The following is a 57671-nucleotide window of genomic DNA, read 5'->3' on the forward strand; positions in this document are numbered from 1 at the left end:
CCACGAGGCTCTCCTGCTCGAGTACGAGCGGGCGCTGACGCGCATCGATTCGCGTACGGGTGAGGCCTACGACGTCTCCGGACACTTCCTGTGGATCGGTGAGCGCACCCGGGATATCGACGGCGCGCATGTGGACTTCCTGTCCAAGGTGCGCAACCCGATCGGTGTGAAGCTCGGTCCCACGGCCACAGCGGATGACGCCATGGCACTGGCCGAGAAGCTCGACCCGGATGCCGAGCATGGTCGCCTCACCTTCGTCACCCGTATGGGCGCGGGCAAGATCGGTGAGACGCTGCCCGAACTGCTCGCCGGCATCGGCGATCGGCTGCCGCATGTGACCTGGGTCTGCGATCCGATGCACGGGAACACGATCACCTCGAACACCGGCTACAAGACGCGCCGCTTCGAAGACGTCATGGCTGAGGTCGAAGGCTTCTTCAACGCTCATCGCGACGCGGGCACCGTTCCCGGCGGCCTGCACATCGAGCTCACCGGCGACGATGTCACCGAGATCATGGGCGGAGCCACGGAGATCGATGACGAAGGCCTGCGTCGTCGCTACGAGACCCTCGTCGACCCCCGTCTCAATCACGACCAGTCGCTCGAGATGGCCTTCCAGGTCGCCGAATACCTCACCCGTCGGCACTGAGGCGCTCGAGGCTTCCCCGGAGCCGTTCCGGGAGACGGAATGACCAGGGACGTATGAGGACCGGCGCACCCGAACGCTGAAAATGCCGGTGGCCCCGCAGTCGCACTGCGGGGCCACCGGCATTCTGCTGTGCTGAGAAGGAGCCTGTCGAGGTTCTGCCGGTCAGTCCTTCTTGTCCTTGGAACTGTCCTTCTTGTCGTCCTTCGAGCTGTCTTTCTTGTCGTCCTTCGACTTCTCGTCCTTCTTGTCCTCCTTGGAGTCCTTGGAGTCCTCCTCTTTCTTCTCCTTGCCTTTGGAGACGCGGACGATGATGAGCGAGTTCGCAGGCTTGGCCTCGGTGCTCCTCGGATACTGTGAGACGACCTTGCCCTTGGGCACGTCATCGGAGAAGACTTCGTCCTTGCCGACCCGGAAGCCGCGTTTGGCCAGAGTCGCATATGCGGCGTCGAAGGTCAGGCCCTCGACATTGGGCACGGGGATCGGCGCGACGCCCTTGGAGACGACGAGGTCGATCTTCTCGCCCTTCGACAGCTTCGCCCCGGGCTTCTCCGACGCAGAGATCACGGCGTCGTCCTTGACCGTATCGCTGTACTTCTCCTCGACCTTGCCGACGGCGAGGTGGGCCTTCTTCAGCGCGGCCTTCGCCTCATCGGAGCTCAGTCCCTCGAGTTCGGGGACGGCGAACTTCTCCTCGCCCTTCGACACGACCACTGTGACGGTCGAGTCCGGGGCCAGTTCGGAGCCGCTGACAGGCTCGGTGCCGATGACCACACCCGCGGGCACGGTGTCGTCGAAGACCTCCTTGGGTTCGGCCTCGAGATCGTTCTTCCGCAGCTGCGAAGTGACCTCCTCGACCTGCTTTCCCGCGAGTTCACCGGGCACGATGGATGTCGGGGCGGGAAGGTTGACGATGACCAGCCAGGCGATGAGCGCGAGCACAGCCACAGCCGCGACGACCGAGGTCAGAATCCGACGGCGACGGCGACTGGCAGGCACCCCCGCCGAGGCGGTACCGGCGGCGGCCGCGACCGCGGCCTTGTTCTCATCGTCCGAATCGTCGGAATTCTGTGACTCGCTGTTCGCTGGCTCACTCGAAGCGGCAGCCGCGCCGGAGGCGGCGGTACCGGAGGCGGCGGCTTCGCCCGACTTCTCGTCGTCGGAGGACTTCGCGTCTTCGCCGTCCGACGAGTCGCCGCCCTCGTCGTCCGGCACCTCGGTCTCTTCGGGGTCGGCTTCCTCGTCGGAACTCGAGGTCACGGCGGCGGTGACGCCGCCGATGCCTGCCGCTGCGGCCGCGACGCCGGCGCCGGCGGCAACCGGGCCCGCGCTGCCGGAGGCGCTGCCGCTCGCGGCGTTGCTCTCGTCCTCGGCGTCGTCTTCGCCTTCGAGATACGGGATCTCGTCGGTGCGGGAGCGCTTCTCCTTCGGGAGCTCCTCGCCGAGATCGATGCTGGCGGTGAGCACGGGGGAGTGGTCCCCGGCAGCCACTTCGGGATCGCCGAGGTCCAGTTCGGCCTCACTCATCTCTGCGCGGGCCTCGGCCAGGGCCAGACGGAACTGAGCGGCGTCGGCGGGGCGGTCCTCCGGATCCTTCGACGTCGCCCACAGCACGAGCGCGTCGAGGCGCGGACTCAGACGCGGGACGACCTCGGAAGGAGGCGGCACCGTATCGTGGACATGTCGGTAGGCGACCTGGATCGGCACATCGTCGGTATAGGGCTGAGCGCCGGTGATCATCTCGTAGAACATGATGCCGACTGTGTAGAGATCGGTCCGCGAGTCGGCTCCGGCCCTGGTGACGAGCTCGGGAGCGACATACCCGACGGTGCCGATGAGAGTCTTCGTCGTCGTCGCCGTCGTCACGGCCCGGGCGAGACCGAAGTCGGCGAGCTTCACCTGACCATCGGTGCCCAGCAGCACATTGTCGGGCTTGAGATCCCGATGGATGATGCCGGTGGAGTGCACAGCCTCCAATGCGGCGAGGATCGCGTCGAGGACGACGATGGCCTGCCGCGGGGTGAAAGTGCCGCGATGTTTGAGCTCGCGTCGCAGCGTCACCGAGGGCAGGTACTCCATGACGAGATAGACGATGTCGCCGTCACGGGCCTGATCGTGGATGGCCACGAGGTTCGGGTGGGTGAGGCGACCGGCATTGATGGCCTCGCGGCGGAAGCGTTCGACGAAGGTCTCATCGGAGATGAGGTGCTCGTGCATGACCTTGATCGCGATCTCGCGGTCCAGGCGCAGATCGGTGCCGCGATAGACCATGGCCATGCCGCCGCGGGCGACCTTGGCGTCGATGCGGTAACGGTCGTTGAGGACCGTGCCGATGAGGGGATCCCGGCGGGCGGTCACAGCGCCTCCTGCAAACGCGAACGCTGCAGCTGCACGGCGCGCACGAAGGCCTTCGTCTCGGGCAGCAGCCCGTCCGTGCGGACCGAGCGCAGGTCCTGGTAGTAGCCCGCCAGAGCCTCGTTCTCGGTCTCGGCGGTCTCGATGAGCCACCCGAGGATGACGGTTCCGGCGATGATGTTGTCGCCGAGGTCGAGCAGATCGAGACCGCGACCGACGATGTCGCTGGCCCAGCGGCCCGACCGCGGAGTCACCTGCATGATGCCGATGGCATTGCCGGCCGAGACAGTCGTGTGCTGGAATCCCGATTCCTGAGCCGCCACTGCCTGCATGAGTGCGGGGTCGGCGCCGAGCTCCTCGGCGATGGAGGCCACGATGAGCCGGGCCTGCGCCGGGGCCGGATGCCGGCGGTGGAGCAGGGTGTACTTGTTCAGCCGCGCCGCGTGGAGGACCGCCGGGCGGATGCCTTCGACCTGGGCGCTGGCGGCCACTCGGGGGATGTCGCGCGGCGGTTCGGGCGCCGTGCGGCGAGGGCGGGCCGTCGAGGGGCGCAGCAGAAGCAGCTCGCCGACCTTGAGGAAGGACTCCTCGCCCATGGCATTGGCCCGACGCAGGGTCGACGGCGAGATGCCGTGCCGGGCGGCGATGCCCTGCAGGGTCTCACCGGGGGCGACGACGTGGGACGGGTCCTCATCGGGCAGATCGTTCTTCTCCGGCAGCGAGAGCACCTGGCCCTGGTGGAGGTTCTGGCGCGGTGAGATCCGATTGAGTTCGGCCAGGGCCGGAACGGAGACGCCGTGCTTGCTCGCGACACCGTAGAGGGTGTCACCCTGTTTGGCTTTGTAGGTCCGGCCGCCGTGCGTGACGGGCACGGTCGCACCGGCCGTGCCCGAAGTCCACTGCGGCCCGGCGGCGGTCTCGGGTGCGGCCGCCGAGGCGGACGAGCCCTGGGATGCGGCCTTCGAGTCCTCGGCGTTCGGATCGGCGGTGGGCCCGGCCTCGGTGGGGGAGGTCGCCGATTCGTCGGCGGAGGCATCCGCGGACGGGGTCGCCTCGGCGGGGGAGGTCGCGGATTCGTCGGTGGCAGTGTCGGCGGCATCGCCGCGCTGATCGGATTCGGGGTCGGCGCGATCGGCTCCTGGGATCGGACCGGTCGAATTCACCTTCGAGGCGGCACGGATGTCAGGAGCGGCGGTGATGGGCATCTGCTGATTCCGTCGCGGTCGTGTCATCTGTCACCTGTTGACTTCATGTCGAGTGGGGAAGCTACGATCCCCAGCCTAACGAGTGGCCGCCGCCGACCCGAGCATTCGGCTCCGCATGGCGGGGTGTTTCTGGCAAATATTGCTAGGCTTGAGGGCGTGAATACCGAAGAACTCGTCCAGGACTGGGCCCCGCTTCCCGATATCGCCGAGCTGACCGGGCTGAGCATCTCCCAGGTGCGCAGGCTGCTCGAAGACGGCGCCATCTGCGGAATCAAGATCGGCAAGCCGAAGGTTCTGCAGGTGCCGTTGGCCTTCTTCATCGACGGCGAGGTCGTCAAACCGCTCAAGGGCACGCTGAACACTCTGCACGACGCCGGTTTCGACGACGAGGAAGCGATCGTGTGGCTCTTCACCCCCGATGACTCCCTGCCGGGCCGACCCATCGATCTGCTCCGGGTGGGCAACCGCAAGGAAGTCCGGCGCCGCGCTCAGGCCCTCGCGTTCTGAGCCGCATATTATTCTGAGCCAGTTCTGAACCGCGCCCGATTCTGAGTCTCACCCGGTTCTGAGCCGCGCGCCATCCTGGGCGATTCGGGGCTCAGACTGCTTCCGATCCGAACCCGTCCGGAGGCGGTCTCAGCTCGTGCGGTAGCTCAGCCCCGTCGCGAACTCCCTGAGCCGCTCCTGCGCCGAGCCGCCGATGCGGATGCGGCCCGATTCGCCGGCTGCCCAGGCGTCGATGAGCCCCTGAGCCTGCGCGTGCTTGTCCGCGATGAATGCCTCGACCGCGGCCAGGCCTCCGGACGCGGTGATCATCTCCACGCATTCGGCCACCTCAGCGGCGGAGAGATCCTGATCGCCCAGTCGAGAGGCCAGGACAGATCGCTGCTCGGCCGGGATCCGGGCCGCGGTCTCGGCGATGAGCACGGTTCGCTTGCCCTCGCGGATATCGTCGCCGGCGGGTTTACCCGTGGCCTCCGGGTCACCGGCGATGCCGAGCACATCGTCGCGCAGCTGAAAGGCCTGACCGAGGGGGAGACCGAAGGCGGAGATCTCTGCGAGCACATCCTCATCGGCCCCCGCCAGGGCCGCGCCGAGGAGGAGCGGCTGCTCGACCGAGTACTTCGCGGACTTGAAGCTCAGCACCTCCCACGCCCGGTCGGCGATGCGGGCGTCGTCGAGGTCGATCACCTCGGCGAGCACATCGAGGTATTGGCCGACCATCACATCGCGACGGACGGTGGCTCGCAGCCGACGGGTGAGCGGCGTCCGGCCCAGCGTCTCCTCGGAGCGTTCGAACAGCTCCTCGCTCAGCGCCAGGCAGATGTCGCCGATGACGATGGATGCGGAGACGCCGAAGGATGCGCCGTCGCCGCGCAGGTCGAACTGCTCGTGGCGGGCCTCGAACTGGCGATGCAGGGAGGGCTGACCGCGGCGCGTGTCCGAATTGTCGATGACATCGTCGTGGATGAGCGCCGCGGCATGCAGCAGCTCGAGCGATCCCGCGGCCTGCGCCAGCCCCGTACGGAGGTCGGCATCCTTCCCGACCGTCCCGCCGGCCAGCTGAAAGCCCCACCACAGGAGGACGGGGCGGATCCGCTTGCCGCCGCGTGTGAACGCGATGAGCGACTGACCGATCGCGGCCGCATCGGGGGAGATGGACTCGAACTCGGCGGCCTTCTCTGCAAGGAAGCTCTCGAGCTCAGCGGAGACCTCGGCGGCGATGGACTGCGGGGTGTCGAGATCGTCGACTCGCGCTGGTGTGCCCGCCCGAGGGTGCGGTTCCTGAGGTCCGCCGGGCGTCATGGGGCGATAAGAGGTCATGGAACGATGTTTCCGCCGATGGTCACGATCGACTGGTCCTTGCCGGCACCGTCATCGGCGATCGTGACGACCAGAACGCTGTCATTGTCCTTGTGCCGGAAATTCACCACTCGCGCGCTCTTCGTCTTCACCTCGTCGCCGAGCGGTTCGAAGCCGGCTTTGCCGAGCTCCTTCTCGTAGAACGCGAAGATGTCCTTCGCCTCTGCCTTCGTCTCGACGACGAGGCTGACCTGCTCGGGCTTCTTCGTGTCCTTGTCGTTGTGGGCCTTGACGATCGAGGCTGAGAGGACCTTGGAGTCCGGGTAGGGCTTGACGTATCCGGGCAGATCCCCGACATCGTTCGAGGTGTCGGGGTCCTGGCCTGTGGCCTCTGCCGAGGCCGGGGTCGAGGCGGTCGACGACTCCGCAGGCGCTGCCGCCGTCGAGGTGGTCTGCTCGGTCTGCGGGGTCGACTCGGCCTGGCCTCCCTCGGCCCCCGAACAGCCCGCGAGGGCGAGAGCGGCGGCGATGGGCAGTGTCATGACAGTGGTGCGCGATACCATGCTTCAAGAGTACCTGGACTGTTCGGCGGAGCCGAAAGGAACGAGCGAGGGGCAGGCGATGAGTCGGAAGCAGCTGGCACGGTCCGGAGGTGATCTGAGCCGACTCGGCACGGATGACTCCGGTGCCACCATGCTCCACCTCGACATGGATTCGTTCTTCGTCTCCGTCGAGCTCCTCAGCCGTCCGGAGCTCATCGGGCGACCGGTCATCGTCGGCGGGCGAAGCGGTCGGGGCGTCGTGGTCTCGGCCAGCTACGAGGCGCGCGAGTTCGGCGTCCACGCTGCTATGCCGATGTCCCGGGCGATGGATCTGTGCCCCATCGCCGAGGTGATCCCGCCCTCCCACGGCCTGTACTCCGCCTTCTCCCGACAGGTCTTCGAGCTCGTCGCCGAGGTGACCCCCGACGTCCGTCAGGTCAGCGTCGATGAAGCCTATGTCGACGTCTCCGGTGCGGTGCGCCGACTCGGCCCCCCGGTGACGATCACCTCGCAGCTGCGGGCGCAGATCAAGGAGCGGACCGGTCTGAGCGCCTCGGTGGGGATCGCCGGCAGCCAAGTCGTCGCCAAGCTCGCCTCCGCCAGAGCGAAACCCGACGGGCAGCTTCTGGTCCCTCTCGCGAAGACCCAGGCATTCCTCGATCCGATGCCGATCGAGGCGCTGCCGGGGGTGGGGGAGAAGACGCAGCAGGCGTTCTCCCGGTACGGCATCCGTCTCATCGGCGATCTCGCGGCCGTCGAGGAAGCCTGGGCCGCGCGAGTCTTCGGCGCTCATGGGCACCATCTCTGGCGCAGCGCCCACGGGTGGGACTCCGCGGGCTTCGATCGACAGGCCAAGGACCATTCGATCAGTGCGGAGAACACCTTCTCCGAGGACATCTGGGATCTCGGTATGCTCGAACACGAACTCCTGCGCCTGGCCGACAAGGTCGCCTACCGGGTCCGTGCGGAGGGGAAGGTGGCGACGACATTGGGACTGAAGTACCGGCTCGGCGATTTCACCACTCTGTCGAGGTCGGTGACGCTGTCGGCGCCGACGGACCTGGCCAGAGAGATGTACGAGGCGCTGCGACCGGCGGTGCGGAAGCTGCGCGAACAGCGGACCCAGGGCGTGAGGCTGCTCGGAGTCAGGGCCGCGGGTCTCATCGACTTCGCGGTCACCGGACGGCAAGCGACCTTGGACGAACCGGAGCATTCGGGGCGCGAGGCCGAGGTGGCGTTGGACGAAGTGAGGCGCCGATTCGGGACCGAAGCGATCTCTCAGGCCTCACTTCTGCGCAGACGCTCGGACTCCTCCTGAGCGGTGAGCTGGACCATAGTCTGAAGACCCAGTGGGAATCCAGGCCCTGAGCGACTCCCGAGATGTTTTTTCGGTGCTCAGAGACTATGATTGAGGCAAAGACCTGAGTAGGGAAACGGGGGTTCGAGATGCCACTCTCCGATCACGAACAGCAGCTGTTGGATCAGCTGGAGAAGCAGCTGCGCAGTGAAGACCCTCGTTTCGCACGCAATATTTCGGAAACCCAAGCCGCGGCCACCGGGCCGGGGTTCTCCGCCAAGCGCTTTGTGCTCGGCATCCTCATCGCACTGGTCGGGCTGGCCGCGACCATCCTCGCGATCTCGCTCGTCTCCAGCTCGGTGTGGTGGATCGCTCTCGGCGTCGTCGGTTTCGGCCTCATGGTCACCGGGATGTACTGGGCGTTCAGCCGCCCGGGGCAAGGGCACACGAGCCGAACAAATTCGAAGAGCGCCGGCGGGAAATCCGATTCCAAGGGAAGCGCCGGATTCATGAGCCGGCTCGAAGACCGGTGGGAAAAGCGCCAGCGCGGCGAATGACCCCGGCTCGACCGAACAAGGCACTCTCATCATGAGAGTGCCTTCTTCTGTCTCCGGCCCCACGCTCACCGGCGGCGTCGCCATCGGCCTCCTCGCCGCCGTCTTCGCCTTCGGAGAGATCACCCATCTGCGATCGAGCAGACGTCGCCTGGGAACGACGAGATCCAGCACCGGAAGCGACCAGATCATCGTGGTCCTCGGCTTTCGCAACTCGGGAGTGCGGGCGAACTGGCTCAATCGTTTCCGAGTCAGGGCCGGCCTGCGCTCGATCGACCCCACGGCGCGATCGGCGGTCGTCGTCTTCTGCGGCGGCGCCGTCGGCGGACGGGTGCCCGAGGCCCGGCTGCTCGAACGCTATGCGCGTGAGGAGCTCGGCTACACCGGTTGTGCGCTGCTGGAGACCGACAGCGCAACGACATGGGAGAACATCGCCGAAGCGGTCCCGCTCATCGACGAGGTGCTGCGGCCCGATTCGACGATCAGCATCGCCTCGAACTCCCACCACGCGGAGAAGGCACGCGACCATCTCTGGCAGCTGCGGCCCGACCTCGGGCGCAGGCTCGTCGCCGGAGCCGACTACCGGTTCGGTGAGCTGCCGTTCGTCAAGCCGATCGCCGCTGCGCGCGGGCTGCTGGCGCTGCGGAGGCTCGACCGCGAGAAAGCTGCGCTCTAGGGCGGGACGACCGCCGGAGCCGGCCCAGACGCATCTCAGCGCGGGGGATCGAAGAGGCTGGCGGGCCAGATCTTCGCCGAGATCCGGCTTCCCGGTGTCGCCCGTTCGGACAGATCCGTGCCCACCTCATCGATGAGCGCCTGCACTTCGGAGGAGTCGAGCGACTCGGCCGCGGCGCCGTAGCGCTGGGCCTCGAGCGCATCTACGAACGCCGAGAGCGCGGTGTCCTCGCGCTCCTGCCCCGTCGTTCCAGCGGGGGCCGGAGCGTGCAGACGTCGCAGACGGTCGTCGACGTGGGCATATGAAGAGGTTCCGGACGGATCTGCTGCGCCGGAGGGGCCCGCGGCAGCGGACGAGCCGGCAGCCACCTCGGCGGCGGACTTGCGTGGAGGCTCGCCGGTCGCCGGGTCGATCCCCGCCGAACCCTTCGCAGCCGCAGCGGAGCCGTTGTCCGCGGCCGTGCTCTCGGCACCTGCCGCCGAGCCTCGGGCGCCGCCTTCGACCGAGGCGTCCCCGGCGAGGACGAGCTCATTGAAGCGCAGCGTCCGACTCGGATCGAGGCTCTGGCCGTAGTCGGTGGCCAAGGCACGCACCTCGGTCCACACCGCCTCGAGGTCGTGCGGATCCTTCGTCCGGCGCGAACGCAGGATCGAACGCCAGATGGCGGGAATCGCGGCGAGCAGCAGCAGGCCGAGCACGATGACTCCGGCCCACAGATAGGTGCCGATGTTCGCGCCGGCCGGTTCGGCCGCCTCGGTGCTCGTGGCCTCGTCGCTCGGCTCATCGGATCCGTCACCAGAAGACTTCGAGGCCTTATCGGTCGGTTCCTCGCTGGGGCTCGCCGACTCCGACTCCTCGCTCGACTCATCCTGCTGTTCACCGCTGGCCAGGGTCCACTTCGGCGGATCCCCGGCAGGACCGCCGGGAGTGGGCTCGAAGCGCACCCAACCGGTGCCTTCGAAGTAGAGTTCGGGCCAGGCGTGCGAATCCTGCATGCTCACGTCATAGCCGCCGTCGGCCTTCTCTCCGCCGGCGAAGCCGACACCGATGCGCGCGGGGATCCCCATCGTCCGGGCCATGATCGTCATGGCCGAGGAGAACTGGACGCAATAGCCCTTCTTATCGCTGAGGAAGTCCGAGATCGCGTCCCCGCTGGCCCGGTCCGGGGCATCGAGTGAGTACTCGAAATCGCCGCCGCGGAAGTAAGCCTGGAGCAGGACCGCGGCCTCCCACTGGTTGTCGGCATCGGCAGTGACCTCTTCGGCGGTCTCCTTGACGCTCTTGGGCAGCGAATCGGGGATCGCGAGCTCGGTCTCGAAGTCACTCTCGTTGACCGGAGTCGCGGTTTTGAGGTCCTTGGCCGAGGGGTTGGGGGACAGATAGGTCATCGAGTACTGCAGACCGCCGGTCTTCTCACCGTTGCCCACGATCGTCAGGGTCTTCTCGTCGAAGATCCATCGTCTGTCGAGCCCGTCCGGCTGCTGCGGCGCATAGGGCGAGGGCAGGTACTGCTGGTCGTAGTCGTCGTCGATGTCGACGTCGATGGTCTCCTTCTCGAAGTTCTTGTCCCGCGGCAGACCCTCCGGCCACGGCATGCCGTCGGTCGCGATGGCGAAGGGGTCGAGGCTGAACGAACTCGGTGCCCAGTTCTCGCCGTCGAAGTCGTCGATCGAAGTGAGGCGGATCGGCTCCGATTCCGAACCCGTGGTGTCATAGCTGAACAGCCGGGCATCATCGCGTTCGCCGAGGTTCTGACGCAGATCGAGGAAGGGGTTCGTCACCGTCAGGTCGCCCTGCTTGTCCGAAGCACGATCGGGCAGGGTCGGCACCGGCGGCAGCAGCAGGGGCAGACCGATGCCGATCGCCAGGGCCAGACCACCGGCGAGAGCCGCGGTCATTCCGCCGCGCCAGCGAGTCGCGGGCAGATAGGGGCTGAGCATGAGCAGCAGGAATGCCGCGAGGATCGCGACGATATGCCACCAGCGCACCTCCTGAGGTGCGAAGTAGACGGGGATCATCCACAGCACGAGCAGGAGCACACCGCCGACCTTCGGTGCCCTGAGGTCGGAGACCAGGCCGTCGATGAGGATCGTGATGAGGGTGAAGGCGATCGTCAGCATCGCAGTGAAGCCCGGCGTGCTGGCGGCTGGGGGAGCGGTGGCATAGAGATCGTTCACGCCCTGAGAGAGCAGGTCGATGACCGTTCCGAACGACTCGCCGGTGGGGATGAAGCCGAGCAGCAGAGAGCCTTTGGCGCAGACGACGAAGACGGCGATGAGGCCGGCCACGCACTGCGCGATGACCGCGGTGCCGCTGGAGCGCAGCACCGGCACGCTGCGGAAGACGGCGCCGACGAGGACGACGAGTCCGACGGCCACGAGCACGGGGGCCAACCAGGCGAGGTCCTTGAACACCGCGGAGATGGCCACGGCCGTGAGCGACATGGCAGCGAAGACGATGATCGCCTCGAGCCAGCCGGTCGCCGGGCGCGAGTCGTGCGCCGATGCGGAGTCCCGGGCAGGCGGTTCCTGCGAGGGGGCGGGGGAGGCGTCGAGGCTCATCGTCCCACCCGCTTCGACTCGAACGTCGTCCAGGACTCGGGCAGGTCCTCACTGAGGCCCATCATCGTCATATCGCCGATCTCGCTGAGCGTGCGCACTGTGACGGGCACGCGACGAGAGAAGTGCGAGGCGAGTTCCTGACCGCGCTGATCTCCGATGGAGCAGATGACGATGTGGTTCGGATTGTCGTGTGCCGGCAGTTCGACCCTGCCCGGCCGAACGAGAGCGGAGAGAAGGCGCAGCTTGTCGATGTCACGCGCTCCTTTGAATCTGATTTCGTGTCCGGGAGCGACGACGAAGACCTCGTAGTCGGCTCTGAGGAATGCGGTGCCGGCCGCAGCAGCTGCGGCCAGGAGGAACTCGACCTCGAGGTCGGTCGGTTCCGCGTCCGCCTCGTCGGCGGCGAGGTCGATGACGATGAGTGCGTAGAGCGTCTCCTCGTCGGCCTCGTGGCGGACCATGAGCTCACCGAACTTCGCGGTCGAGGGCCAGTGCACGTGCCGCAGGTCGTCGCCGGGCACGTATTCCCGGGTGTGGAAGTCACGCGTCGTATGTCCCGACCGGATCTTCCCCTCGTCGAGACGGGCGGGACGGATGGACGAGTCCTGCGGGATGCGCGCGCCGAGCACCGGCACGGACACGGCGACCGGGAAGGCTCCGCGGACCTTCCGCTTCATCTTCACCAGGCCGAACGGCCCATGGACGGTGATGAGCACGGCCTCGATGCCGCTGACGCCGCGGCGGTTGGGGGTGAAGGAGGTGAGCACGGTCTGCGAAGCGCGATGGGCCAGGGGCGGCACCTCTCCGGAGGTGGAATCGCCGAAGCCCTCGGCCGTGACGAAGTCGATCGTCGACGCAGGGATCGCGAGCTGACCGATATTGGTCACCCGCGCCTCGATCTCGACCTCTTTGCCCTCGGCGGCCAGAGGGTAGCGGTCCCGGGAGCGGGACAGCGCCACCTCGGGCAGGGACGTGCTCATCGCGATCGAGACCCGCCGGGTGCCCCAGGCGATCAGCAGAGCCGAGAGCAGGACGAGCCCGAGCAGGAGGAGACCCGCTGGGAGCAGTCCGGGCAGCGCGAAGCGGTAGGCCGCAATGATCAGCGCCGCCCCGGCGAGGACGAAGATGATTCCTGAGGTGCTTAGTCGCATGCCGTCACTGGTTCGTCGAGACGGGCACGCGTGAGAGCACACGGCCGATGAGCTCGGTCGCCAGCTCCGAATCGTCGCCGTCGCGGGGGATGATGCGATGAGCGAGGATATAGGGGGCCAGCGCCTGCACATCGTCGGGGGTGACGAAGGTCCGACCCGACAGCGCCGCACGGGCCTTGGCCGCCCGCAGCAGGTGGACGCCGCCGCGGGGCGAGCTGCCGAGCAGGATCGCCTGATCGTCGCGGCTGGCCTGGAGGATCGCCACGATGTACTCGCGCAGCTGCCTGCTGGCCGAGACGTGGCGGACGATGCTGCGGGCCTGGGTGATCTGCTCGAGGTTCGTCACTGCGGACGCTGACTCGAGCGGGTCGTTCTGGATCTGGTTGTCCAGCAGGTCGACCTCATCGGACGTGGCCGGGTAGCCCAGCGAGATCCGGGTGAGGAAGCGGTCGCGCTGCGCCTCGGGAAGGGCGTAGGTGCCCTCCATGTCGATCGGGTTCTGCGTGGCGACCACGATGAATGGCGTGGGCATCGGATAGGTCTGACCGTCGATTGTCGCCTGGCCCTCAGCCATGCACTCGAGCATCGCCGACTGGGTCTTCGGCGAGGCGCGGTTGATCTCATCGGCGATGACGATGTTCGCGAAGACCGGGCCCTGTCGGAACTCGAAATGGCGGGTCTCCTGATTGAACAGGTTGACGCCGACGACATCGGTGGGCAGCAGGTCCGGGGTGAACTGGATGCGACGGACGGAGCCGTCGACGACCTTGCCCATCGCGCGGGCCAGCAGTGTCTTGCCGACTCCCGGGACGTCCTCGAGGAGGACGTGGCCGCCGGCGAGCAGAGCGATGAGGGAGAGTCCGACCGCTTCGTCCTTGCCTTCGAGGACAGCGTTCATGGCGGTGCGTGCCCGGGAGGTCAGATGCTGGACCCATTCGATGTGCTGCGCACCGATCACGGAATTGGTCTGTGTACCTTCTTGGCTGATCGACATACCCTCCATTGTTCCCTATGCCCGGGGCTCCGGCCACACGAGGTTCTCTCAGCTTCCGAACCGCTCCGGCGGGCCCTGCGAACCCGCCTCCATCTCGCTCCCCACTTCCCTCCCCACTTCGCTCCCCGCATCCCTCCCCACTTCGCTCCCCACTTCCCTCCACGCCGACCCTCCACTTTCCTCCCCACTTCGCTCCACCTCGGTGGGGGAGAGCGGCGGGATCCGCGCCATCTTGCGGATCCCGACCCCCTCAGCCCTTCCCCGTCGAGGGTGTCCGCCCACCGTATTGACCCTCGTCCGGAGTTCCGGAGGAGCCGTTGCGACGCACCGACACGAAAAAATCCCCACTTTCCTCCACGTACCTGACCTGGGAAAACGTGGAAGTTTGCACACCGATGGGGTAAAACGCTGGAATACGTGGAGGGAAGTGGAGTACTGTGGTTGCTATCGGAGCCGATGGGTTTCGAAAGGGGTGAGACGACATGTTCTTGGGCACTCATATGCAGAAGCTCGATGACAAGGGTCGGCTCATCCTGCCCGCAAAGTTCCGCGAGGAGCTGTCGCCCGGACTCGTCCTCACTCGTGGCCAGGAGAACTGCCTCACCCTGTTCCCCACCACGGAGTTCGAAGCCGAGCACGAGCGAATCCAGAACGCGCCGAAGACGAATAAGGAAGCCCGCGATTACCAGCGTGTGTTCCTGTCGGCGGCATTTGCGGACCAACCGGACAAACAGGGGCGCATCACGGTCCCGAACATATTGCGGCAGTACGCATCACTGACACGGGAAGTCGCAGTGATCGGCATGGGCAACCGAGTCGAGATCTGGGACGCACCGACCTGGGAGGACTACCTCGTCGGCGCTCAGCAGGCCTTCGCCGAACGCGAGGAGGAGGTGATCCCCGGAGTGATCTGATTCTGCTCGGGTTTGATCCTTGCCCGCCGCGCTCGAGTTTCGGGGAACTTCCCCGTTTCCGAAGCTCGGACGTCCTGACACACTTCCCCGGTGCCAGGGCCGCGGCGGACAAGGTTCTGGCTCCAGCAGCGCACCCCATGACCACCCACGCACGAAGGAACCACGCATGACAGCTCAGCACGTACCGGTGCTCCTCGAGCGCGTGGTCGAACTCATCGGCGTCGGCGTGGAAGCCGCCCGGGCGGCCGGACTCACCCCCGTGGTCGTCGACGGCACCCTGGGCATGGGCGGCCACGCAGAGGCTGTCCTCAGCGCTTTCGACGATGTCCACCTCGTCGGCATCGACCGCGACCTCCAGGCCATCGAGATCGCCGCCGAGCGACTGGCGCCCTTCGCCGATCGCACCGACATCGTCCACGCCGTCGACGACGAGCTGCCCGAGATCCTCGAGGACCTCGGCATCGATTCCATCAGCGCGATCCTGCTCGACCTCGGCGTGTCCTCGCTGCAGCTGGACGAGGACGACCGCGGTTTCTCCTACGCCCGGCCCGCGCCGCTGGACATGCGCATGGACCGGACTCAGGAGCTCACCGCCGCCGAGGTGCTCGCCACCTACTCCGAGGCCGAGCTGCGCCGCATCCTGCGTGACTACGGCGAAGAGAAGCTGGCGGGGAAGATCGCGAAGATCATCGTCAGCGACCGCGAGCACACCCCGTGGAAGACCTCCGACCAGCTCGCGGCCATGCTCGGCCGAGTGATCCCGCAGACGAAGAAGAAGTCCCACCCCGCCAAACGCACCTTCCAGGCCCTGCGCATCGAGGTCAACGACGAACTCGGCGTGCTGCGCACAGCGCTGCCGGCCGCACTCGAAGCACTGCACATCGGGGGAGTGGCGGTCATCGAGTCCTATCAGTCGCTCGAGGACACGATCGTGAAGAAGACCTTCCGGTCAGCCACCACCTCCTCGGCGCCGCCGGACCTTCCGGTGGTCCCCGAAGAGCACCAGCCCTGGCTGGTCGAGATCATCCGCGGGGCCGAGATGGCCGATTCGGACGAAGCAGAGAACAATCCGCGGGCGGCGAGCGTCCGCCTGCGGGCCGTGCAGAAGATCAGGGAGGCACGATCGTGAGGAATTCCCAGGCGACCGCGAGTCAGACCCACTTCACCGAACGCTTCCGCCGGCTCGAGGAGACCGGCGGCGCTCCGAGCACGCCGAAGCTGCGCCTGCTCAAGTTCGAACTGCCGAAGTCGCGCCTGCCATTCTCGCTCATGTGCGTGGCGATCCTCGTGGCCACCCTCGTGGCCGTGCTGCTGCTCAACATCTTCGTGTCCCACACGTCCTACAAAGTCGACCAGCTGACGTCCGAGAAAGAGGCGCTGGCCGAGCAGAAGGACCGCCTCGTCGAGGACAATTCGTACCGGGAGTCCCCGCAGAACATCGCCGTCGCCGCCGAAGAGCTCGGCCTCGTCCGCGACTCATCGCCGGAGTTCCTCGATGCGAAGACCGGCGAGATCATCGACGCGCCGGGAATCGACGTCTCCGGTGAGAAAGAGCCCACAGTCGTGCCCGGGCCGCGCGCCGATACACGAGAAGACCTGCGGCCCAATCTACGATCGGATGAGAAGCTCCCGGTCGTCGGGGGCAGCCCGAGCAACGACGTTGCGGCTCCGAGCCAGGAGTCCCCGAAGTAGTTCGAGCTCACCGGGAACAGGGAACGGCCTGATCGCCCGCGGAACCATTCGCCGACAGAGCTAAGGACCAAGGACAGTGCAATGGGCCCAGCCAAGATCCGACTGAAGAAGAAGCGCACAGGCACCGGGCCGAACCTGCGCCTGCGGATGGGCATCATCGCCGCGCTGTCGATCCTCGCCCTCCTCATCACCTCCGTGCGGCTCGTGTCCATTCAGGGCATGGACTCGATGAAGCTCGCCGAGAAGGCTCTGTCCAATCGCCTCGTCACCCGCACCCTGCCGGCCGACCGCGGACAGATCGTGGCCTCCGACGGCACCGTGCTCGCCGACAGCGTCTCCCGCTATCAGCTCGTCGTCGATCAGCAGAACGTCGCCCAGTACGAGGTCGACGGCAAGCTCGTCGGCGCCTGGGGCGCGGCCGAGGCGCTGGCGAAGCCGCTCAACACCGACCCGGGCCTGCTCTACCCGAAACTCGTCGGCGACAAACGCTGGAACCCCGTGGCCAAAGGGCTGACCTCCGAGACCTGGCGTGCGGTGGAGAAGCTCGACGTCCTCGGCGTCTCCGCCGAAGAGTACGCGGTGCGCTCCTATCCCGCCGGCGGAGTCGCCGGCAACCTCGTCGGCTTCCTCAGCTCCGACGGCACCGCTCAGGCTGGCCTCGAGATGGCCTATGACGACGAACTGTCCGGCACCGACGGACAGCAGCAGTACGAGCGCGGCGCCCGCGGCGAGATCATCCCGCTCGGCGACAACAACATCAAGGACGCCGTCGACGGAAAAGGGCTGCAGACGACCATCGACCCGGACCTGCAGTACTACGCGCAGCAGGCCATCGAGGAGCAGCGCCAGAAGCACAAGGCCGAATCCGCCTCGATCGTGATCAAGGAGGTCGATTCCGGTCGGATCCTCACCGCCGCCGACGCCCCCACGGTCGACCCGAACTCACCGGGCAAGGTCGACGGGGACGATCGCGGCTCCCGGATCTTCACCGATATGTTCGAACCCGGATCGACTGCGAAGATGGTCACCGCGGCCGCTCTGCTCGACCAGGGCCTCGTCACCCCGGAGCAGGAATTCACAGTGCCCGACAAGTGGAAGGCGCCGAACGGCGAGGAGTTCCGCGACTCCCATGACCACCCCGACGAGAAGCTCACCTTCGCCGGCATCCTCGCGCAGTCGTCCAACACCGGCACGATCCTCGCCGGCCAGAAGCTCAGCGAGGCCCAGCGCTACGAATACATGAAGAAGTTCGGCTTCGGCTCCACCTCGGGCATCGGCTTTCCGGCCGAGACCGGAGGCATCCTCCACCCGTACAAGGATTGGGACGGGCGCACTAAGTACACAGTGATGTTCGGCCAAGGTGTGGCCGCGAACGCGCTGCAGACCACCGACGTCATCGCGACCATCGCGAACGGGGGAGTGCACGTGCCCTCCAGGCTGGTCGACGGCATGATCTCACCGAACGGCCAGACCCTCTCGACCCCTCCGGGAGAGACGCAGCGGGTCGTGAGCGAGAAGGCCGCCGACCAGACGCTGCGGATGCTCGAGGGCGTCGTCGCCGAAGGCACCGGCAAGTCCGCCCAGGTCTCCGGCTACCGGGTGGCCGGCAAGACCGGTACGGCACAGGCACCCGCCGCCGAGGGCGGAGGCTATGACGGCTACACGGCCTCCTTCGTGGGCGTGCTGCCGGCCGAGGACCCGCAGCTGGCGATCTCCGTGACTTTGCAGAGGCCCAGAAAGGGCTACTACGGTGGACAGGCCGCAGCCCCCGTGTTCTCCGATGTCGCGGGCTTCGCGATGCGGCACCTGAAGATCCCCCCGTCGACTGAGAAGCCCGACCTGCCTGCTCGAGAATGGAAATGATGCGTCTTTCACAGCTGCTGCCGATCGCTCCCGGCACCCTCCACGGCGATCCCGACACGGAGGTCACGGGAGTCTCCCACGACTCGCGCGCGGTCTCACCCGGTCAGCTCTACGCTGCGCTGCCGGGAGCGAACGTGCACGGTGCGAAATTCGCCCCCCAGCTCATCCGCTCCGGCGTCGACGCGGTCCTCACCGACGCCGCCGGCTGGGACCTCATCACCGAGGCCCTGTCCGGCAGCGAGGAGGACCGGACCCGGCTGGCCGAAATGTCCGCGCTCATCGTCGAAGCACCGCGCGCGGTGCTCGGGTTCGTCTCGGCCGCCGTCTACGGCACGACTTCGGTGCCCGAACTCATCGGCGTCACCGGCACGAACGGGAAGACGACGACGACCTACCTCGCCGACGGGATGCTCGCGGCTCTCGGCCATCGCACCGCCGTCATCGGCACTGTGGCCATCCTCATCGCCGGAGACACCGTGCCGAGCGTGCGGACCACGCCCGAGGCCCCCGAGCTGCACGCCCTGTTTCAGAAGATGCGGGCTGCCGAAGTCGACACCTGCTCGATGGAGGTCTCCTCGCATGCGCTGAGCCAGCACCGGGTCGACGGAGCCCGCTTCTCGGTCGCCGGCTTCACCAACCTGTCCCAGGACCACCTCGACTTCCACAACACGATGGAAGAGTACTTCGAGGCCAAGGCACAGCTGTTCACCCGCACCTTCTCCGACCGCGCAGTCATCGTCGTCGAAGACGAGTGGGGTGAGCGGATGGTCGCGGCCGCGCAGGTGCCGGTGCGCACGCTCGGCCGGGACGAGCGCAGCCAGTGGCGCATCGAGCACACACCGGGACAGGCGGAGTTCACGCTCCACCTCGGCGCTCCGGGCGAGGACACGACCGCGGTCCGGCTCCGCTCGCCGCTGCCGGGCGACTTCAACGTCACGAACACCGCCCTGGCCGCAGCCATGCTCATCGAATCCGGTGTCAGTCCTGCGGAGATCGACGCCATCGGCGCAAGCTTCGCGGCCACGGTCCCCGGCCGGATGGAGATCATCGACGTGTCCGGCCCGCGCGCGCTCGAACAGTCCCACCCCGAACTCCTGCCGCGGGCCATCGTCGACTATTCGCACACTCCCGACGCGATCGCGAAGGCGCTGGCGACTCTCCACGCCGACAGCGAGGAGCTCGTCATCGTCTTCGGCGCCGGCGGTGACCGCGATCGGGGCAAGCGGTTCGGCATGGGACAGGCGGCGGCGCGCGAGGCGGATGTGATCGTTCTCACCGACGACAATCCCCGCACCGAGGATCCTGCCGCGATCCGTGCGGCGATCAGGGAAGGCATCGACGCCGAGATCGCAGATGGACGCGCGCGTGTGAAAAAGATCATCGAGGTCCCCGATCGGGGGCGCGCCATCGACGAGGCGATCGCCTTCGCGGACCCGTCATCCACCGTGATCATCGCGGGCAAGGGGCATGAAACCGGCCAGACGGTCGGCACCACCGTGACCGACTTCGACGACCGGGCGAGGACACGCTCGGCGCTGTCCATGCGGCTGGGCGGCGAACAACCAGGTAAAGTTCACAGATGATATGAAGCGACTGACTGCAGCCGAGATCGCAACCGCCCTGAACGGTGAGTTGTACGGCATCGACCCCGAGACCCCTCTGACCGCCGGTGTGGTGACCGATTCGAGAGAAGTCGGACCCGGCGACATCTACATTGCCCGCCGAGGCGAGAGCTTCGACGGCATCGAATTCGCCGCGGCCGCCATCGAGGCGGGTGCGGCACTCGTCATCGGCGAATCCGTCCCCACCGTCGACGACGAAGCCCTGCCCACCGTCGTCGTGGCCGATGCCACCGAGGCGCTGGGCCAGCTGGCCAAACACAGCATCGAGGGCCTGCGCTCCGATGGTGAACTCACCGTCATCGCGATCACCGGCTCCGTGGGCAAGACCACCGTCAAGGACCTCGCCGCCGACCTGCTGGCGGGCGCAGCCGAGACGGTGTGGCCGCCGAACTCCTACAACAACGAAGTCGGCGTGCCGCTGACCGCGCTGCGAGCCGGGGAGTCCACTCGCTTCCTCGTCCTCGAGATGGGGGCCCGCTCCATCGGCAACCTCGCTTACCTGACGAGCCTGATCCGACCCGACATCGCCGTCGAGCTCGCCGTCGGCACCGCCCACTCCGGTGTGTTCGGCTCGATCGAGAACACGGCCCGGGCCAAGGCCGAACTCGTCGAATCGCTGACGGCCGGCTCGACCGCGATCCTCAACGCTGATGACTCCCGTGTGGCCGGAATGCGCGAGGTGCTCGCTCCCGAGGTCGAGACCCTGTGGTTCTCCCAGCGCGAATCGCTGCCGGAATGGGTGGGCGAGGACGATGCGGTGGTCCGCAGCACCGCGATGACCACGGACGCCTCCGGCCATCCGACCTTCACCTTGACCCTGCCCGGGGAGGAACCGCAGGAGGTGCGCCTGGCGCTGATCGGCGAACACCACGTCGGCAACGCCCTGGCCGCGGCCGCCATCGCCCACGCCTGCGGCGTCGGGACCAAATCGATCGTGACCACGCTGTCGACCTCCTCGGCTGCCAGTCGGTGGCGGATGGAGCTCATCGACTCGCCCTCGGGCGTGACCGTGCTCAACGACGCCTACAATGCGAACCCCGAATCCATGCGCGCCTCTCTGAAGACCCTGGCCTCGATGGGCCGCGGGGACGAGGAGAGCCGTCCGCGCCGCACCTTCGCCGTGCTCGGCGAGATGCTCGAACTCGGCGAGGAGTCCGTGGCCGCGCATTCGGCGATCGGCGAACTCGTGGTCCGCCTCAACATCACCCGCACCATCGTCGTAGGCGAAGGCGCGAAGCCGATCTTCAACGCCGCGAACCTCGAAGGCTCCTGGGGCAACGAGGCGACCTGGGTCGCCACCGCCGCCGAAGCGAAGGATCTGCTGGGCGCGGAACTCGCGCCCGGAGACATCGTCCTGTTCAAATCCTCGCGAGACGCCGGTCTGCGCTACCTCGGGGATGAAATCGCCGGTGTATCGGGGGCCCAATGATCGCCGTACTGCTCGCAGCCTGCCTGGCTCTCATCCTGGCGCTGGTCGGCACTCCGCTGTTCATCCGCGTGCTCGTCAAGCAGGGATACGGCCAGTTCGTCCGTGACGACGGTCCGACCTCGCACGCCACGAAGCGCGGCACCCCGACCATGGGCGGAGTCGTCATCATCGGCGCCGCCGTGCTCGCCTACCTCCTCGGGCACCTGTTCACCGGCTCGGTGCCCACGGCCTCGGGACTGCTCGTGCTGTGGCTGGCCGGGGGGCTCGGCGTCGTCGGTTTCCTCGACGACTTCATCAAGATCAAGAAGCAGCGGTCACTGGGTCTGCGGCCGGTGCCCAAACTCATCGGCCAGGGCTTCGTCGGAATCTCGTTCGCGGTGCTCGCACTGCAGTTCCCGAATTCCTTCGGCGAGACCCCGGCCTCGACGAAGATCTCGTTCATCCGGGACACGAACCTCGACCTCGCCTTCGGTTCGGCGCTGCTCGGGCTCATCCTGTTCGTCATCTGGGCGAACCTCATCGTCACAGCGGTCTCGAACGCGGTCAACCTCACCGACGGCCTCGACGGACTCGCCGCCGGCGCCTCGGTGGTCGTGTTCGCCGCCTACGTCGTCATCGGCACCTGGCAGTCGACCCAGAACTGCAACCTCATGTCCGAGGCCACGAACGCCTGCTACTACATGCGCGACCCCCGTGACCTCGCCATGGTCGCCGGAGCCATGGCGGCCGCCTGCTTCGGCTTCCTGTGGTTCAACACCTCGCCCGCGAAGATCTTCATGGGCGATACCGGCTCACTGGCGCTCGGCGGAGCCTTCGCGGGGCTGGCGATCATGTCGCGCACCGAACTGCTCCTCATCGTCCTCGGCGGGCTCTTCGTCCTCATCACCCTGTCGGTGATCATCCAGGTCGCTTCCTTCAAGACCACCGGCAAACGTGTGTTCAGGATGGCGCCGCTGCAACACCACTTCGAGCTCAAGGGCTGGGCGGAAGTGACGATCGTGGTCAGGTTCTGGATCATCGCCGCGCTCTTCGTCATCGCCGGCATCTGCCTCTTCTATGCCGAATGGGTGTCCCGAGTTGGCTGAGAACCGTCCCACCGACGCCGAGATCCCGGCCGTGCTCAGCGGGCCGAGCTCCTCCCTGGACAGCCTGCGCATCCTGGTCACGGGGCTGGGAGTCACGGGTTTCCCCGCGGCCGTCCACCTCGGCGAACGCGGAGCCGATGTCATCGTCATCGACGGCGACGCCACCTCGGACGTCAGCGAGAAGACGCAGATCCTCGAGGTCTTCGATGTCGACATCCGCCGCGGCCCCGAACACGTCGAGGCACTGCCCGAGGGACGGATCGACCTCGTCGTGACCTCACCGGGATGGCGTCCGGACCAGCCGGTCCTCGCCGCGGCCGCCGCAGCCGGCGTCCCGGTCATCGGGGAGGTCGAACTCGCCTGGCGGATCCGCGGAACCAACGACGCGAAATGGCTGGCGATCACCGGCACCAACGGCAAGACGACGACCACGACGATGCTCGAATCGATGCTGATCGCGGCCGGGCTCAACGCCAAGGCCTGCGGCAACATCGGCACCCCTCTGCTCGAAGCCGTGCTCGAACCCGGACTCGAGGTGCTCGCGATCGAGCTCTCGAGCTTCCAGCTGCACTGGCAGGAGTCGATGAGCGCCGACGCCGCGGCCGTGCTCAACATCGCCCCCGACCATCTCGACTGGCACGGCAGCGCCGAGGCCTATGCTGCCGACAAGGCGAAGATCTATCACAACGCCAAACTCGCCTGCGTCTACAACTGCGCCGATGAGGCGACCCTGCATATGGTCGAGGATGCCGACGTCATCGAGGGAGCCAAGGCCATCGGCTTCACCACCGGGGTGCCCCGTCCCGGCGAACTCGGCGTCGTCGAGGACCTGCTCGTCGATCGGGCATTCATCCCGCAGCGCTACTCCTCGGCCGCGGAGCTCGCCGCCGTCTCCGACGTCGCGATCGCCACGGGCGTCGAGGGCAGCGAACCCGCCGTCCATCAGGTGGCCAACGCTCTGGCCGCGGCCTGCCTCGCCCGGGCCATCGACGTGCCGGGCCAGGCGATCTCCGCGGGACTGCGCAAGCATTCGCTCGGCGCCCATCGCATGGTCACCGTGGCCGAGGCCGACGGGATCCGCTGGGTGGATGACTCGAAGGCGACGAACACTCATGCCGCCGATGCATCCCTGGCCAGCTTCGACAGGATCATCTGGATCGCCGGCGGACTGCCCAAGGGAGCCGACTTCACCTCGCTGTTCAACGACCACGGCGATCGGATCAAGGCACTGGTGCTCATCGGCGCAGACGATTCGGCTTTCCGTGAGGCGATCGCCGCGACCGTGCCCGACCTCGAGGTGATCCGGATCGAACCGGCCCTGGCCGTCGACTCCGGCGTCCCCAAGCGCCGCGGCGAGGCCGTGGCCGCAGCCGCCGTGGCCGCGGCCGCTGACTGCGCCGAGGCCGGCGACACCGTGCTGCTGGCCCCGGCGGCGGCGAGCATGGACCAGTTCCTCAACTACAACACGCGCGGCGAGCTGTTCGCCGAGGCCGTCCACAACCGCCTGGGGCGCTGAGATGGGCCGGCAGACCACCGCGAAGGCGGATGAACGCCGCCGCCGGAAGACAGCGAAGAAGTCCAAGGCGACTTCTGCGCCCGGTGCGACGAAGACGGCCGGAGCGAAGACGGCTGCCTCCCGCGGATCTGCCGCCGCGACGACCACGGCCACGAAGACGGCCACGGCCACGGCCACGAAGACGGCCACGGCCACGAAGACGACCACGGCCACGAAGCCGGGCGCGAAGAAGCCCGCCGGGAAGAAGCCCGCTGCGAGCAGACCGACCGCTGCGAAGGAGCGAGGCGCGAGGAACGCCTCGGTCCTCAGGCACGCCTGGACGACTCTGCGGGAGGACTTCGCCCGTGTCTCCGCCTATCCGCTGACGACCTACTACCTCATCCTCGTCTCGGTGCTCGCACTGACCGGCCTGGGACTGGTCATGGTGCTCTCGGCATCCTCGATCACCTCCTACGACGGAGGAGAGGGCTCCTCCTTCGCCTACTTCAACAAGCAGGCGATGTTCGCCGGGGTCGGCATCGCGCTCATGTTCGCGGCCAGCCTCATGCCGCTGGTCGTGTGGCGGAGCATCGCATGGTGGGCGATGCTCGGCGGCATCGTCCTGCAGGCCTGCGTCTTCGTTCCCGGTTTCGGGAAGTCCACCAAGGGCAATGCGAACTGGATCGGCTTCGGCGGCTTCCAGATCCAGCCCTCCGAATTCCTCAAGGTCGCCCTGGCCCTGTGGCTCGGCCTCATCCTCGCCCAGAAGTTCGGCAAGATGACGACCTTCGGCCACGCCATGATCCCTGTCGTGCCCGGTGTGCTCGTCGCCGTCGGGCTCGTCGTCGGCGGCAATGACCTCGGCACCGGCCTCGTCCTCATGGCCATGGCCGTCGTCTGCCTGTTCATCGGCGGCTTCCCGACTAAGTACTTCTTTCTGCTGGGCAGCATCCTGACCGCCGCCGTCGTGTTCTTCGTCCTCAGCTCCGAGAACCGGCTCAAGCGCATCCAGGCCATGCTCACCGGTCATGCCGACCAGTCCGCGGCCGACACCATGGGGCAGGCCTGGCAGTCCAACCACGGACTGTTCTCCTTGGCCTCCGGCGGCTGGCTCGGAGTCGGACTCGGCGCCAGCCGGGAGAAATGGTCCTGGCTTCCCGAAGCCCACAACGACTTCATCTTCGCGATCATCGGCGAAGAGCTCGGCCTCATCGGCAGCCTCATCGTCGTCTTCGTCTTCGGCGTTCTCGGCTACGGGATGATCCGTGTGGTCATGCGATCGCAGAACCTCATGGTCCAGGTCGCCACCGCCGGCTACTTCGCCCTGCTCATCGGACAGGCCGCCATCAACATCGGCGTCGTGACCGGGCTGCTGCCGGTGATCGGGCTGCCCCTGCCCTTCGTGTCCTACGGCGGTTCGTCGATCATCGCCTCGCTGCTGGCCGTCGGTGTGCTGCTGTCGTTCGCCCGCAGCGAACCGGGCGCCGAGGCGGCCATCGCCGTCCACCGGGATCGCCTGCGATCCTCGTTCGCCGTGCTTGCCCGCAAGAGAAGGAAATGAGATGACGAGTATCCTCCTGGCCGGCGGAGGCACCACCGGCCATATCTCGCCGATGCTGGCGATCGGTCGCCGGCTGCGCGAGAAGCACCCGGACTGGGACATCGTGGCGCTCGGCACCGCCGACGGCCTCGAAGCCGAAATCGTGCCGCGAGCAGGGTTCGAACTGCTCACCATCGACAAGGTGCCCATGCCTCGGACGATCAGCCCCGCACTGCTCAAGTTCCCCGGCCGCTTCGCCGCCAACGTCTCCGAGGTCAAGAGGATCATCTCCGCCCGGAACGTCGCGGCCGTCGTCGGCGTCGGGGGCTATGTCTGCCCGCCGGCGTTCCTCGCCGCCAGACAGGCGAAGATCCCGCTCATCGTCCACGAAGCGAACGCGAAGCCGGGAATGGCCAACCGCCTCGGCGCGATGCTCACCACGGACGGGCGGGTCGGCATCACCTTCCCCGATACGAAGCTGCGCGGCTCCACCCTCGTCGGCATGCCCATGCCGAGTGAGATCACCGGACTCGATCGCGGCGACGAAGCACAGCGGGCGGACTTCCGAGCCGACCTCGGTCTGCGCGATGACCGCCCGGTCCTCGTCGTCACCGGCGGGTCCTCGGGCGCCCAGAAGATCAACGAGGCCTTCCTCGACTCCGCAGCCCGCTGTCAGGAGAAGGGAGTGCAGGTCCTCCACATCACCGGCGCCGGCAAGGGCGAGGCCCTGCGTGAAGCCACCCGGGAGCTGCCGGACTACCACGTCGTCGACTATGTCGACGGCATGCACCGGGCCTATGCCGTGGCCGATCTGCTCGTCGCCCGCTCGGGAGCGGCCACGGTCTCCGAGGCCACTGTCGCGGGCGTCCCGGCAGTCTATGTGCCCCTGGCCATCGGCAACGGCGAACAGCGGCTGAATGCGGCAGGAAGCGTCCGAGCCGGCGCCTCGCTCATGGTCGACAACTCCGACTTCTCCCGGACCACCGTCGAGGAGACGATCCTGCCGCTCGTCACCGACCGGGCGCGGCTGGGGCAGATGAGCCGCGCCGCCCTCGCCCTGAACTATCCCACCGACGCCGCGGCCAGAATGGCCGCAATCGTCACTCGCGCGCTGGAAGGCTGAACATGACCGCTGCGAACATCGTCCCCGTAGGCGAACTCGGCACCGTCCACTTCATCGGCATCGGCGGTTCGGGCATGTCCGGAATCGCCCGGATCATGGTGATGAACGGAGTCACGGTCTCGGGCTCGGACGCGAAGGAGTCCTCCGCCGTCGAGGTGCTCAGGACCTTGGGCGCCAGGGTCACGATCGGACACTCTGCCGACAACCTCGGCGATGCCGACACCCTCGTCATCTCCTCGGCCATCCGCAAGGACAACCCCGAGCTCGTCGAGGCGCAGCGTCGCGGACTGCGCATCCTCCACCGTTCGGGAGCGCTGGCCTCGCTCATGGTCGACCGCCGAGCCGTGGCAGTGGCCGGCACGCACGGCAAGACCACGACCACCTCGATGGCCACCGTGGCCCTGCAGGCCTGCGGCCTCGACCCTTCCTTCGTCATCGGGGGAGTGCTGTCGACGACGGGCACGAATGCGCATTCGGGCACCGGTGACGTCTTCGTCGCCGAGGCGGACGAGTCCGACGGCTCCTTCCTCCTCTACGAACCGGCAGTCGGAATACTGACGAACGTCGAGGCCGATCACCTCGACCACTACGGCACACCCGAGAAGGTGCGCGAGGCGTTCATCGAATTCTGCAGCGGCATCCAGTCCCGCGGCGGCACGATCATCGCCTGCGCCGACGATCCCGGCTCCCACGACGTGGCCGCGCACGCCCGCTCCCAAGGCGCCGAGGTCGTTCTCTACGGCACCGGCCCCGACGCCGATATCGTCCTGCGCGACCTCGACTCCGGCGTCGGCTCGCGCTTCGTCCTCGACCTGCCCGGCCGCGATGAGCCGCTGCAGGTCGAGCTGCGGCAGCCGGGGCTGCACAATGCGCTCAATGCCACCGCCTCGATCGCCGTCGCGCACAGCCTCGGCGCCGATGTCGAACGCGCCGCCCAGGGACTGTCCGGCTACGGGGGCACACGGCGCCGGTTCGAGGAGCGCGGCATCGCCGCCGGCGTGCGCGTCATCGACGACTACGCCCACCACCCGACCGAGCTGCGGGCCGTGCTGGGCGCCGCACGCGGAATGGTCACCGATCAGGGGCGCGTGTGGGCGATCTTCCAACCCCACCTGTATTCGCGGACGATGGAGTTCCGGGAGGAATTCGGGCAGGCACTGGGGCTGGCCGACGAGGTCGTCGTCCTCGACGTCTTCCCGGCCCGCGAGGACCCGGTGCCCGGAGTCACCGGAGCACTCATCGCCGACCGAGTCCCGCACGATCATGTCACCTTCGAAGAGTCCTTCGCCGAGGCCGTCCCGTTCGTCGCCGAACGCGTTCGACCCGGTGACCTCGTGCTCACGCTCGGAGCCGGGGACGTGACGATCCTCGGACCCGAGCTGCTGAGCGCACTGGAGCGCTGAGAGCGATGGCGCCGCTTCCCCCAGCCCGCACCGGCGACGACTCCACCGCCGACCTCACCGGAGTCATCCGCGCCCGCCGGAGGCAGCTGTGGCGCCCCCGGCTCATCGGGCTCGGCATCGTCGCGGCCCTCATCGCACTCGCGCCCGTCGCCTGGTTCTCACCGCTGCTGGCACTGCAGAAGGTGACCGTGACCGGAGGCGAACTCGTCGACCACGACAAGGTGAGCAGCTTCGTCCTCGACTCCGAGCGCGGGACCCCGCTGCCGCAGGTCCGGCCGGGCACGGTCGAGGAGTCCGTCCTCGAGGAGTTCCCGAAAGCCGCCGAGGCCGCCGTCCACTACTCCGGCCCGCGGACACTGAAGATCGAGATCACCGACCGGACTCCCGTGCTCGCGATCGACGGCTCTGCCGGCTACCGGCTCTATGACGCCCACGCTGTCGATCTCGGCGTGGTCGACAAGGCGCCGAAGAACTTGACCGTGCTCGGCGGCTCGGGCGGAGAGCCCGACCGGGAGACCGTGGCCGCGGTGGTCCGCTTCATGGGCAGTCTGCGCCCCGAACTGCGCAAGCAGCTGACGACGATCGAGGCGAAGGATCCGATGAGCCTGCAGGGCCGACTCGACACGGGCAAGCACCAGGCCACGGTCGTGTTCGGGGACGCGAGCGACCCGAGCCTCAAGGTGCGGACAGCGGCTCAGCTCGCCGCAGCCGGGCGCACGGAGATCGACGTGTCCGTGCCGTCGGTGCCCGTGACGAACTGAGTCGGCGAGCAGGGTCCGCGCCCTCCTCCGCGCCCGTCGCCGCCGAATGCCCGCGTTTGGCTCCGACACACCGAGTCTGAAGTTTGGCCGAAGTCCGACACTCCGGGGAGAATGGTTGCAGTGCTGTTGCGTGGCCCAATAGCCTCAAGGCAGAGAACACAGACCGAATGCGCACGCAGACCTTGCGTGGCTGAAGCGCTTGAGACGAGGAACCGACTTGGCTGAATTCCCACAATCCGGAGCGGATATCAAGGTTGCCGGAACCGGCGGCGGCGGTGTCAACGCTGTTCAGAGGATGATCGACGTCGGCCTGCGCGGCGTGGAGTTCATCGCAATCAACACCGACGCCCAGGCGCTGGTCCTCTCCGACGCCGATGTCAAGCTCGAGATCGGTCGCGACCAGACCCGCGGACTCGGCGCCGGAGCCGATCCCGAGATCGGTCGCAAAGCCGCGGACTCTTCGGAAGAGGCCATCCGCGACGCCCTCGAAGGCGCCGATATGGTCTTCGTCACCGCAGGTGAGGGCGGCGGGACCGGAACCGGTGCAGCCCCCGTGGTCGCCCGTGTCGCCCGGTCGCTCGGCGCTCTGACCATCGGTGTCGTCACCCGCCCGTTCACCTTCGAAGGACGACGCCGCTCCGCGCAGGCCGAAGCCGGCATCGCCGCCCTGCGCGAAGAGGTCGACACCCTCATCGTCATCCCCAATGACCGACTGCTCTCGATCTCCGACCGCAGCGTCTCCGTCGTCGAGGCCTTCCGCTCGGCCGACGAGGTGCTGCGCTCCGGTGTGCAGGGCATCACGGACCTCATCTCGGTGCCCGGCCTGATCAACCTCGACTTCGCCGACGTCAAGTCGGTCATGCAGGACGCGGGCACCGCGCTCATGGGCATCGGCGCCGCCACCGGCGACGACCGCGCCGTGCAGGCGGCGGAGTCGGCCATCGCCTCACCGCTGCTGGAAGCCAGCATCGACGGCGCCCACGGTGTCCTCTTCTGCATCACCGGCGGCGGCGACCTCGGCCTGTTCGAGGTCAACGAGGCGGCCCGTCTCGTCCAGGAAGCCGCCCACCCCGAGGCGAACATCATCTTCGGCGCCGTCATCGACGACAACATCGGCGACGAATGCCGCGTGACCGTCATCGCCGCCGGCTTCGACAACATCTCGCCGAATGCAGAGACGGCCGGAGTCGAGCCGATCCCGGCAGCGGTCCCCGCCGCGGCGAGCGAGAGGGAACCCGAGATCGAACCCGCCATGGCCTCGGAGTCCGAGACCGAGGACGCCGAAGCCAGCGAGTCCGCGGCCCCGCGCCGCAGCGAGGAGCATCAGATTCCGGCGACACTGCCGAACGAGCGCAGCACCTCGAACTTCGACAGCGACCTCGATATCCCGGACTTCCTCAAGTAATATGCTGCGCTCGAGGTTCGTCATCCCCGGCAGGCGGACCGCCCACGTCGCCTTCACGGATCGACACGGCGGGTACTCGAGCGGGGACTTCGCCTCGTTCAACCTCGCCCGCCATGTCGGCGACGATGACGAACTCGTTGCGGCCAACCGTGCATCCCTCGCTCAGGTCCTGAGCCTGAGCGGGGAGCGGCTGGCCTTCGTGTCCCAGGTCCACGGCACCGCAGTGAGAACGATCGACGACGAGACCGAACTGCCTCCGCTCCCCGTCGAAGCCGATGCACAGATGACGCGGCTGTCGGGTATCGGTCTCACGATCATGGTCGCCGACTGCACTCCCGTCATGCTCGCCGACCCCGAGGCCGGGATCATCGCCGCCGTCCACGCGGGCAGGCAGGGCATGGCGGCCGGCGTCGTCCAGGGCACCATCGCCCAGATGCGACAGGCCGGGGCGGAGAAGCTCCATGCGGTGATCGGGCCCTCGGTCTGCCCGCGCTGCTACGAAGTCTCCGCCGAGCTGCGCAGCGAAATCGCGGCGATCGAACCGACGGCCGCCTCGGTGTCGGTGTCGGGCACGCCCGCGCTCGACGTCGCCGGCGCCGTCGCCGAACAGCTGAGCCGCGAGGGAGTGATCATCGATCACTTCTCACGGACCTGCACGAAGGAATCCGAGGATCTGTTCTCCTACCGCAGGCAGCGCAGAACGGGTCGGTTCGCCGGCATCATCTGGCTGCAGGAAGAAAAGACCACGACACACCCATAGGACTCACCCGCCCGCACACTCGCGTGCGATAGTTTGGGCGACAGGTGAGCAAGTGCCGAAGGCCGAGGAGCTAAGACATGTCAGCAATCAAGAAGACGCTGGAATACCTGGGTTTCGTCGAAGAGGAGGACGAGACCGTCGACCGTACCGACCGTCGCGAACCCACCTATCGTGAGCGTGAGGTCGTCGAGCCCTATGACGAGGTCGAACAGTATGAAGAGCCCGAACCGGCAGAGGATCGGTCGCCGGCCCCGGTGACGCCGATCCACCCGTCACCGATTCGTCCCGTAGACACCCCGGCTCCAGGAACCTCAATGAATCGCATCAGGACCATCCACCCCCGCAGCTACAATGACGCCATGGTCATCGGCTCCGCCTTCCGTGAGGGCACTCCGGTGATCATGAACCTCTCGGAGATGGACGAGAACAACTCGAAGCGCCTCGTCGACTTCTCCGCTGGTCTGATCTTCGGTCTGCACGGTTCGATCGAACGCGTGACGAACAAGGTCTTCCTGCTCACTCCCGAGAACATCGAGGTCTCGGGCGAGAACGAGGCCGACTCGGACACGCAGGCCAGCTTCTTCAACCAGAGCTGAACGAGTCGGGAATTCCTCTCAACTCCTCCTCAGCTCGAGCCGTTAGGCTGGGGCGTCGACACTCAAGCAGCAACGAAAGGCGCGGGGGAACCACGTGGCCATCATCTTCTACATCCTCGGCACGGCGCTGAGCCTCTATGTCTACGTACTCCTGGCCCGCGTCGTCCTCGACCTCGTCCAAGTCTTCTCGCGCGACTGGAAGCCGGCCGGTTTCTTCCTCGTTCTCGCGGAGATCGTGTATACGCTCACCGATCCGCCGCTGAAGCTGCTGCGCAAGGTGATCCCGCCGCTGCGCCTGGGCCAGGTGTCGCTCGACCTCGGGTTCATCGTCCTGCTCATCGGCATCCAGATCATCGCGTCGGTGTTCTTCAACCTCTCCCACGCCTCGGCCTGAGGCACGCACCCGGTCGTACTTCCCGTGGCGTCGATGCCGTGGTGAGTCTCCACCAGGGTCGGCGGAGGCCTGCCAGAGCGGCAGTTCGGTGAATATCAGGGGTGCAGACGGGTGAATGCAGTCACGGAATTGGCTGTCGGGGTCCGCGGCTTGTTAGCCTCAGGATGGAAAATATCGTTATCGAATGCGTGACACGCCATTACTGCGGGACAGAACTGCAGGTGTTACGCTAATGTGACGTTGAAGCCGTCCTTCCGGGCGGCAGCGTAATGATTGTAGATCGACCGAAGGTGACCTCATGGCGCTCACGCCTGAAGACGTAGTAAACAAGCGGTTCCAGCATGTGAAGTTCCGCGACGGGTACGACCAGGACGAAGTCGACGATTTCCTCGACGAGGTCGTCGTTGAGATCCGCCGTCTCTACCAGGAGAACGACGAGCTGCGTCAGAAGCTCTCCACCGCCGAACAGCGTGTGAAGGAACTCGAAGCCGGCGGTGCTTCCGCCGCACCGGCGGAGGACGCCGACGCTACTCAGGCGATGCCGGCCGCCGTGCCCGCTCCCGAGGAGCAGGCCGAGGCTCCGGCGGTGACGGAAACACAGGAACCTGCCGCTCCGGCACCGGTCGACGACACTCAGGCCTCCGCTCCGGTGGTCAAGGAAGCCGCTCCGGCTCCGCAGGAGGGCCCCGCTTCGAGCTCTGCCGCGCCTGCCATGGCCGCGGGAGCTGCCGGTGGCGCAGCAGGCGTCGGACTCGGTGCAGCCGGCGGCGACGGGGACGCTCATGGTCTCATCGCTCTGGCTCAGCGCGTCCACGACGAGCACGTGGCCGAAGGTGAGCGCAAGCGCGACGAACTCATCAAGGGCGCCGAGCAGGAAGCTGCCGACATCGTCGGCAAGGCCGAGTCCAAGCGGGACGAGACCCTGTCGACTCTCGAATCGCAGAAGTCGACGCTCGAACGGTCGATCGATCAGCTCTCGAACTTCGAGCGCCAGTACCGCACCCGTCTCAAGAGCTACCTCAACGATCAGCTGCGTGACCTCGAGAACTCCACGAGCCTGGCTCCGGAGACCCTCGACGGAAACAACCCGCTGGGCGGATCGTCGAATCACAAGCTCTGATCCGATACCGGCGACGACCGAGGTCCGGGGACTCCTGCGAGTCCCCGGACCTCCGTCATGTGCGCACCCCGCGGACGCCCCAGTGACAGGCACGACCGGCCGTCCCCGGACGCCAGAGCGCGGACGGTGGGCTAGAATGATCCGAATGAACGATCCTGCCTCACGGGTGAAGAGACCTCGCGCCGCCATGCTGGCTCTGCTGTTCGGAATCGCGACGTTCGTGCTCGTGATCGATCAGTTCACGAAGTTCCTCGCCGTGGGCCTGCTCGAGGATCGTCCGCCGGTGCCCGTCATCGGCTCGCTGGCCGGCTTCACCTTCTACCGCAACCCCGGCGCCGCCCTCGGCCTCGGTTCGAATGTGACCTGGGTCTTCCCGCTCATCGCCGTCGCGGTATTCATCGCCATCCTCGTGCTGTCGCGCAAACTCGCCTCAACCGCCTGGGCCACCGGTCTCGGCCTCCTTCTGGGCGGGCTCTTCGGCAACCTCGTCGATCGTCTGTTCCGCGAACCGGCCTTCCTGCACGGCGCCGTCGTCGACTTCATCGATCTGTCGCTGTTCATCTGCAATGTTGCGGATATCGCGATCTCCGCCGCTGCAGTCACGCTCGTCGTCGCCAGTCTCAAGGGCATCGAGATCGACGGATCGGACTCCACACGTGTGAAAGAGGACTCCCATGACTGAACGCTCAATCCTGGTCCCGGAAGGGCTCGAAGGCCAGCGCGTCGACGCTGCGATGTCGAAGCTGCTGGGGCTCTCCCGCACCGCCGCCGCCGATATCTGCGCAGACGGGGGAGTGCAGATGTCCGGGCGTCCGGTCATCAAATCCGATCGCGTCATCGCCGGCGAACGGCTCGACATCATGATGCCCGAGTCGCAGCGGCCCTTGGAAGTCGTCGCGGATCCGGTGCCGGGAATGAAGATCGTCCACGACGAGGACGCCTTCGTCGTCGTCGACAAGCCCGTCGGGGTGGCCGCTCATCCCGCCCTCGGCTGGTCCGGGCGCACCGTCGTCGGGGGACTCGCCGCGGCCGGTTTCCGGATCGCCACCTCCGGCGCCCCCGAACGCCAGGGCATCGTGCAGCGCCTCGACGTCGGCACCTCCGGGCTGATGGTCGTGGCGAAGAGCGAATACGCCTACAGTGTGCTCAAACGGGCGTTCAAGGAACGCACCGTCGAGAAGACCTATCACGCGCTCGTCCAGGGGCTGCCCGATCCCGTGCTCGGCACCATCGACGCCCCGATCGCCCGGCACCCGAAGCACGACGGCCTCTATGCCGTGCGCACGGGCGGAAAGAACGCGATCACCCACTACGAGGTGATCGAAGCCCATCGTCGTGCCGCTCTCGTCGAGGTCCATCTCGAAACCGGCCGTACGCATCAGATCCGGGTCCACTTCTCTGCGACCAAGCATCCGTGCGTGGGCGATCTGCCCTATGGGGCCGATCCCGTGCTCGCCAAGGAGCTCGGACTCGAACGGCAGTGGCTGCATGCTGTGAAGCTCGGATTCCAGCATCCCGACACGCACAAATGGGTCGAATTCGAAAGCGGCTACCCGGATGATCTGCAGACGGCGATCGACCGCATCCGGCCGCACTGAGGCACGAGTGTCTGCGGTCGGCGAGGTGCCGCAGGGAACACTCCTCCGGGCGGTCCGGACCAGCTGGGATGGACTAAGCTGGGGGCGCAACACAGGCCAGATCAGGAAGGCGGCTGCCAGTGCCGAACGAGGACTTCGTCCACCTCCACGTCCACACCGAATACTCCATGCTCGACGGTGCGGCCCGCCTCGGAGATCTCATGGCGGCGACGAAGGCCTCGGGCATGTCCGCGATCGCCACGACCGACCACGGCTACCTCTTCGGCGCGTTCGACTTCTGGTCGCAGGCGACCGCGGCAGGCATCAAACCCATCATCGGGGTCGAAGCCTATGTCACTCCGGGCACGGACCGGCGCGACAAGACGAGAGTGAAATGGCGCACCGACGAATCGCAGAAGCGCGACGATCTCTCCGGCGGCGGTCTGTACACCCACATGACACTGCTCTCGCGGAACAACACAGGCATGCGCAACCTGTTCAAGGCCTCCTCGTACGCTTCGTTGGACTCCGTGACCTCGAAATGGCCCCGCCTCGACCAGGACCTGCTCGAGACCTACTCCGACGGGCTCATCGCCACCACCGGCTGCCCCTCGGGTGAGATCCAGGTCCGTCTGCGCCTGGGGCAGTACGAAGAGGCGCGTGCGGCAGCCGGGAAGTACCGCGAGATCTTCGGCAAGGACAACTACTACGTCGAGCTCATGGACCACGGTCTGTCCATCGAGAAGCGCGTGACCAAGGACCTCATCCGTCTGTCGAAGGAGATGGACATTCCGTTGGTCGCCACCAACGACCTGCACTACACGCACGAATCCGATGCGAAGGCGCACGAGGCGCTGCTGGCCATCCAGTCCGGCTCCAAACTCATCGAACCCACCTATGATCAGGGCGGGTCGCGCTTCGCCTTCTCGGGATCCGGCTACTACCTGAAGTCTCCGGCAGAGATGCGCGCTCTGTTCAGGGAATTCCCCGAGGCCTGTGACAACACGCTCGAGATCGCGGAGAAATGCGAGGTGTCCTTCGACACCGAGGCGAACTACATGCCGAAGTTCCCCTGCCCGCCCGGTGAGGACGAGACCTCCTGGCTGATCAAGGAAGTCGCGAAGGGACTCGACTACCGGTATCCCGACGGCGTGCCCGAGGACGTGCGGCGACAGGCCGACTACGAACTCGACATCATCATCTCGATGGGCTTCCCCGGCTACTTCCTCGTCGTCGCCGACTTCATCAACTGGTCGAAGGACAACGGCATCCGCGTCGGACCCGGCCGAGGCTCGGGTGCGGGCTCCATGGTCGCCTACGCCATGCGCATCACCGACCTCGACCCGCTCCAGCACGGACTCTTCTTCGAGCGCTTCCTCAACCCGGACCGCGTGTCCATGCCCGACTTCGACGTCGACTTCGATGATCGTCGCCGCGGCGAGGTCATCGAGTATGTGACCGAGAAGTACGGCGACGAACGCGTGGCCATGATCGTCACCTACGGCACGATCAAGACGAAGATGGCGCTCAAGGACTCGGCGCGCGTGCTCGGCAAGCCGTTCTCCATGGGCGAGAGGCTGACGAAAGCGCTGCCGCCGGCCGAGATGGCCAAGGACATTCCGCTCAAGGACATCGAGGATCCGGAAGCCAAGCGGTTCAAGGAAGCCGGCGAGTTCCGCGAACTCGTCGACACCGATCCCGAGGCGCGGGAGACCTTCGAGACCGCGAAGGGACTCGAAGGACTGAAACGCCAATGGGGCGTCCACGCCGCCGGCGTCATCATGTCCTCGGACCCGATCATCGACGTCATCCCGATCATGCGTCGGTTCCAGGACGGCCAGGTCATCACCCAGTTCGACTATCCGACGTCCGAGGGCCTCGGACTGATCAAGATGGACTTCCTGGGTCTGCGGAACCTCACGATCATCTCCGACGCCGTCGAGAACATCAAGGCCAACCGGGACTACGACCTCGACCTCGAGCATCTCTCGCTCGATGACCCGGCCGCCTATGAGCTGCTCACCCGCGGTGACACCCTCGGCGTGTTCCAGCTCGACGGCGGCGGACTGCGTGCCCTGCTGCGGATGATGAAGCCCGACAACTTCGAGGATATCTCCGCGACGCTGGCCCTCTACCGTCCCGGTCCGATGGGCGCTGACTCGCATACGAACTACGCCCTGCGCAAGAACGGTCTGCAGGAAGTCACCCCGATCCACCCGGAGCTCGAGGAGCCGCTCAAGGACATCCTCGACACCACCTTCGGCCTCATCATCTACCAGGAGCAGGTGATGGCGATCGCGCAGAAGGTCGCCGGCTACTCTCTCGGACAAGCCGATATCCTCCGTCGCGCCATGGGCAAGAAGAAGAAGGCCGAGCTGGACAAACAGCAGGTCGGGTTCTTCAGCGGGATGAAGGAGCGCGGCTACTCGGAGGCCGCCGCCCAGGCCCTGTGGGACATCCTGCTCCCGTTCTCCGACTATGCGTTCAACAAGGCCCACTCGGCCGCCTACGGGGTCGTGTCCTATTGGACCGCCTTTCTCAAGGCCCACTACACGGCCGAGTACATGGCCGCACTGCTGACCTCGGTCGGTGACAACAAGGATAAGCTCGCGATCTACCTCAACGAATGCCGTCGCCTGGGCATCACCGTGCTGCCGCCGGACGTCAACGACTCCGCGCTGCACTTCACCCCGGTCGGCACGGACATCCGCTTCGGCATGGGCGCGGTGCGCAATGTCGGCTCCCATGTGGTCGAAGGCATCGTCGAGGCGCGGGGCGAGAAGGGTGCCTACACCTCGTTCACCGACTTCCTCGACAAGGTGCCCAGCCACGTGTGCAACAAGCGCACGATCGAATCCCTCATCAAGGCCGGCGGCTTCGACTCCCTCGGACACAGCCGCCGCTCGCTCGTCGAAGTCCACGAGGAGGCCGTGGACTCGGTCATCGGGGTCAAACGCCAGGAGGCCAACGGCCAGTTCGACCTGTTCGCCGGGTTCGGCGGGGGAGACGACTCGCCGAGCTTCTCCGTCGCCATCCCCGACCGTCCGGAGTGGGAGAAGAAGGAGAAGCTCGCCTTCGAGCGCGACATGATCGGGCTCTATGTCTCCGATCATCCCCTCAACGGGCTCGAAGGCGTGCTGGCCGCCGAATCCGAGGCCTCCATCGCCGAGGTCGTCGACCCCGAATCGCACCGGCACGACGGATCGCAGATCAAGGTCTGCGGAATGATCACGCAGGTCATGCGCAAGGTGTCGAAGAACTCCGGGCGTCCCTATGCGATCGTCACCCTCGAGGACCTCGAGGCCGAGATCGAAGTGATGTTCTTCGGCGACACCTACGAACCCGTGGCGAGCCTGCTGGCGACCGACCTCGTGATCTCGCTGACCGGACGGATCCGGACATCGGACGACCGCCCGACGTCGCTGATGGCGATGTCGATGACGATTCCCGATGTCACCGATCCCAACGATCGGCCGCTGAATCTCATGATGCCCATGGAGAAGGCGACCGAGGAGATGGCGACCAAGCTCAAACGGATCCTCGAATCCAACAAGGGCCAGACCGACGTGCACCTGACCCTGTCCCAACCGGGACGGCAGACGGTGATGCGACTCGACCGCTCGATCCGCGTGGATCCGAATCCGAGCCTGTACGGAGACCTCAAGGCCCTGCTCGGTTCTCGCTGCCTCAGCGGCTGAGGCGCGCCCGGTCCGAAGCTTGGGCCGGGGGAGCCGGAGTGACGGACGGCGACTAGAATGGCTCCGTGAACATTCTGGACTTCCGTGGCGAGAACCTGAACAAGCGATTCCTGGCGCAGCGGCTTCCCCGAGCCGCCGAGGCCCATGCCGATATCGAACGCCGCGTGGCCGACCTGCTCGAGGATGTGGCGACCGATGGAACCGCTGCGGTCAAGGATCTCACCGAACGCTTCGACGGGGTGCGCCCCGAGTCGCTGCGCGTGCCGGAATCCGCGCTGGCCGCCGCCGAGGCAGAACTCGATCCTGCGGTCAAGGCCGCGCTCGTCGAGTCCATCGACCGTGCTCGGCAGGTCGCCGCCGATCAGCGTCCTGCGGATGTGCGCACCGAACTGGCCTCCGGCGCATTCGTGACCACCCGCCACCTGCCCGTCGAGCGGGTGGGGCTCTACGTCCCGGGCGGGCTCGCCGTCTATCCCTCGACGGTGATCATGAACGTGGTCCCCGCTCAGACCGCGGGGGCGAGCTCCCTGGCGATCGCCAGTCCTCCCCAGAGCAACGGGTTGCCGCACCCGACTGTCCTGGCCACCGCCCGCATCCTCGGTGTGGACGAAGTGTGGGCGATGGGCGGCGCCCAGGCCATCGGCGCCCTGGCCTACGGATTCGACGACGAGGAGGAGCTCGAACCCGTCGATCTCATCACCGGCCCGGGCAATGCGTATGTAGCCGCGGCGAAGTCCCTCGTCCGGTCCCGGGTCGGCATCGACGCGGTGGCCGGGCCGACGGAGATCATCATCCTCGCCGATGCTCAGGCGAATCCGCGCTTCGTCGCCGCCGACCTGATCAGCCAGGCCGAGCACGACGAACTGGCCGCCTCGGTGCTCGTCACCGACTCCGCGGAACTCGCCGCACAGGTCGATGCGGAACTCGCCGAACAGGTTCCACAGGCCGAGCACAGCGCGCGCATCGCCACGGCTCTGGCCGGACGGCAGTCGGCCATCGTCCTCGTTGACGACCTCGACGCCGGCGTCGCCGTCGTCAACGGCTATGCCGGCGAACACGTGGAGGTCCACACGGCCGATGCCGCCGCGGTGGCGCGAAGGATCACGAACGGGGGAGCCGTGTTCCTCGGCGACTGGGCTCCGGTCGCGCTCGGAGACTACTGCGCTGGGTCGAACCACGTGCTGCCGACCATGGGCACCGCCGCGCACGGTTCGGGCCTCGGCGTCCACTCATTCATCAAGGTCAGCCAGGTCATCGACTATGATCGTGAGGCCCTGGCCGCCGTCGCCGAGCACATCGATGCATTGGCCGCCAGCGAACAGCTCCCGGCACATGGCCGGGCCGTCGACATCAGGTTCGAGGAGTAGAGATGCGTTGTCCCTTCTGCCGTGAGTCCGATTCGCGGGTCGTCGACTCGAGGACCAGCGAAGACGGCGCCGCGATCCGCCGCCGGCGACAGTGCCGCCACTGCGGTCGCCGATTCACGACGATGGAGGCCACGAGCCTGTCGGTGATCAAACGCTCCGGTGTGACCGAGGAATTCTCTCGGCAGAAGATCATGTCGGGCGTGCGCAAGGCCTGCCAGGGGCGTCCGGTCAGCGACGACGATCTCGCGAAGCTGGCCCAGAGGGTCGAGGAGAACATCCGTTCGAAGGGCATCGCCGAGATCGATGCCGACGAGGTGGGGCTGTCGATCCTCGAACCGCTGCGCGAACTCGACCAGGTCGCCTACCTGCGCTTCGCCAGCGTCTATCAGGGCTTCGACTCACTCGAGGACTTCGAGGCCGCGATCGACTCCCTCCGGGCGGATGCGCTGCTGCAGGCAGGGCAGTCCAGGGAACCTCTGCCCGAGGACTTCGCCGACTGATCCTCCACCAGCTGATCACTGACTGGGAATGTCGAAAATTCCTCTCAGAAATCTTCCCTGCGAGTGCCTCGGCACCCGAATAGTTGTGTAGTATTGAGAGTGCGCGCTACGGCGCGCGGCCGCTTGCGGTTCGGAGGGGAAGCCGAACCCAAGCGGCCTTCTACTTTTCGGGTTGATGATCAACTGGTTTTCCGGCTCAGCCGGCGCGGCGGTCGGCCTCGGGGGAGAACAGCTCGCTGAGCTCGGTGCGCGCGGAGGCGAGGATGCGCAGCCGCTCCGTGGTCCGGGTCAGAGCCACATAGAGACCGCCGACTCCCGCTTCGCTGCCGACCGGGGCGATGCGGCCGGGCTCGACGATGATCACCGAATCGAATTCGAGGCCTTTGGCCTGCTGCGGGGTGATGAGGGCGATCTGGTGGTCGAGCCCGCTGACCGCGCGGCCGAAGTCGAAGCCGGCGAGCACCTCGGCGATGGGCTCGATGAGGCTCTCATCAGCGATCACGGCGATCTTTCCGCCCTCGGCCGCCGCGCTCTCCGCAGCGATCGCCTCGGCGAGTGCGCTGAGCGTTTCGGATTCGGACGCGAAGGTGTCCAGCTGCGGGTCGGCGCCGCCCTGACGCACCGATTCGACGAGTTCGAGCTGTGGGAAATGACGGTGCAGGTACCGATTCGCCAGATCCATCACCGACTGCGGTGTGCGATAGGACACGGTGAGCACCTGCAGGGCGAAACGGTCGCCGACGAATTCGGAGAGGATCGACGACCAGGTTCGAGCATTGTCGACCTGCGAGGACTGGGCGAGGTCGCCGACGACGGTCGCCGACTTCGACGGGACGCGGCGGAACAGCGCGCGCCACTGCATGGGGGAGAGCTCCTGGGCCTCGTCGACGACGAGGTGGCCGTACGTCCACTCCCGGTCCTCGACAGCGCGTTCGGCCAGGGTCGTCGCCGGTCCTTCCTCCTCCCACCGGGCCGCGAGCATCTCAGCGGACACCATGCCGCCGGTCTCGGTCATGTCGACCACGGCCTCGGCGTATTCGCGGGCAGAGTCGTCCCGTGCCTGCGTCGGCTGCGGGCTGGTGCCGAGCAGCTCGGCGAGCTCGTCGAGCAGAGGCACGTCCTCGACCGTGAATTCCTCGCGCCGATGCTCGAGCAGGGTCGCCTGCTCGGTGGGGCTGAGCAGATCGCCGGCGGCGGCACGCAGCTTGTGCGGCTTGCCGAGCAGGGCCCGCAGGGCACCGCCGGGGCCGATGGGGAACCAAGCGAGGTTGAGGGCACGGCGAACGTCGATGCTCGACCGCAGCTCTTCGAGCAGCTCCGGCAGGCGTTCACCCGCGGCATCCAGACCCATCTCGCGGGCGAGGTCTTCGGCGAGGATCTTCAGCAGCCCGGTCACGAAGCCGCTGCGCGCGGCGTTGTGGGCATCGCCGCTGCGACGGGCCCGATCGCGGGCGCTGCGGACGTCTTTCCGGCGCAGCACGATCGTGTGAGATCCGACGCGCAGCTCCTCGTCGCGCTCCGGCACCCGCTGATAGTTCGCGATGTGGTTCTTCAGGACCTCGGCCATGACCGAGCGTCCCTTGATCCTCGCCACGGCCGGAGCATCGGAGGCGTCCGTGTCGAGCCCGGGATAGAGCTGACCGGGGGTGAGGAGGACGGCACCGGTCTCACCGAGGCTGGGCAGCACCTTCTCGATGTACTTGAGGAACACAGTCGACGGTCCCACGAGCAGGACACCGGACTTCGCGATCCGTTCGCGGTGGCGATAGAGGAGGAAGGCGGCCCGGTGCAGGGCGACAGCGGTCTTGCCGGTGCCCGGCCCTCCCTGGACGACGAGCACGCCGGAGAGCGGGCGCCGGATGATCGCGTCCTGCTCGGACTGGATGGTGGCGACGATATCGCCCATCCGGCCGGTGCGGTGGCTGGTGAGAGCGGCGAGAAGTGCTCCCTCGCCCTGCAGATTCGAACGCTGCGCATCGTCGAGGGCGTCGATGTCGAGCACGTCGTCTTCGATGCCGGTGACCTTCCGGTTGCCGGTCACGAGGTGGCGACGACGGGCGACGCCGTCCGGGTTGGCTGCCGTCGACTGATAGAAGCGCTCCGCGGCCGGTGCGCGCCAATCGATGAGGATCTGCTGGCGCTCGGCGTCGGTGAGACCGATCCGGCCGATATAGGTGGGGTCGTCCTCATCGACGAGGTCGAGGCGACCGAAGCACAGCCCCTCCTCGGCACTGTCGAGGCGGATGAGCTGATCTTCGTACAGCGTCGCGAAGGCGTCGCGTTCGGTGCGATGCTGGTGGTTGCCTCCGACCTCGGAGATCCTCACCGTTCCCAGGCGGGCTGTCGTCTCCTCCCGCAGCTCATCGAGTCGGGCGTAGAGTTCGTCGAGCTTGGCCTGCTCGACGCGAATTTCTGAAGTTTCCGTCATCTCACCTTCTTGGGTCGGCATTCAATTATGCCGAACTTTCGTCGGTGACTGTAGTCGGGACGTCATTTCGCCTCGGGGCGTTTCTCACATCGGAGTCTCCGCTCGGCTCACAGCCCGAGGCGGGAGCGCAGTCCTCGCCCGCTGAGGAATGTCGCCGCACTGGCGGCGGTGCGAAGACTGCGGTCGAGACCGGCCGTGTCCAGCGGAGTGTTCGAAGCCAGTACGACGACGTTGCCGTGCCTGCGGCCTTTGAGGATCGCCGGTTCGGTGGCCGCGGCGAGATGCGCGAAATGCTCTCCGAGCGCGCCGAGCTCCGCTCTGAGGACCCGGTGGTCCCCGGCATCGGGAACATTGGCGACGTAGAGTCCGGAATCCTTGAGCACATCGGCGCAGGCGGCGAAGAACTCTCCCGTCTGCAGAGCCGCCGGCACACAGTCGTGGTCGAAGGCGTCGCGGACGAGGACGTCGAGGGCATCGGTTCTGAAACTCCCGATCTCCACGGCTCCGTCACCGGCGCGCAGGGCCAGAGCGGGGGAGCTGGGCAGGTCGAACCACCGACGGGCGAAGTCGAGCAGGGCGGCATCGATGTCGATCGCCGTCTGCTTCGATCCCGGGCGTGCGGCATCGAGGGCTCGGGCCAGCGCACAGCCGGCCGCACCGATGTGCACGGCCCGCAGCGTCCGCTCGGGGAATGTGACGTCGATGGCACGACGCATCCAGTCGAGGTATTCGAAATCCAGGCGCTGCGGGTCGCTCAGCGTGATCGAGGACGAAGGGACCCCGTTGACATGGAGGACGTAGGAGTCGAGCTCGCCGTCGAGCTTCTCCAGCCGCGCGGTTCCCGTCGATATGTCGACCACTTGCGAGCCAGGTGCTGTGTATATCCGTCTCTTCGCCACCCCTCACTTCTATGCCAGTCAGACGCTCGTGGCAATTCGGGCCGGATCCTCGTGGGGACAGCGACGGCGACTCGACCGCCGCCGGCCTGTGGATCGAATTCCGATGTCCACAGGGCGTCGGACGCACGTGGTCGCATGACTGCGGGATCGGATTCAGTGGAAGCTCGACCGCAGCGTCGCGGCCCTGCAGCATTCGAGACGAGGAGAACCCATGCGAACACCGGCCCGCTCACCCGAGGACATCATCGGCATCATCCCCCACACCCTGGGCTATACGCCGCGCAACAGCCTCGTGGCCCTCATCGTCGGCTCCGAGGCCGATGGGACCCAGAGCTGTGCGACGACCCTGCGCACCGACTTCACGCGGGAGACCGCTGCCCAGATCATCGCCGAAGGCGGGGACGGGTACGTCGATCTCGTGTCTCGAGTCTGCACCGTCACCGGCGTCTTCCTCATCCTCTACGACGAGGACTATCAGCCGATCGATGCGCCGGGCCCCGAGGGAATCGATCCTCTCGCCTCCGAGCCGATCGGCTCGCTCACTGGCGCGGCAGCCGAGGACGCAGACGCCGAGGCGACTGCCCGCAGCGATGCCGAGTCAGCAGGCGACAGCAGTGCTGAAGCGGTGGGTGTCGACGCCGAGGTGGGAGACGACGACGCCGAGGTGGGAGACGACTCGGACGACGAATACGCCGAGGTCCATCGGGGGCTCGTCCGCGCTGCGATCGACGAACTCGCCGAGTCGTTCGCTGCCGGAGGCATCGATACCCTCAGCGCCTGGTGGGTCAGCCGCGATCGGTTCGGACGCATCGACGACGGGGGATACGACAGCACACCATTGATCGCGGCGACCACCTCGGTGTGCGCCACCGAACTCGTGGCCGGGGGATCCAATCCGGCCGAAGACCCGGAGGAGCTGGTCATCGCCCCGATGACGGCAGAGGCCTTCGCCCACAGTCGCAAGGGCCGGACGGACGAATGGATGGACATGGACGAGGCCTTCTCCATCCTCGCCGACGTCTACCCTCGTCTGGAGGCGATGCGCGGTGATGATGAGCCCTTCGACGAGGGGCGTCTGCACGGGCTCATGGACCTGCCGACGGTGATGGCGCTCGACGCTCTGCTGGCCGAGAAATGGTCCCGCGATGCCCTCGAGATGATCCTGAGCTTCGACCACCCCGACTTCCCGCCCGCGCTGCTCACCGGATTCGACGGCCGGAGGCTGTGCGAACTGTCGCGTCGTGTCGGTTCCCGTCCCGACGCTGCACGGAAACTCGTGGGACTCTCCCCGCGCTCGCCGCAGCCGCGGGACGTCATGCTGTCCATCGCCTTCCTCAAGACGTACCTGCCGTTGGGACATCCGGACGTGCGTGCCACCGCCTATGCCGTCATCGCCTGGTTCGAATGGGCGCTGGGCGGCTCGACGATGGCCGAGATCTACGCGCTCGCCGCGCTTGAACTCGACCCGGAACACGGGCTCGCGCGGCTGATCGCGCACGCCGTGGCCTCTGGCTTCCTGCCGCGCTGGCTGGCGGACACCGAACGCACACGTTTCTGACCGCTTCGAATCCGTCCCCGGAAGCCGGCGGGCGGTGCGGGCAGCGTTGTCCATGCCGGATCGCTTGCGGGCACCACTGCCCAGGCCGGCAGAGCCGCTCGCGCGCGCGAGGACGATTCGCAAACCCGGGAATAACATGCGAAAATTAAGCGTTGACCCAGTCATTGCAGGATGGGCGAGCTATGCGTTCGCCCCGGACCGTACACGGCCCACTTGACTTGGGTCTTAGTACTGTCCGAATGCATGGGGAAGTTTCAACGCTCGCGAAAGGTGAACACGTGCCGAGAGTCGACAAGGAATCCACAACGGTGACGGAGAAGTCGGAGGGAACGGCCGGCACGACCTCGACCGGTGGAACCAAGACCGCTGCGGCGTCGAAATCCACTGCGAAGAAGACGACGAAGGCGTCGGGCACTGCCGGGACCAAGAAGGCAGCGTCCACGAAGTCGGCGACGACCAAGTCGGCTGCCGCGAAGACCCAGACGGCTGCGTCGAAGAAGACCACGGCCGCGAAGAAGACGACCGCGGCGAAGTCCGCAGCAGCGAAGGCCGAGCCGAAGGCCGCCACGACGAAGCCGACCGCCGCCAAGGAAGCGAAGAAGACGGCAAAGACGAAGAAGACCGTCGAGGATATCGACACCACTGAAGAGGTCGAACCCGCGGCAGACGCTCTGGCGACCGAGGAGAGTCCCGCCGAATCGACCGAGACGAAGAACTCCGAGGAGAAGGAGAAGAACGCCGCCGTCGCAGAGGCAGGCGGATTCATCGTCTCCGACGCCGATGAGGAAGACGCTCCTGCCCAGCAGGTCATCTCCGCCGGCGCCACGGCCGATCCGGTCAAGGACTACCTCAAGCAGATCGGAAAGGTGGCCCTCCTCAACGCGGCAGAGGAGGTCGACCTGGCCAAGCGCATCGAGGCCGGCATGTACGCCGAGCACCTCCTCGACGCCGGTGAGGTCACCGATCCGCGGGAGACCATGGACTACAAGTGGATCATCCACGACGGCCGGATCGCGAAGAACCACCTGCTCGAAGCCAACCTCCGTCTCGTCGTCTCTCTGGCCAAGCGTTACACGGGCCGCGGAATGCTCTTCCTCGATCTCATCCAGGAAGGCAACCTCGGCCTCATCCGCGCCGTCGAGAAGTTCGACTACACGAAGGGCTTCAAGTTCTCGACCTACGCGACCTGGTGGATCCGTCAGGCCATCACCCGCGCCATGGCGGACCAGGCTCGCACCATCCGCATTCCCGTGCACATGGTCGAAGTCATCAACAAACTCGCCCGTGTGCAGCGGCAGATGCTGCAGGACCTCGGTCGGGAACCGACCCCGGAAGAGCTCGCGAAGGAACTCGACATGACTCCCGAGCGTGTCGTCGAGGTGCAGAAGTACGGACGTGAGCCGATTTCGCTGCACACCCCGTTGGGTGAGGACGGCGATTCGGAGTTCGGCGACCTCATCGAGGACTCCGAGGCGGTTGTGCCCTCGGATTCGGTCAGCTTCACCCTGCTGCAGGAACAGCTGCACTCGGTCCTCGACACGCTCTCGGAGCGTGAGGCGGGCGTGGTGTCGATGCGCTTCGGTCTCAACGACGGTCAGCCGAAGACCCTTGACGAGATCGGCAAGGTCTACGGTGTGACCCGTGAGCGCATCCGTCAGATAGAGTCGAAGACCATGGCGAAGCTGCGTCATCCGTCGCGATCACAGGTGCTGCGCGACTACCTCGACTGATCGCCGAGCGCAGTGATCGAGGAGCGGCGTCCAGGCCAGGACGCCGCTCCTCGCGAATGGGCATCGGCATCGAGTGCTTCGGTCAGGAACCGATTGTCTGTGGCCGCACCGACCGGTGCGGCCACACTCATTTCCTCAGCTCCTCGGCGCAGTCAGCCAGCTCATCGTCGCGCTCAGCGAAGCCCTTCGAAGCCGCCGGTGCCAGGCGAAGCTGTCAGTACCAGTCGACGATGCCCTGGAACAGGGCATCCGCGTACTTCGCCCGGCCGGTTTTCGACTCCATGAGCTTCGCCTCTGTGGGATTGCGCATCTCTCCGCACTCCACGATGACGGCCGGCACGGACGCATTGTTCAAGCCTGCCAGGTCGGGCCGTCGACTGATCGCGTCCTTCCCGTAGGCACTGTTCGGGCTGAACGATTCGCCCATCGAGTGCCCCAGCGACTTCGCCAGGGTCGTCGAGGCCCTCTCCGTCTTCTCGTCCGCACCGGGATCAGCGACGATGAGGTGGAAGCCCTTCGGCGAACTCGACTCGCTGCCGTTGGCGTGGATGCTCACGAGCATATCGGCCCCATCGGCGAACGTGCCCCGCTCGTCCACGCAGGGTCCGACGCTCGTGTTGTCCTTCCGACTGAGCACGACTTTCGCCCCGGCGGCTTCGAGGGACTCGCGCAGGCGCGAACCCACGTCCCAGGTGAAATCCGCCTCGGGATAGTCCGAGTCCGTCGACGTGCCCGTCGTGTTGCAGTCCTTCGTGCCGCCCCGACCGTCGGGCACCTGGCGGGTGATCTCCGAGGGATGCGATGCATTGCCGCCGTTGTGGCCGGGATCGATCGCGATGGTCTTCCCCTCCAGATCGAACTCGCCGGGATCGCTCGCCGAGGCAGTATCGTCCCTGCCGTCTGCGGTCTTCCCGGCCTGGCCGCTCTCCGTCTTCGCCTTCGAGGTGGTTCGTTCGGAGGCCTGTGTCGTCGCGGACGCCGAGCCGGACGAACCCTGGTCGCATGCGGCGAGTCCGGGCAGGAGGAGCACTGCGGTGAGCAGAAGGCTCGGGGCGAGAAGGCGTTGGGTCATGATCCCCATTGTTCCAGCAGAACCGACCCGTCCGTCGAATGCGAGCGAAACTCGGTTCGACACGACCCGCCGGGAATAGGGTCCGCGTCGTCGAACGATTAGAATTTAATCGAACGAGAGGAAATGTGTGGAAGACGAAAGCTACGGCGCCAGGCACCTGTCCGTCCTGTCCGGACTCGAGGCCGTGCGCAAACGCCCCGGCATGTACATCGGCACGACGGATTCCCGCGGTCTCATGCACTGTCTGTGGGAAGTCATCGACAACTCCGTCGACGAGGCTCTGGGCGGTCACGGATCCGAGATCCTCATCGAGCTCGCTGCCGACGGCTCGGTGGCGGTCACCGACAGGGGACGCGGCATCCCCGTCGACATCGAACCGAAGACCGGTCTGAGCGGAGTCGAGGTCGTGATGACCAAGCTCCATGCCGGAGGCAAGTTCGGCGGTTCCTCCTATGCTGCCTCGGGCGGCCTGCACGGTGTCGGCGCTTCCGTCGTCAACGCGCTGTCCGCGCGCCTCGACGTCGAGGTCACCCGCGGGTCCAAAGTGCACAAGATGTCCTTCCACCGCGGCGTGCCCGGCCGCTTCGACGACTCCTCGGGCACTCCGAGCCCGGACAACCCCTTCGAGGCATTCCAGGAGCCGACCGGCCTCGACATCGTCGGCAAGTCCAAGCGCGGTGTGACCGGCACTCGCGTGCAGTACTGGGCCGATCCGCAGATCTTCCTGGCCAAGGCCCAGTTCGACTACCAGCACCTCATCGAACGCGCCCGCCAGACGGCGTTCCTCGTTCCCGGCCTCGAACTGCGCATCGTCGACCGGCGCGGAGTCGCCCGCGACGAGACCGGCGCCGTCATCGCCGAACGCGAAGAGGTCTTCAAATTCGACGGCGGCATCACCGAGTTCGTCGATCACCTCTCCATCGACCCGCCCATCACCGACACCTGGCGGCTGCACAGCACCGGCACTTTCAAAGAGACCGTGCCCGTGCTCAACTCCTCGGGCCACCTCGAGTCCAAGGAAGTCGAGCGCGAGGTCGGCGTCGACATCGCTCTGCGCTGGGGGACCGGATACGACACGAAGCTCAAATCCTTCGTCAATGTCGTCGCGACACCGCAGGGCGGCACCCACCTCGCCGGGTTCGAACAGGCCTGCCTCAAGTCGATGCGCAAGGCCGTCGACGCCAATGCACGCAAGCTCAAGGTCGGCAAGGACAAGCTCGAGAAGGACGATGTCCTGGCCGGTCTCACCGCGGTAGTCACCGTGCAGCTGGCCGAGCCGCAGTTCGAGGGGCAGACCAAAGAGGTGCTGGGCACGGCGGCGGTGCGACAGATCGTTGCAAAGACCGTCGAAAGCCAGCTCGGCGCCGTGCTGGCTTCGACCAAACGTGCCGAGAAGCAGCAGGCCGCAGTCCTCATGGAGAAGGTCGTGGCCGAGATGAAGTCCCGCATCTCCGCGCGCACCCACAAGGAGAACCAGCGGCGGAAGACCGCGCTGGAGGCCTCCTCCCTGCCGGCGAAGCTCTATGACTGCCGCGACAACGGGGTGGAGAACACGGAGCTGTTCATCGTCGAGGGGGACTCGGCGATGGGAACGGCCAAAGCGGCCCGCAATTCCGACCACCAGGCGCTGTTCCCGATCCGCGGGAAGATCCTCAACGTCCAGAAGGCGGCGCTGGCCGATATGCTCGCCAACGTCGAATGCTCGGCGCTCATACAGGTCATCGGGGCCGGCTCCGGACGCAGCTTCGACACCGAATCCGCTCGGTACGGACGTGTGATCATCATGACCGATGCCGATGTCGACGGTGCGCACATCCGCACCCTGCTGCTCACGCTCTTCTTCCGCTATATGAAGCCGCTGGTCGAGGAGGGCCGGGTCTACGCCGCGGTGCCGCCGCTGCACCGAGTCGAAGTGGTGACGAAGCGCGGGACGCCGAACGAGATCATCTACACCTACTCCGAGGCGGAACTGCATACGCTGCTGAAGAAGCTGGAGAAGCAGAAGAAGACCTACAAAGAGCCGATCCAGCGCTACAAGGGGCTCGGAGAGATGGACGCCGACCAGCTGGCCGAGACGACCATGGATCCGAGTATGCGCACTCTGCGGAGAGTGACGATGGCCGACGCCGAGGCGGCGGAGAACACCTTCGAACTCCTCATGGGGGCATCGGTGGGCCCGCGCAGGGAATTCATCGTCTCCGGTGCCGCAGTCCTCGACGCCGAGCGAATCGACAGCTGACCAAACGCCGGGCCGATCCTGCGCATCGACCCGGCAGGTTCGCCCGGGTGCTGAGCGTCGGGATCAGATTCCGAAGGCTGCGGGGGCGAAGATCAGCAGAGTCGGCACGAGCAGCAGCAGGGCGGCCGCACCGATCGACATCAGGCGCACCGGGACACGAGTCGTATCCAAGGGCTGCCCCAGACGACGGATGCGCAGGACCGAGAGATCGCTGCGATGCTCGGGGCTGATGGCTGCCGCCGAGCGCACGGCATGGGCCAGAATCTGCGGGTCCACGCGCTCCCGGGCCTGATCGTCGGCCATGAGCTCGATGAGCCGGTTGACCGAGTTCAGCCCGATCGCCGTGGCGGAGAAGTAGGGCAGGGCCCGGTGCCACGCGGCGAAGGGGATGACGAGCACGTCGTGGCGGAAGTCGAGGTGCGCCCGTTCGTGAGCGATCACCGCTGTGCGCTGCTTCTCGTCGAGGGCCTTGATCAGCCCCGTCGACAGGACCGCGGTGCCCTTCCTGGGTCCCTTCGGCAGACAGTAGGCGACCACCTCATCGGTGGTGATGATGCGGGTGTCGGGATAGGTGGCCGAAGGCTCACTGAGCAGGTGGAGGATCTCGTCGTGACGCAGACGGGTCTTGCGCGCCGAATAGAAGGTCAGAGCGAGACAGCCGAGCAGCCGGCCGATGAGCAGAAGAGCGATGACGAGGAAGATCCACGCCATGAGCGAGAGCTCCGCATGGGACTGTCCGCGCAGCAGCGCCAGGATCCCCTGGGGCAGACTCGTCGACCCCGGGGCGACGGCGAAAGCGAGCGCGGCGCCGATGAGAGAGAGGCCGCCGGAGAGACCGACGGCCTGCCACAGGACGACCTCGGAGACCGGATCGCCGCGAAAGCGCGCGAGCGCCGCTGGAATCGGCCATGCGAGCAGAAAAGCGAGCACAGCCAGGATCGACCCCACGATGGTCATGGAAGTGACCGATCTGGGTCAGGACTGGGTGGAGTGATTGCGTCCGAGCAGACTGCGCAGCGCCTTGGTGTCGGCTTCGGTGACGGTGCCGAGGAAGCGCGCGAGGACGGCCTGACGGTCCGGGGCCTGCGAGAGCATCTCCGTCATCAGCTCTGCGACGTGATCCTCACGAGTCGACACCGCGAGATAGTGGTGCGGTCGGATGCTGCGATCGCGGGTGACGAAGCCCTTCTTCTCCAGCCGGGACAGGACAGTGTGCACCGTCGTCAGCGCGAGTTCCCGGTCGGCGAGGACCTCACGGAGTTCGGCGGCGCTCAGCCCGTCGTCATGCACCCAGATGGCGTCCATGACGCTGCGTTCGAGTTCACCCAGTGTTCCCACAGTTCGTAAGCCCCACAGTCAGTTGTCGGTCGATTGCCTCGAGTATATCTCTACAGACTGTCGAATTCCAGGCGGCCGAGCTGTGTGCCGCCCGTGAGTCGAGTCTGTTCGCGGTCGGTGGACGGGGAGCGCACTTGGTATCGGACGTCTTGGATGGTGAAACGACTGCGACACTGCTTCTACCCAATGTAGAATTCTACGAGACGTAGAAATACTGCCGAGCTCGAACGGAGAGCCCATGGATCTGGACCCAGTTCTCATCGGACGGTGGCAATTCGGAATCACCACCGTGTACCACTTCTGGATGGTGCCGCTGACCCTGGGACTCGGGATGCTCGTCGCGATCCTGCAGACGATCTATCACCGCACTGGCAACGAGGTCTACCTGAGGAGCACGAAGTTCTTCGGCAAGCTCTTCCTCATCAACTTCATCATGGGCGTGGCCACCGGCCTCGTCCAGGAGTTCCAGTTCGGTATGGCCTGGAGCGAATACTCCCGCTTCGTCGGCGACGTCTTCGGCGCGCCCCTGGCGCTCGAGGCTCTCCTCGCGTTCTTCCTCGAATCGACGTTCCTCGGTCTGTGGATCTTCGGCTGGGGTCGGCTGCACCGAGCGGTCCACCTCGGTGCGCTGTGGTGCGCGGTCATCGGATCGTGGATCTCCGCCTACTTCATCATCGTGGCCAACTCCTGGATGCAGCATCCGGTCGGCGTCGAACTGGTCGACGGGCGTCCGGTGATGACCGATGTCTGGGCGGTGCTGGGCAACAACACGGCCATCGCCGCCTACACGCACACCCTGTTCGGCGCGCTGGCGGTCGGCGGCTCCTTCCTGCTCGGCATCTCCTGGTACCACCTCTACCACCGGCGCAAGGACGGCATCGACACTGTCGGCGCAGACGGCACGGTCGTCGTCGGGTCCTCCTCCGAGCTGCCCGGCCGTGACGAGACCGACCACCGGGTGTGGATCAACTCCCTGCGCATCGGCGCCGTCGTGGGCATCATCGCCTTCGCGGGAGTGTCCATCACCGGCGACATCCAAGCCAAACTCATGTTCGAACAGCAGCCCATGAAGATGGCCTCCGCCGAAGCGGCCTGTCACGACGGGACCGAATTCTCGGTCCTCACGGTCGCCGACCCGTCCTCGAACGACTGCGACGGGGTGCAGAACATCTTCGAGATCCCCGGGCTGCTGTCCTTCTTGGCCAAGGGCGATTTCTCCACGCCCGTGCACGGAGTCACGACCCTCCTGCCCGAATACCAGGACAAGTACGGCACCCACATCCCCGACGACCCGCGATACGGCGACCACGCCGGCGAACCGATCGACTACCAGCCGATCATGATCGTCACCTACTGGGGCTTCCGGATGATGATCGGCTTCGGCATCCTCGCCGCCGGAGTGTGCGCGATCGGACTGTGGCTGTCGCGCAGGGGCACGGTCCCCGATTCGAAATGGCTCAGCCGCGGGTTCCTCCTGGCCATCACGGCGCCTTTCATCGCGAACTCGGCGGGCTGGATCTTCACGGAGATGGGACGCCAGCCCTTCGTCGTGGCCCCGAACCCGGCGCAGCTCGACGGGGTGTACATGTACACTCAGGCGGCCCTCTCACCTGAGGTGACCCCGGGCATGCTGCTGTTCTCACTGATCAGCCTGACGGCTGTCTACGGGGTGCTCATGGCAGTCGAACTGCGCCTGCTCACCACCTACGTCAAGGGTGGAGTCGCCTCGGCGATGCCGGAGCTCGCCTCCTCCTCGACCAAACCGACGATCACCGACGACGGCGACGATGTGCTGTCGTTCGCCTACTGAGGAGAGTCACCTATGGAAATCCTCGCCACGATCTGGTTCATCCTCATCGTCGTGCTGTGGACGGGATACCTGTTCCTCGACGGCTTCGACCTCGGGGTGGGCATGATGCTTCCCTTCCTCACGCGCGGCGAACGCGGCAAACGCGTGCTGCTCAACACCATCGGACCGGTCTGGGACGGCAATGAGGTCTGGCTGATCACGGCCGCCGGAGCGATGTTCGCGGCGTTCCCGCACTGGTACGCCTCGCTCTTCTCCGCCCTCTACATCCCGCTGACCCTGTGCCTGCTGAGCCTGATCTTCCGCGCCGTGTCGATCGAGTACCGCGGCAAGGGGCACACACCGGCCTGGAGGTCGTTCTGGACCTGGGCGATGGCCGTCGGTTCGGCGGGCACCGCGTTCTGCATCGGTGCGTTGCTCGTGATCACGACCACCGGTCTGCCTCTCAACGGCCATGGGGACATCGTCGGGGGAGCGTTCGCCTGGATGTCCTGGCCGGTGCTGCTGGGAGGGCTCGGCGGCCTCGGGTTCGCGTTCGTCCATGGCCTCGTCTTCCTCGGTCTCAAGACCCAGGGCGACATCCGGGCCCGGGTCCAGCGGTGGGCCGCACGGGCCATGCTGCCGGCCGCGGTGCCGTTCCTCATCTGGTTCGCGCTCTCGATCACCCACCGCGCCTGGCTCGCGATCCCCGTTCTCGTCGGAATCATCTCGCTCATCGCCGCCGTCGTCGCGGTGCGCGCCGGCGCCGAGAAGCGGGCCTTCGTCCTCCACGGGATCCACCTCGTGGCCGGATTCGGTGCGGTGTTCGCCGGAGCCTATCCGAACGTGCTGCCGTCGACCCTGGATCCGGCGAATTCGCTGACGATCGCCACAGCTTCGTCCTCGGACTACACTCTGACCGTGATGCTCATCGTCACAGTGATCATCCTCCCGGTCATCATCGGCTATCAGATCTTCAGCTACCGCATGTTCCTGGGCCGCATCGCCGAGACCCACATCCCCGAGGCACACCGCGTGCCGGTGGCGATCCGGTCGTGAGCTCGCCCCTGTCGATCCTGCTCGAACTGCCGTCCGGGCGACGGGGGCTGGCTCTCTCGGTGTCCGGTGCTCTGGCCCGGGCGGTGGGAGTCGTGCTCGTCGCCGAGGCTCTCGTGCGGGCACTCGTCGGTCACAGCGCACCGGGCCTGTGGCTCGTCCTCGTGATCCTCGGCGCCGGTCTGCGCGGCGGCGGGCTGTGGATCGACCGCCGTCTCGGCACAGCCTTGGCAGCCGAGTCGAAACGGGGCCTGCGGGCGGCGATCCTGTCTGCGCTGCTGCGCGGCCGCGGCCGTCCGAGGACCGCCGCGGCCGTGACGGTCACCCGCGGCATCGATGATCTCGACGACTACTTCACCACGGTCGTCCCGGCGCTCAGCGCTGCGGCCGTGGTGCCGGTGGTCCTGCTCGTGCGGATCGTCTTCAGCGACGTGCTCTCAGCCGTCATCATCGCTCTCTGTCTGCCGCTGGTCCCGCTGTTCATGGTCCTCATCGGCCGGTACACGGCCGAATCGACGACGCGGACGATCACGGCACTGGAGAAGCTGTCCGATCACCTGGCCGAACTCGCCGAAGGACTGCCGGTGCTCATCGGCCTCGGCCGCTCGCGGGACCACGCTCGCCGCCTGCGCGAACTGGGGGAGCGCTACCACCACGCGAACCTCGCGACCCTGCGCATCGCCTTCCTCTCCAGCCTCGCCCTCGAGCTCATCGCCACGATCTCGGTCGCTCTCGTCGCCGTGGTCATCGGCCTGCGCTTGGTCAACGGGACGATGGATCTGAGTTCAGGACTGTTCGTCCTCCTCATCGCGCCCGAGTGCTTCATCCCCCTGCGCGAACTCGGGGCCGGATTCCATGCCAGCGAGAACGGCCGCGAGGCACGAAACCGGGCGCAGAGTCTGCTCACCGAGGCCGCGGCGCCGGTGCCGCCGACGCCGGGCGCACCGGCACCGGCAGAGGCAGGAGAGCAGACGTCCGGCGACTCGGGGGCAGGCTTCGGCCCGGGCGATGCCCGGGAGCGGGACGAGCACGAGGTGATCTACGGCGACGGCACCATCGTCGGCTGGACGGGTGCGATTCCGCCCGGGCCCGGAGTGACCACGATCAGCGGACCCTCGGGCGCCGGCAAGACGACCGTGCTGTCCGCGCTGGTCGGCGGGCTGCCGGCCGATGCCCGCGCGACCATCGCGCCAGTGTCCGCCGCCTATGTGCCGCAGACCCCGCGCATGTTCGCCGCCACCCTCGGCGCCGAACTCGCACTCTTCGGACTCGAGCGACAGCGCAGCCTGGGGGCACTGACGGCGGCCGGGCTGCCGGCCGATCCGTCGACAGCGACCGCAGCCCTGAGCCCCGGTCAGCAGCGCCGACTTGCGCTCGTGCGGGTGCTGCACCGTCTCGGCCAGGGAGCCGATGTACTCGTCCTCGACGAACCCACCGCCCACCTCGACGCGGACAATGCCGATATCGTCATCGCCATGATCGCCGAGGCGGCCGCCTCCCACCGGGTCGTCCTCGCCAGCCACGACGACCGCGTCCGGGCGCTGGCCGAGACGGAGATCCACCCGACGAAGAGTCGGCTGCGGACAGCAGCGGGGGCCGACAGAGCAGGCACCGCTGAGGTGTCGGCCCCGACGGCGGCCCGGTCCGGGGCGGGCGCGGATTCCCCCGATGCGCTCGGTGACCGCGTGGCGGTCGCGGACTCCGTCGACGCGACGGACTCGTTCGGCATGACGGGTTCCGTCGACGCGACGGGTTCCGCAGACGGGGCTGACTCCTTCGACACAACGGGTTCCGCAGACGCGGCGGCGCTGTGGGAGGACGATGCCGAGACCGGTCGCAGAACGGACGCGGGCGCTGCGGCGCTGCGCCGCAGATGGTCGATCCTGCGTTCGAGCCTGCCCCTGTTCAGCCCCGCGATGGCACTCGCCGCACTCACCGCCTGCGCCTCGAGCCTGGCGGCAATCGCGCTCACGGCAGTGTCCGCCTGGCTCATCGTCGAGGCCTCCTACCAGCCGCCGATCATGCTGCTCATGGTCGCGATCGTCGGCGTCCGCTTCTTCGGTCTCAGTCGGTCCGTGCTGCTCTACGTCAGTCGGCTCAAACTCCATTCGGCGATCTTCTCCGCCCTCGCCAGACTGCGGGCGAACCTGTGGGAGCACTTCGAACGCGTGGGCATGAGCGATCGGAAGCTGCTGACCTCGGATACTGCGCTGCGTGCCATGGTCGCCGATGCCGATGATGTGCGCGACCTCGTCCCCCGTACGCTCTTCCCGCCGCTCGTCTCGGGCCTGGTCGTCCTGGGCGTCAGCATCACGGCAGCGCTGCTCGACCTCGGATCGCTGACGTGGTTCCTCCTGCTCGCCGCAGTCAACCTCATCGGGCTGGCCTGCATCGTCGTTCCCGCCGAGAGCAGGCTGGCGCACGGCATCAGGAACGACCGCAGCCGCATCCTCTCGTTGCTGACCCGTGCACTCGATGCCAAGGACGATCTGCACACCAACGCCGCAGATGGCCGGGTGCTCGGCCTGCTGGCGGGTCTGGAACGCAGCCTCGAGGCGAAGCAGGCGGCCTCCGCACGGAACTTCGGGCTCGCCCATCTCTGGCTGCAGCTGAGCACCTCGGCCACAGCCGTGATACTGGCCGTGACCTCCGAGGCACCGACGGAGATCGCTGCGGTCCTCGCGCTCATGGCACTGGGCCTCAACGAGGTGTTCGCCTCGGGGCTCGACGCGTTCCGCCAGCTGCCGGCGCTCGGAGCCGCCCTCGACTGCCTGCCGCCAGCCGATACCGGCGAGGATTCCTCGGCACGGCGGACTTGCACAGAGCCCATCGAGGCGCTCGACCTGGCCTCGATCACCGTGGGCTGGGACGAGACGCCGGTCCTCGAGGGCCTCGATCTGCACGCTGAACGCGGCGGTTGGACCCTGCTCTGCGGCGACAGCGGCACTGGGAAGTCGACGAGCCTGAGTGTTCTGCTCCGGTTCCTCGATCCCTGGGCCGGCAGCTACACCGCCGCCGATTCCCAGGGGGCGGCCTTCGATATGCTCAGCAGTGCGCCGACGGACCTGGTCGGTCGGATCGCCTGGTGTCCGCAGGAGGCCCACATCTTCCGCTCGACCGTCCGCGGCAACCTCTCCCTGGCCCAGTCGACCGTGCCCGGAGACGAAGAGATGATCGATGCCCTGCACGCGGCAGGACTGGCCGAATGGGCCGACGGCGAAGGCCTCGAGAATTGGGTCGGTGATCACGGCTCAGATGTCTCAGGCGGTCAGCGGCAGCGCCTGGCGGTGGCCCGGACGCTGCTGACCGGCGCGGATGTGATCGTCCTCGACGAACCGACGGCGCATCTCGACGACGAGACCGCCGCCCGGCTCATCGACGACCTGCGCAGGAATCTCGTCTCCCGCACAGTGGTCATGGTCACTCACGACCGGCGT

Annotated in this window: 45 protein-coding genes (2 of these 45 cut by a window edge); 33 read left to right on the top strand and 12 right to left on the bottom strand. The window is 66.8% G+C overall.

Features of this window, described 5'->3' with window-relative positions:
- On the top strand, window positions 1-649 hold the 3' end of the coding sequence (locus IIE29_RS07720) for a class II 3-deoxy-7-phosphoheptulonate synthase (protein WP_343071840.1). The gene continues 746 nt to the left of window position 1, outside the view; 649 of the gene's 1395 nt are visible here — the last part of the coding sequence; its start codon lies off the left edge, out of view; it ends in the stop codon at window positions 647-649.
- Between the two features lie 162 nt (window positions 650-811).
- Here IIE29_RS07720 and IIE29_RS17135 read toward each other — a convergent pair whose 3' ends face one another.
- Complete coding sequence (locus tag IIE29_RS17135) at window positions 812-3004, bottom strand: protein kinase domain-containing protein (RefSeq protein WP_209324671.1); 2193 nt, start codon at window positions 3002-3004, stop codon at window positions 812-814.
- The gene (locus IIE29_RS07730) at window positions 3001-4206 is read right to left on the bottom strand and encodes a LysM peptidoglycan-binding domain-containing protein (protein WP_246475819.1); all 1206 of its coding nucleotides are present in this window, start codon (window positions 4204-4206) and stop codon (window positions 3001-3003) included. Before IIE29_RS07730 ends, IIE29_RS17135 begins: the two co-directional genes overlap by 4 nt.
- A 156-nt stretch (window positions 4207-4362) precedes the next feature.
- Here IIE29_RS07730 and IIE29_RS07735 point away from each other — a divergent pair, with 156 nt between their 5' ends.
- Window positions 4363-4713 (top strand): Rv2175c family DNA-binding protein, encoded by a 351-nt coding sequence (locus IIE29_RS07735; protein ID WP_209324673.1) that lies wholly within the window; start codon window positions 4363-4365, stop codon window positions 4711-4713.
- A 129-nt stretch (window positions 4714-4842) separates the two neighbouring features.
- Here IIE29_RS07735 and IIE29_RS07740 read toward each other — a convergent pair whose 3' ends face one another.
- Complete coding sequence (locus tag IIE29_RS07740) at window positions 4843-6030, bottom strand: polyprenyl synthetase family protein (RefSeq protein ID WP_209324674.1); 1188 nt, start codon at window positions 6028-6030, stop codon at window positions 4843-4845.
- Entirely contained in the window at window positions 6027-6572 is a 546-nt protein-coding gene (locus IIE29_RS07745; protein WP_246475820.1) for a hypothetical protein, read from the bottom strand. Before IIE29_RS07745 ends, IIE29_RS07740 begins: the two co-directional genes overlap by 4 nt.
- 58 nt (window positions 6573-6630) lie before the next feature.
- Here IIE29_RS07745 and dinB point away from each other — a divergent pair, with 58 nt between their 5' ends.
- The 3 genes from dinB to IIE29_RS07760 all read left to right on the top strand — a co-directional run bounded on the left by dinB (window position 6631) and on the right by IIE29_RS07760 (window position 9078).
- Window positions 6631-7869, top strand: a complete 1239-nt coding sequence (gene dinB, locus IIE29_RS07750; protein ID WP_209324675.1) for a DNA polymerase IV — start codon at window positions 6631-6633, stop codon at window positions 7867-7869.
- 128 nt (window positions 7870-7997) lie between these two features.
- On the top strand, window positions 7998-8405 hold the full coding sequence (locus IIE29_RS07755) for a DUF3040 domain-containing protein (protein ID WP_209324676.1): 408 nt from the start codon (window positions 7998-8000) through the stop codon (window positions 8403-8405).
- Between the two features lie 37 nt (window positions 8406-8442).
- On the top strand, window positions 8443-9078 hold the full coding sequence (locus tag IIE29_RS07760; protein WP_343071841.1) for an ElyC/SanA/YdcF family protein: 636 nt from the start codon (window positions 8443-8445) through the stop codon (window positions 9076-9078).
- A 35-nt stretch (window positions 9079-9113) separates the two neighbouring features.
- On the opposite strand, the gene IIE29_RS07765 is transcribed toward IIE29_RS07760, so the two are convergent.
- From IIE29_RS07765 to IIE29_RS07775, 3 genes are read right to left on the bottom strand one after another with little or no spacing between them, the layout of a single operon-like run.
- A complete protein-coding gene (locus IIE29_RS07765; RefSeq protein ID WP_246475821.1) occupies window positions 9114-11639 on the bottom strand; it encodes a transglutaminase TgpA family protein in 2526 nt (841 codons plus the stop codon).
- Window positions 11636-12790: a DUF58 domain-containing protein gene (locus tag IIE29_RS07770; protein WP_209324678.1), complete on the bottom strand. Its 1155-nt coding sequence runs from the start codon at window positions 12788-12790 to the stop codon at window positions 11636-11638. Before IIE29_RS07770 ends, IIE29_RS07765 begins: the two co-directional genes overlap by 4 nt.
- Window positions 12791-12794: 4 nt before the next feature.
- Window positions 12795-13784 carry an AAA family ATPase gene (locus IIE29_RS07775; protein ID WP_209324679.1) on the bottom strand — a complete coding sequence of 330 codons (990 nt, stop codon included), beginning with the start codon at window positions 13782-13784 and terminating at the stop codon, window positions 12795-12797.
- A 482-nt stretch (window positions 13785-14266) separates the two neighbouring features.
- On the opposite strand from IIE29_RS07775, the gene mraZ reads away from it, so the two are divergent.
- The 22 genes from mraZ to nrdR all read left to right on the top strand — a co-directional run bounded on the left by mraZ (window position 14267) and on the right by nrdR (window position 40128).
- Window positions 14267-14698: a division/cell wall cluster transcriptional repressor MraZ gene (gene mraZ / locus IIE29_RS07780; RefSeq protein ID WP_135809778.1), complete on the top strand. Its 432-nt coding sequence runs from the start codon at window positions 14267-14269 to the stop codon at window positions 14696-14698.
- Window positions 14699-14864: 166 nt separating this feature from the next.
- A complete protein-coding gene (rsmH, locus tag IIE29_RS07785; protein ID WP_209324680.1) occupies window positions 14865-15827 on the top strand; it encodes a 16S rRNA (cytosine(1402)-N(4))-methyltransferase RsmH in 963 nt (320 codons plus the stop codon).
- Entirely contained in the window at window positions 15824-16390 is a 567-nt protein-coding gene (gene ftsL, locus IIE29_RS07790; RefSeq protein ID WP_209324681.1) for a cell division protein FtsL, read from the top strand. The genes rsmH and ftsL overlap by 4 nt, the downstream gene beginning before the upstream one ends.
- A gap of 81 nt (window positions 16391-16471) precedes the next feature.
- Entirely contained in the window at window positions 16472-18253 is a 1782-nt protein-coding gene (locus IIE29_RS07795) for a peptidoglycan D,D-transpeptidase FtsI family protein (RefSeq protein ID WP_246475822.1), read from the top strand.
- Window positions 18253-19836, top strand: coding sequence for a UDP-N-acetylmuramoyl-L-alanyl-D-glutamate--2,6-diaminopimelate ligase (locus tag IIE29_RS07800; protein ID WP_246475823.1), 1584 nt, complete (start codon window positions 18253-18255; stop codon window positions 19834-19836). The genes IIE29_RS07795 and IIE29_RS07800 overlap by 1 nt, the downstream gene beginning before the upstream one ends.
- A gap of 1 nt (window position 19837) precedes the next feature.
- Entirely contained in the window at window positions 19838-21304 is a 1467-nt protein-coding gene (locus IIE29_RS07805; protein WP_209324683.1) for a UDP-N-acetylmuramoyl-tripeptide--D-alanyl-D-alanine ligase, read from the top strand.
- On the top strand, window positions 21301-22389 hold the full coding sequence (gene mraY, locus IIE29_RS07810; protein WP_209324684.1) for a phospho-N-acetylmuramoyl-pentapeptide-transferase: 1089 nt from the start codon (window positions 21301-21303) through the stop codon (window positions 22387-22389). The genes IIE29_RS07805 and mraY overlap by 4 nt, the downstream gene beginning before the upstream one ends.
- Window positions 22361-23905 carry a UDP-N-acetylmuramoyl-L-alanine--D-glutamate ligase gene (murD, locus tag IIE29_RS07815; RefSeq protein WP_209324685.1) on the top strand — a complete coding sequence of 515 codons (1545 nt, stop codon included), beginning with the start codon at window positions 22361-22363 and terminating at the stop codon, window positions 23903-23905. Before mraY ends, murD begins: the two co-directional genes overlap by 29 nt.
- A 1-nt stretch (window position 23906) precedes the next feature.
- Window positions 23907-25445 (top strand): putative lipid II flippase FtsW, encoded by a 1539-nt coding sequence (gene ftsW / locus IIE29_RS07820; protein ID WP_209324686.1) that lies wholly within the window; start codon window positions 23907-23909, stop codon window positions 25443-25445.
- Between the two features lies 1 nt (window position 25446).
- On the top strand, window positions 25447-26547 hold the full coding sequence (locus IIE29_RS07825; protein ID WP_209324687.1) for a UDP-N-acetylglucosamine--N-acetylmuramyl-(pentapeptide) pyrophosphoryl-undecaprenol N-acetylglucosamine transferase: 1101 nt from the start codon (window positions 25447-25449) through the stop codon (window positions 26545-26547).
- 2 nt (window positions 26548-26549) lie between these two features.
- Entirely contained in the window at window positions 26550-27950 is a 1401-nt protein-coding gene (gene murC / locus IIE29_RS07830; RefSeq protein WP_209324688.1) for a UDP-N-acetylmuramate--L-alanine ligase, read from the top strand.
- Window positions 27951-27955: 5 nt separating this feature from the next.
- Window positions 27956-28711: a cell division protein FtsQ/DivIB gene (locus tag IIE29_RS07835; RefSeq protein WP_209324689.1), complete on the top strand. Its 756-nt coding sequence runs from the start codon at window positions 27956-27958 to the stop codon at window positions 28709-28711.
- Window positions 28712-28928: 217 nt separating this feature from the next.
- Complete coding sequence (gene ftsZ / locus IIE29_RS07840; protein ID WP_209324690.1) at window positions 28929-30116, top strand: cell division protein FtsZ; 1188 nt, start codon at window positions 28929-28931, stop codon at window positions 30114-30116.
- A gap of 1 nt (window position 30117) precedes the next feature.
- The gene (gene pgeF / locus IIE29_RS07845; RefSeq protein ID WP_209324691.1) at window positions 30118-30876 is read left to right on the top strand and encodes a peptidoglycan editing factor PgeF; all 759 of its coding nucleotides are present in this window, start codon (window positions 30118-30120) and stop codon (window positions 30874-30876) included.
- Between the two features lie 77 nt (window positions 30877-30953).
- The gene (locus IIE29_RS07850; protein WP_209324692.1) at window positions 30954-31472 is read left to right on the top strand and encodes a cell division protein SepF; all 519 of its coding nucleotides are present in this window, start codon (window positions 30954-30956) and stop codon (window positions 31470-31472) included.
- Window positions 31473-31566: 94 nt separating this feature from the next.
- A complete protein-coding gene (locus IIE29_RS07855; RefSeq protein ID WP_209324693.1) occupies window positions 31567-31866 on the top strand; it encodes a YggT family protein in 300 nt (99 codons plus the stop codon).
- 298 nt (window positions 31867-32164) lie between these two features.
- A complete protein-coding gene (locus IIE29_RS07860) occupies window positions 32165-32986 on the top strand; it encodes a DivIVA domain-containing protein (RefSeq protein WP_209324694.1) in 822 nt (273 codons plus the stop codon).
- 145 nt (window positions 32987-33131) lie between these two features.
- Complete coding sequence (locus tag IIE29_RS07865) at window positions 33132-33668, top strand: signal peptidase II (protein WP_209324695.1); 537 nt, start codon at window positions 33132-33134, stop codon at window positions 33666-33668.
- On the top strand, window positions 33661-34584 hold the full coding sequence (locus IIE29_RS07870; RefSeq protein WP_209324696.1) for an RluA family pseudouridine synthase: 924 nt from the start codon (window positions 33661-33663) through the stop codon (window positions 34582-34584). Before IIE29_RS07865 ends, IIE29_RS07870 begins: the two co-directional genes overlap by 8 nt.
- 167 nt (window positions 34585-34751) lie before the next feature.
- The gene (dnaE, locus tag IIE29_RS07875; RefSeq protein WP_246475841.1) at window positions 34752-38261 is read left to right on the top strand and encodes a DNA polymerase III subunit alpha; all 3510 of its coding nucleotides are present in this window, start codon (window positions 34752-34754) and stop codon (window positions 38259-38261) included.
- A 65-nt stretch (window positions 38262-38326) separates the two neighbouring features.
- The gene (gene hisD / locus IIE29_RS07880; RefSeq protein WP_209324697.1) at window positions 38327-39628 is read left to right on the top strand and encodes a histidinol dehydrogenase; all 1302 of its coding nucleotides are present in this window, start codon (window positions 38327-38329) and stop codon (window positions 39626-39628) included.
- 2 nt (window positions 39629-39630) lie between these two features.
- A complete protein-coding gene (nrdR, locus tag IIE29_RS07885) occupies window positions 39631-40128 on the top strand; it encodes a transcriptional regulator NrdR (protein WP_209324698.1) in 498 nt (165 codons plus the stop codon).
- A gap of 196 nt (window positions 40129-40324) precedes the next feature.
- Here the strand turns inward: nrdR and IIE29_RS07890 are convergent, their stop codons facing one another.
- On the bottom strand, window positions 40325-42556 hold the full coding sequence (locus IIE29_RS07890; RefSeq protein WP_209324699.1) for a HelD family protein: 2232 nt from the start codon (window positions 42554-42556) through the stop codon (window positions 40325-40327).
- Between the two features lie 107 nt (window positions 42557-42663).
- Window positions 42664-43416 (bottom strand): spermidine synthase, encoded by a 753-nt coding sequence (locus IIE29_RS07895; RefSeq protein WP_343071843.1) that lies wholly within the window; start codon window positions 43414-43416, stop codon window positions 42664-42666.
- Window positions 43417-43666: 250 nt separating this feature from the next.
- Here IIE29_RS07895 and IIE29_RS07900 point away from each other — a divergent pair, with 250 nt between their 5' ends.
- Window positions 43667-45013 carry a DUF4192 family protein gene (locus tag IIE29_RS07900; RefSeq protein ID WP_209324701.1) on the top strand — a complete coding sequence of 449 codons (1347 nt, stop codon included), beginning with the start codon at window positions 43667-43669 and terminating at the stop codon, window positions 45011-45013.
- A gap of 239 nt (window positions 45014-45252) precedes the next feature.
- Complete coding sequence (locus IIE29_RS07905) at window positions 45253-46743, top strand: RNA polymerase sigma factor (protein ID WP_209324702.1); 1491 nt, start codon at window positions 45253-45255, stop codon at window positions 46741-46743.
- Window positions 46744-46957: 214 nt separating this feature from the next.
- Here IIE29_RS07905 and IIE29_RS07910 read toward each other — a convergent pair whose 3' ends face one another.
- Window positions 46958-47815 (bottom strand): N-acetylmuramoyl-L-alanine amidase, encoded by an 858-nt coding sequence (locus tag IIE29_RS07910; RefSeq protein ID WP_209324703.1) that lies wholly within the window; start codon window positions 47813-47815, stop codon window positions 46958-46960.
- A 127-nt stretch (window positions 47816-47942) separates the two neighbouring features.
- Between IIE29_RS07910 and IIE29_RS07915 the strand changes: the two genes are divergently transcribed.
- Entirely contained in the window at window positions 47943-50054 is a 2112-nt protein-coding gene (locus tag IIE29_RS07915; RefSeq protein ID WP_209324704.1) for a DNA gyrase/topoisomerase IV subunit B, read from the top strand.
- 63 nt (window positions 50055-50117) lie between these two features.
- On the opposite strand, the gene IIE29_RS07920 is transcribed toward IIE29_RS07915, so the two are convergent.
- A complete protein-coding gene (locus IIE29_RS07920) occupies window positions 50118-51011 on the bottom strand; it encodes a M56 family metallopeptidase (RefSeq protein ID WP_209324705.1) in 894 nt (297 codons plus the stop codon).
- An 18-nt stretch (window positions 51012-51029) separates the two neighbouring features.
- Window positions 51030-51392: a BlaI/MecI/CopY family transcriptional regulator gene (locus tag IIE29_RS07925; protein ID WP_209324706.1), complete on the bottom strand. Its 363-nt coding sequence runs from the start codon at window positions 51390-51392 to the stop codon at window positions 51030-51032.
- A 244-nt stretch (window positions 51393-51636) separates the two neighbouring features.
- On the opposite strand from IIE29_RS07925, the gene IIE29_RS07930 reads away from it, so the two are divergent.
- The 3 genes in view from IIE29_RS07930 to cydC are tightly spaced (at most 12 nt apart) and all read left to right on the top strand, a layout consistent with a single transcriptional unit that may run on beyond the window.
- The gene (locus tag IIE29_RS07930; RefSeq protein WP_209324919.1) at window positions 51637-53202 is read left to right on the top strand and encodes a cytochrome ubiquinol oxidase subunit I; all 1566 of its coding nucleotides are present in this window, start codon (window positions 51637-51639) and stop codon (window positions 53200-53202) included.
- A gap of 12 nt (window positions 53203-53214) precedes the next feature.
- The gene (gene cydB / locus IIE29_RS07935; protein ID WP_209324707.1) at window positions 53215-54237 is read left to right on the top strand and encodes a cytochrome d ubiquinol oxidase subunit II; all 1023 of its coding nucleotides are present in this window, start codon (window positions 53215-53217) and stop codon (window positions 54235-54237) included.
- On the top strand, window positions 54234-57671 hold the 5' portion of the coding sequence (cydC, locus tag IIE29_RS07940; protein WP_209324708.1) for a thiol reductant ABC exporter subunit CydC. The gene runs 117 nt beyond the window's last position; only the first 3438 of its 3555 coding nucleotides appear in the window; it begins with the start codon at window positions 54234-54236; the stop codon falls past the right edge of the window. Before cydB ends, cydC begins: the two co-directional genes overlap by 4 nt.

Source organism: Brevibacterium renqingii (assembly GCF_017808095.1).
Classification (GTDB): domain Bacteria; phylum Actinomycetota; class Actinomycetes; order Actinomycetales; family Brevibacteriaceae; genus Brevibacterium; species Brevibacterium renqingii.

Coding starts and splice junctions, on each gene's coding strand:
- murD (WP_209324685.1), top strand. CDS start 22,361: ATGCCGAATGGGTGTCCCGAGTTGGCTGAGAACCGTCCCACCGACGCC.
- IIE29_RS07765 (WP_246475821.1), bottom strand. CDS start 11,639: ATGAGCCTCGACGCCTCCCCCGCCCCCTCGCAGGAACCGCCTGCCCGG.
- IIE29_RS07825 (WP_209324687.1), top strand. CDS start 25,447: ATGACGAGTATCCTCCTGGCCGGCGGAGGCACCACCGGCCATATCTCG.
- IIE29_RS07730 (WP_246475819.1), bottom strand. CDS start 4,206: ATGCCCATCACCGCCGCTCCTGACATCCGTGCCGCCTCGAAGGTGAAT.
- IIE29_RS07905 (WP_209324702.1), top strand. CDS start 45,253: ATGCATGGGGAAGTTTCAACGCTCGCGAAAGGTGAACACGTGCCGAGA.
- IIE29_RS07740 (WP_209324674.1), bottom strand. CDS start 6,030: ATGACCTCTTATCGCCCCATGACGCCCGGCGGACCTCAGGAACCGCAC.
- IIE29_RS07860 (WP_209324694.1), top strand. CDS start 32,165: ATGGCGCTCACGCCTGAAGACGTAGTAAACAAGCGGTTCCAGCATGTG.
- IIE29_RS07770 (WP_209324678.1), bottom strand. CDS start 12,790: ATGCGACTAAGCACCTCAGGAATCATCTTCGTCCTCGCCGGGGCGGCG.
- IIE29_RS07805 (WP_209324683.1), top strand. CDS start 19,838: ATGAAGCGACTGACTGCAGCCGAGATCGCAACCGCCCTGAACGGTGAG.
- nrdR (WP_209324698.1), top strand. CDS start 39,631: ATGCGTTGTCCCTTCTGCCGTGAGTCCGATTCGCGGGTCGTCGACTCG.
- IIE29_RS07795 (WP_246475822.1), top strand. CDS start 16,472: ATGGGCCCAGCCAAGATCCGACTGAAGAAGAAGCGCACAGGCACCGGG.
- IIE29_RS07910 (WP_209324703.1), bottom strand. CDS start 47,815: ATGACCCAACGCCTTCTCGCCCCGAGCCTTCTGCTCACCGCAGTGCTC.
- IIE29_RS07890 (WP_209324699.1), bottom strand. CDS start 42,556: ATGACGGAAACTTCAGAAATTCGCGTCGAGCAGGCCAAGCTCGACGAA.
- pgeF (WP_209324691.1), top strand. CDS start 30,118: ATGCTGCGCTCGAGGTTCGTCATCCCCGGCAGGCGGACCGCCCACGTC.
- rsmH (WP_209324680.1), top strand. CDS start 14,865: ATGACAGCTCAGCACGTACCGGTGCTCCTCGAGCGCGTGGTCGAACTC.
- IIE29_RS07835 (WP_209324689.1), top strand. CDS start 27,956: ATGGCGCCGCTTCCCCCAGCCCGCACCGGCGACGACTCCACCGCCGAC.
- IIE29_RS07775 (WP_209324679.1), bottom strand. CDS start 13,784: ATGTCGATCAGCCAAGAAGGTACACAGACCAATTCCGTGATCGGTGCG.
- IIE29_RS07800 (WP_246475823.1), top strand. CDS start 18,253: ATGCGTCTTTCACAGCTGCTGCCGATCGCTCCCGGCACCCTCCACGGC.
- dnaE (WP_246475841.1), top strand. CDS start 34,752: ATGCTCGACGGTGCGGCCCGCCTCGGAGATCTCATGGCGGCGACGAAG.
- IIE29_RS07745 (WP_246475820.1), bottom strand. CDS start 6,572: ATGGTATCGCGCACCACTGTCATGACACTGCCCATCGCCGCCGCTCTC.
- IIE29_RS07865 (WP_209324695.1), top strand. CDS start 33,132: ATGAACGATCCTGCCTCACGGGTGAAGAGACCTCGCGCCGCCATGCTG.
- ftsW (WP_209324686.1), top strand. CDS start 23,907: ATGGGCCGGCAGACCACCGCGAAGGCGGATGAACGCCGCCGCCGGAAG.
- IIE29_RS07755 (WP_209324676.1), top strand. CDS start 7,998: ATGCCACTCTCCGATCACGAACAGCAGCTGTTGGATCAGCTGGAGAAG.
- IIE29_RS07900 (WP_209324701.1), top strand. CDS start 43,667: ATGCGAACACCGGCCCGCTCACCCGAGGACATCATCGGCATCATCCCC.
- murC (WP_209324688.1), top strand. CDS start 26,550: ATGACCGCTGCGAACATCGTCCCCGTAGGCGAACTCGGCACCGTCCAC.
- mraZ (WP_135809778.1), top strand. CDS start 14,267: ATGTTCTTGGGCACTCATATGCAGAAGCTCGATGACAAGGGTCGGCTC.
- IIE29_RS07850 (WP_209324692.1), top strand. CDS start 30,954: ATGTCAGCAATCAAGAAGACGCTGGAATACCTGGGTTTCGTCGAAGAG.
- IIE29_RS07920 (WP_209324705.1), bottom strand. CDS start 51,011: ATGACCATCGTGGGGTCGATCCTGGCTGTGCTCGCTTTTCTGCTCGCA.
- mraY (WP_209324684.1), top strand. CDS start 21,301: ATGATCGCCGTACTGCTCGCAGCCTGCCTGGCTCTCATCCTGGCGCTG.
- IIE29_RS07870 (WP_209324696.1), top strand. CDS start 33,661: ATGACTGAACGCTCAATCCTGGTCCCGGAAGGGCTCGAAGGCCAGCGC.
- cydB (WP_209324707.1), top strand. CDS start 53,215: ATGGAAATCCTCGCCACGATCTGGTTCATCCTCATCGTCGTGCTGTGG.
- dinB (WP_209324675.1), top strand. CDS start 6,631: ATGAGTCGGAAGCAGCTGGCACGGTCCGGAGGTGATCTGAGCCGACTC.